The sequence below is a fragment of the Salinisphaera sp. RV14 genome (assembly GCF_052044135.1).
GTDB lineage: Bacteria > Pseudomonadota > Gammaproteobacteria > Nevskiales > Salinisphaeraceae > Salinisphaera.
The window spans coordinates 1-57,671 of record NZ_JBQDYF010000009.1; the positions used below are offsets into that span (position 1 = coordinate 1).

Sequence of the window (57,671 nt, forward strand, 5' to 3'; positions counted from 1 at the left end):
TCGACGGATTTGCGGTCTCCAACGCGGCACGTGTACGAAACGGCAACAGGCCCTAACCGAAAAATCATCTATTTTTGTGCCGGGTTAATAACTCACATGTTGCGCTATGGTCTCGACGAACGCGCGGCCATAAGCGTCGCGTTTCTTTTCGCCCACGCCCGGCACATCCGACAACTCGGCGACATCGGTGGGCCGCCGCGCAAGCATCTCGCGCAGCGTGGCATCATGGAAGATCACGTAGGGCGGCACATCCTGCTCGCGCGCCAACTCCAGCCGCAGCGCCCGCAATGCCTCCCAGAGCGGCTCATCCTCGATCTCGATCGGCGGCAGCGCCTTCCTGACCGCCCGGCGCGAGCGTTTGCCGCTGCGATCCACCCGCAGCTCCAGCGTTTGCTCGCCGCGGAGCAACTCGCGACAGCCGGTGGCCAGTTGGAGGCCACCGTAGGCCTGCTCGACGTGAATATAGCCGAGCGCAATCAGTTGCCGCATGATCGAACGCCACTGCTTGGCCGAAAGATCGTCGCCGATCCCGGCTGTCGACAGCGCGTCATGCCCGAGCTCGCGCGCGCGATCCGAGTGTGCGCCGCGCAGATGATCCACGACATAGCCCGTACCGAAGCGTTGGCCGGTGCGATATATCGCCGATAGCGCCATGCGCGCATAGCGGGTGGCGTCATAGGTTTCCGGCGGATTGAGACAGGTGTCACAGTTGCCGCAGGCGGTCTCGCATTGCTCGCCGAAATAACCGAGCAGGTTGATACGTCGGCAGCTGGCGATTTCGCAGTATGCGAGCATCGCATCCAGCTTGGCCCGCTCGACCCGCTTGCGGTCTTCGGCGGCTGCGCCCTGCTCGATCATGCGGCGCCGCTGTACGGCATCGCCGAGCCCGTAGAGCATCCAGGCCGTCGCGGGTTCGCCGTCGCGACCGGCTCGACCGGTTTCCTGATAATAGGCTTCGATGCTGGCCGGCAGATCGAGATGCGCCACGAATCGCACGTCGGGCTTGTCGATGCCCATGCCAAAGGCGACCGTCGCACAGATGATCACGCCTTCCTCGCGTAGAAACCGCGACTGGTGATGCTCGCGCATGGCCGGCGACAGACCGGCGTGATAGGGCAACGCCGTATGGCCGGCGCGCGTCATCCACTCGGCGGTGTCCTCGACCTTGCGCCGCGACAGACAATACACAATGCCGGCCTGCCCGGGATGCTCGCGCTCGATGAAGTCGGCGAGTTGTTGTTTGGCGTTGCCGCGCTCGGCCACCCGGTACTGAATGTTCGGCCGATCGAAGCTGTGCAGATAACGCGCCGCGTCTTCCAACGCCAGACGCTCGATGATTTCCGCCCGCGTCGGCAGATCGGCGGTCGCGGTGAGGGCCATGCGCGGCACATCCGGAAACTGCTCGGCCAATGCTGCGAGCTGGCGATATTCCGGCCGAAAGTCGTGCCCCCACTGCGATACGCAATGCGCCTCGTCGATGGCGAACAGCGCGATCGACGAACGCTGCAGGAGATTCAGCATGCGCGGCTGGAGCAGTCGTTCCGGCGCGACATAGACGATATCCAGGGCGCCGCTGGCGACATCGCGTTCGATCGCGGCCTGCGATGCGGCGTCGAGGGTGGAATTCAGATAGGCCGCCGCCACACCCAATTGCCGCAATGCCGCCACCTGATCCGCCATCAATGCGATCAACGGCGACACCACCACCGCGACCCCCGGACGCACCAGCGCCGGGATCTGATAGCACAACGATTTGCCGCCGCCGGTGGGCATCAGCACCAGGGCATCGCCGCCGTCGACGACGTGCGCGATGATATCGGCCTGTTGCCCGCGGAACGCGCTGTAGCCGAAAACCGACGTCAGCACCGATTGCGCCGAGCGCGCTGCCACGATCAGGACGTCTGGCTCAGGGCGGCCGCCGACGGGGCCAGCGGGATCACGTAGAACAACACCGCGAAGAAGTGACAGGCGCTACCGGCGATCACGAACACGTGCCATATGGCGTGGTTGTACGGCATGCGGTCCCAGGCGTAGAAGACCACGCCGACGGTATAGGCCACGCCGCCTGCCAGCAAAAGCCAGATGCCGCCGGGTGCTACGTTCTCGAGCAGCGGGCGGATCACCAGCACTACAGTCCAGCCCATGGCGACATAGAACGAGGTGGACAGATAACGCACATGCCGCAGCGATGTGGTCTTGATGACGACGCCGGCGAGTCCGAGCGCCCAGACCAGACCCAACAGGCTCCAGCCCCACACACCACGTAGATTGACCAGCGTGAACGGCGTGTATGTCCCGGCGATGAGAAAATAGATCGCCAGGTGATCGATCACCCGGAGCACGCCCTTTGCCCGCGGCGGCGCGATGCTGTGATACAGCGTCGACGCCAGATGGGAGAAAATCAGGCTGGTGCCGAAGATGGATACCGCGACGATATGCCAGACCGTGCCATACAGCGCGGCATAAACCACCAGGATAACCATTCCCGCGATCGACAACGCCGTGCCGATGCCCGACGTGACGGCGTTGGCGATCTCTTCGCCCAGGGTATAGCCGCTGCTGTTCACCCGCGGCCCGGATTGCACGCTGCTCATGGCGCGTATTGTGCCACGCCCGAACCGCTTTCGCGGTACGGGCATGGCCCCGGCCGCTATTGGCTAGCCGCCCGCGCCATCCCCGGGTCGTGCCCGTCGTACGCGTTGTCGTCATGACGCGACAGGCTGTCGCGGTAATAGTCCGCCTGATCGAACACATCCACCTGGATGGCGGCCAGGCGGGCGGTTTCGGCGTCGCGGATGCGTTGCGCCTCGTCCGCCGAGATGATCCCGGCGGCCAGCGCGGGCTCGATCGCCGCGACCACGTCCGGAGCGCTGATCTTGCCGTGACGCATCGCCTTTTTCACCCGCATCTGTGGCTCGGCCGATTCACTCACCAGGCGCCAGGCATGCAGCAACCGCCCCATGCCCGGCTCGTCGTCGCGCGGCGACCCCAGGCCGCCGAGGGCGATGCGCTGATACTGTTCGCCCGGCGTCTGGATGGCCGCCGCGACACGGCGATCCTCGGCATCGCCCGGCCCGCTAGACAGCGGATTGATCTTGAGGAAAAACCGGCCCGGATAACGCAGCATCCAGCCCACCACGGGCGTATCGAAGTTGGCGTAGATCCCCTCGAACGCGCGCTGGATTTCCAGCAGGCAGTATTTGAGCGCCCAATGAACGACCGGCAGATCCTCCTTCCTGGCGCCCTCGGCATGGAAACGGCGCAGCGTGGTCACCCCGAACACCATCCAGGACAAGGCATCCGCGAAGCGGCCGGACAGCTGCCCGCGTTGCTTGAGCTTGCCGCCCACGCAAAACATCGCCAGATCGGTGAGCAGCGCAAAACGCGTCGACGCCCAGCCGAGTTTCTTGAAATAGCGCGCGGTCTCGTCCGCCACCGGCGCCTTGACCGTCGCCCCGCGGGTGAGGCCGCGGACCACCCCGCGGCCGACGTTGGCGATGGCGTGGCCCGTCCAGCCCAGCAGCGCCTTGCGGAATGCGCGCACATCCTTGTTTTCGAGCGCGCCCAGCGTCGCCAGCGCATAGGGATGGCAACGCACTGCCCCCTGTCCGAAGATCATCAGCGTCCGTGTGAGGATGTTCGCGCCTTCCACGGTGACACTCACCGGGGCCGAGATATAAGCTGATCCGAGAATATTGTTCGGGCCCTGCATCACGCCGGCGCCGGCCATGACATCCATGCCATCGATCAGCAGCTGTTGTCCCAGCTCGGTGGTCTGCTGCTTGAGAATGGCCGAGACCACCGGCGGGTGATGCCCGGCATCGACCCCCGCGCACACGTACACCCGCGACGATTCGAGCACATAGGCCAGGGCCGCGGTGCGCGCGACCTTGGCGGTCACACCCTCCATCCAGCCAATCGGGATGCCGAACTGTTCGCGCACCATGCTGTACGGCCCCACCGCGGCGGCCGCCGCCTTGGCCGAAGCCACGCCCCCGGCGGGCAGCGAAACCGCCCGTCCGCCGCCAAGCTGCTCCATGAGCATGCGCCAGCCCTGCCCCGCCTGCGCCGGGCCGCCGATGATGTTATCGGCCGGGACCACCACATCCTCGCCGTGGATCGGGCCGTTGTCGAACGGCCCGATCGGCAGGTGGTGATCGCCCAGGCGCAGACCTGGCGTGCCTTTTTCCAGCAGGACCACCGTAATGCCGGGCTGCTCGCCGCCACCCAGCAGGTTGTCCGGGTCATGCAGCTGGCAGGCCAGACTCACCAGATTGGCGACCGGCGCCAGGGTGATATAGCGCTTGGTGAAATTCAGGCGCAGCTTGAGCTGGCCGTCGTCCGCCTTGAACACGACCGCCTCGGCCCGAATCGAGGCAGCATCCGACCCCGCTGTCGGTTCGGTCAGGCCGAAGCACGGCACGAACTCGCCGCTGGCGAGTTTCGGCAGGTAATGAGATTTCTGTGCCGCGGTGCCATAGCCGATCAACAACTCGGCCGCTCCCAGTGTGTTGGGGATGACCACGAGCGTGCCCACCGGCCCGAGCTGCGCAGTCTTCATCATGACGGCGCTACGCCCCAGGGTGGAAAACCCGGAACCGCCGTATGCCTTCGGGATGATCAGCCCGAAGAAACCCTGCTCGCGCAGGAACGCCCAGATTTCATCCGGGACGCGACGGGTGTTGTGCAGTTCCCAGTGATCCACTCGCCGTAACAGCTCCTCGACCGGCCCGTCCAGAAAAGCCTGCTCCTCCGGTGGCAGCGCCGGATAGGCTTCCTGCATCATTGAGTGGAAATCTGGATTACCTGAAAACAACTCGCCGTCGATCCAGACCGAGCCGGCGTTGAGCGCCTGACGTTCGGTATCGGAGATGCGCGGGAGCACTTTAGCCTTGTCCAGCTTGTTGAGGATCATCGAAAACATGCGATTCTCCGGGCTTTATTGCACGGCAGTACAAAACGATTGCGCCTGGCGACAGGCCGCGCACGCGGGTAGACATTGATCTCAGCTTAGCTCGACTCGCGTCATGTTCCAACAATAATAAAAATTACTATTTTCATTTGACCCGTCCGCCATATCCTGACTGATTATCATTGCGCGCAATTATCGAGACGATTAGACATGATTGGGAGAGGAATGATGCAGTGGTAAAGTCGCTGCTTTGTTTCGTGTAACAGGTATTACTGGTGATCGAGCGCTATCCAAAGACAACAATCGAGCGTGAAAAAGCCCTGGCCCAGATCGATCCGGAAACCCGTCATCGCATCGAGGATGCCGCGCGGGTGCTGTTCGCGGAACGGGAATTCCATCGGGTCAAGTTGATCGACGTCGCCAAGCACGCCCGCATCAGCCTGCAGACGCTGTACAAGTATTACGGCAGCAAGGAAACCGTGCTGTTCGCGAGTCTCGACACCTGGCTGTCGATCCTGGCCCGTCGCATGATCGATCACCTGCAGGGAATCGAGAACTTTCGCGACCGGCTGCGCAAGGTGTTCTGGGTGTTGCTCGATTACTTCGAGCGCAACCCGGAAGTCGCCCAGATCATCCTGAGTTCGGTATATCTGAATACCTGGCGCGAGGACGATACATTTCGTCAGCCCCAGCTCATGTCGGTGTTTCTCGGTGTAATCGAGGAAGGCCGTCGGGCCGGCATCCTGACTTCCGCCGTGGACGAGGTCGAGATCTCGGACTTCATCTGGGGCGTGGCCAATCGCAACGTGGCGATGTGGCTCATGCGCGGGCGCAAGTACGGGCTGGCCGAACGCGCGCCCGTGCTGTTCAACATGATATGGCGGGGAATTGCCAGCGATCCCGCGCTTGCCGAAACCCTAGATATCGAAATGGAACCGCGGCCGATGACAACGCGCTGAATCGCGTTGGGCACGGCCGGCGTCCGCTGCGCAGGGCCCGTGCCAACGTCTCGGATCTGCCGTGGGATAACCCGGTCTAAAGCGTGTGCGTCGGCCGCTCGCTTTCGAGCTGCCCCGCCAGCAGCGTTTCGATACGTTGCTGAATCTTGATCCCGTCCGGCTCGGCAAACTGCACCCCGATGCCGGGCGGGCGCTGCGTACCCGGAAGCGACACCCACACGATCCGTCCGGCCACGGTCACGCGTTCGTCCTGCTCCTTGAGATGGAGCAGGAGAAAGACTTCCGCGCCCAGATCGAAATGCATGTCCAGCAGGTGCGGCTGGCCCACGAAAAGCCCGCCGTTGCGGATGAAGGGCATGTACGCCTCGTACAGCGCGCGGTTGCTGGGCACGTCGAAACGTACGATGCCGGATTGTCCGGCGATATTATTATCGCTCATGGCGTGTCGATGGCCTCGGCGACATACTGGCTGAGTTCGATGAATACAGACTCTACCACCAGTCGCCAGTCGGCGTTGGTCTCGGCCGTCCGGGCGACGTCGGATACGCGTCGGCTCCAGGCTTCGAGGCGCCGCGGCCCCAGCCGGCGGGCGGCCTGGGCCAGGCCCGAGTCGAGGCTTGGCGAATCGGCCCCGAGCGCGGCCAACAGCAAATCATTGCAGCGTCGGTAGAGCCAGTCGACCCACAACCGGCGTTCGGCCTCGTGGGCACGTTCGGCAACGCTGACCGGATTGGCGCGACGGGCCAGCAGCCGTGCCAGATCCCTGTCCCACTGCTCGACCAGAGGCTGGGCGCCGGCGTCGTGACGGGCCCGCAGTGCAAGCGGCGTACGCAGGCTGTCGTCGTCGGCGCGGCTGGCGTCGAAATCCTGGCCGGCCAGCCAGGCACGCGCGGTATCCGGCGCGGCCGCCGGCACGGTCCAGATCTGGCATCGGCTGCGGATGGTCGGCAATAATGCCGACACGCGATCGCTGATGAGCACGATATGACAGCCTGCCGGTGGCTCCTCCAGTGTCTTGAGCAGACTGTTGGCGGCACTGGTGGATAACGAATCGGCCGGGTCGATCCACCCGATGCGCCCGGTCGAATACTGTGGCGTGAGATGCAGCGCGTGCGAGAATCGACGGACCTGTGCCACCTTGATCGCCTTGCCCGTATCCTCCGGCGTGAGCCGAGAAATATCCGGGTGTGTGGCCGCCGCACGCTGGCGGCACCCCGCGCATACGCCACAGGCGTCGCCGTCGGCCGTACGCGCCCGGCAAAGCAATGCGGCGACCAAACGCCAGGCGAAGCGACGCTTGCCAACCCCCGGCGTGCCGGCGATCAGCAACCCGTGCGCGACGCGGCCGGCCGCGAGCCCGGCTGCCATGTGTGCCCACATCGGATCGTGCCACGGCAGCTTGAGCGCCCTGTCGTCGACCGGGGTCACAGCCATGCCTCGACGGCGTCGATCAGGGATTGCGATACGGTTTCCGGCGCCGCGGCAGCATCGATCACGGCATAACGCGCCGGCGCCAGACGCGCCCGTTCGAGATAGTTGGCGCGCACGCGCTCGTGGAACGCCAGCGTCTCCTGATCGAAGCGGTTGACTTCGCCCCGATTGCGCGCCCGGCTCAGGCCCTGCGCCACCGGCAGATCGAACAGCAATACGCCATCCGGGCGCCGCTCGCCCTGCACGAGGCGCTCGAGCGTGGCGACCGCGGTTTCGCCCAGACCCCGAGCAGCGCCCTGGTAGGCATAGCTGGCATCGGTGAAACGATCGCAGAGCACGATTTCGCCGGCCGCCAGCGCGGGTTCGATCACTTGTGCCAGATGCGCTGCGCGCGCGGCAAACATGAGCAGAAGTTCACTCATCGCCGGCATGGGCGCATCGTATTCGCCCATCAGGACGCCACGAATGGCTTCGCCGAGACGCGTTCCGCCCGGCTCGCGCGTGGTACGGACGGTATGGCCGGCCGCACGCAGATACGCGGCCAGATGACCGATCTGGGTCGACTTGCCGGCCCCCTCCCCGCCTTCGAAGGTGAATAGGCGCCCGGTGTGACTTCGGCCGTCGTTCATGATCCACCGCCCAGCTGATATTTGCGCACCTCTCGATTGTGTTCGGCCAGCGTATCGGAGAACACAAGGGTGCCGTTGCCACGCGCGACGAAATACAACGCCTTGCCGTGGGCCGGGTGTAACGCGGCGCGAATGGAAGCGCGCGACGGCGAGGCAATCGGCGTCGGCGGCAGCCCCTTGCGTGTGTAGGTATTGTACGGCGTATCCCGTGTCAGGTCGGATTTGTGGATATCGCCGTCGTAATTGGGAATACCGTAGATCACGCTGGGATCGGTCTGCAGCCGCATGCCCTTTTTCAATCGTCGATTGAATACGCCGGAGACCCGTGCACGCTCGGACGGCACGGCGGTCTCCTTCTCGATCAGCGAGGCCATGATCAATGCCTGATACGGCGTATGGATGGCCAGATCATCCGCCCGATCGGCCCAGGCTTTGTGCAGGAACCGCTGCATCGCGTTGTAGGCCCGCTTGAGAAACGCGACATCGCTCATGCCCCGGGGAAACATATAAGTATCCGGCATGAACCGGCCTTCCGCCTTCTGATCCGGATGGCCGAGCGCCGCCATGATCTGCGCACTGGATTTGCCGCGAAGCGTGTGTTTGAGCGCGGGATCGTGGTTGACCGCCTGCATGATCTGTTTGAAGCGCCACCCCTCGACCAGCGTCAGGCGGTGCTGGCGGATCTTGCCCGATGCCAGGAGCGCGAGCAACTGGCGTGGATCCTGCTGCGCCGGCACCAGATACTCGCCGCTCTTGATGCTCGTTGCCTGGCCCGTGAGGCGTGCATAGAGCGACAGATAACGCGCGTCCCGCGCCCGCCGGATGATTTGCTTGCGGCGCAACTGATGGACGAGCGCGCGAAAACTCGTGCCCGGCGCCACCTCGATGAGCGCCGGCTGTGTATTCCCGAGTGGTTCGGTGAAAAAGCGTGCGACATCAGCCCCAAGAATGGCACCGGCCAGCAGGGCCGCCAGGACGAAACCGTAGACAAGACGCAGGAACACGGGCGTCGCAACTCCTTGAAACTAATGACTGCTCACAAGCAGCGCATTCGCGCGATCGGCCAGCGCCCGACTTTCGGCAAACCGGTGCTCGCCGATGCAGGGTACCGCCAGCGCGCCGCTGACGCTGTTGCAGGCCACGGCGCCAACGAAATCCCCCAGGCGTGCGCAGGTGATCTCGCACTCGGCGAGTGCCGGGAGCGCCGCGCGCAGTCGCTCGCGCGTGGCTCCGATCACGCCGGCGTGATCCAGCCTTGGCGTCCACCAGTCGCCGGTGCCGTCGACGAACAGCAGATTACGCATAGTGGTACAGACGATGCGACCGGCACTGTCGCACATCGCCGCGTCGGCGAGGTTACGGCGTTCGCAGTCGCGACGTGCCAGCACCTGTTCCAGACGGTTGAGATGCTTGACACCCGCGAGCACGGCCGGCGTGGCCAGCACGATGGGACAGATCGGCAGTGCCAGCGCGTCGGGTATACCCGCCGGCTGGCCGCAGTGCAGGCTCACGATCCGGCGTGGCACGGGCTGGCCGGGCGGCGCATAGCCGCGCCCGCCACTGCCCCGGGTGATGACGATCTTGACGATGCCGGAGGCGCCGTCGCCGGCCAGCGCCCGGATATCGGCCTCGAGTCGCTCGCGTTCCGGTGTCTCCAGGCCCAGCGCCGCACAGTCGTGTGCCAGCCGCGCGTAGTGAAAGCGCCAGGCGAGTGCGATCCCCGATTCCACGCGCATCGTTCGGAATATGCCGTCGCCATAGGCCAGACCGCGGTCGTCGGCCGGCAGTGCCGTGGCGGGTCGACCGTTGATCAACATCCGGTCAGCCATGGACCGCGCGCGCTTGTGCGGCACGGAAGGCACGCAGTACGCCGTGCGCCTTGTGCCGGGTTTCGGCCAGCTCCGACGCCGGATCCGAGTCGGCCACGATGCCCGCACCGGTACGCAGTGTCAGGTCGCGGCCGACCTGGGTCAGGGAACGGATGATGATGTTCGTGTCCAGCGTACCGCAACGACTCAGATAACCGATGCTGCCGGTGTAGGCGCCGCGGCCCGTGCGCTCGAGCTCGGCAATGATCTGCATGCAGCGCACCTTCGGGCAACCCGTGATCGTACCGCCCGGAAAGACCGCCCTGAGGGCGCCGCCCGGGCCGACACCGGCCTCAAGCTGCCCGCATACATTGGACACGATGTGATGCACATGTGCGTAGGATTCGACCACCATCAGCTCGTCCACCGCGATGCTCCCGGGCCGGCATACCCGCCCGAGGTCATTGCGGACCAGATCGATGAGCATGACGTGTTCGGCCCGTTCCTTCGGGTGGGTGATCAATTCCTCGCTGATCTCGGCATCGCGGCCGAGGCGTCGTCGCCGGGTACCCGCGATCGGCCGTACGCTGGCGCGGCCATCGCGCAGCGACAGCAGTCGCTCCGGCGATGAGCAGACCAGCGCCGCGTCCTGCCAGTGCAGCAACGCGGAAAATGGTGCCGGGTTGGCGGCCCTGAGTGCCGTGTAAACATGGCCCGGCGCGACATCCTCGACCAGTCGGCCATGCCACGCCCGCGCGAGATTGGTCTGAAACACGTCGCCGGCCCGGATGTATTCACGCGCACGCGCTACGGCGTCGAGGTAGTCCTCCGGCGCGTCCTCCTGCCAGCGAATCGCCGGGTAGGCGACATCGTTGGCCGCTGTTGTTCCGCCCTGCGACTCGATCATTGCGACCAGCGCGGCCACACGATCCACATCGGCATTCTCGGACACCACTTCGAGAGTCGCGTGCTGACGATCATGGATGATCGCGCTGTGGCAGCGAAGCGCGAGCGCCGTCGGCAGGCCGTCGCCCGCGGGTGGCAATGCCAGACCCGGCTCCACGCCGGCGGCCATCTCGTAACCGAGATAAATCAGCCAGCCGCCGATGAACGGCAGATCCGTGGTTGCGGTCTTCGCCTGACGAGCGCAGGCGTCGAGGGCATCGAAGAATGCAGAGCGCGAGCCCGATTGTTCGGGGGTTATCGCCTCGGCGGGATCAGCCAGCAGAATGTCGTAGCGCGACTGTGCCGCCGCGCCCGCACTTGACTCGAGCAACGCCGGAAACAACCCGGGTTCGGCGCGCGCCAGTCGGTACAGCGCTGCATGATCGCCGGCGTCAAGAGTCGCCCGGGCCAGATCGTGCGCCACCCCGACCCGACCCGCGGGACGAGTCCGCGAGGTCAATCGAAACGCTTGAGTATCAGTGAGCCGTTTGTGCCGCCGAAGCCGAAGGAGTTCGACAACGCCACGTCGATCTTCATCTGGCGTGCGGTGTGCGGCACATAGTCGAGCGTACAACCCTCGGCCGGGTGGTCCAGATTGATGGTCGGCGGGGCCACCTGGTCGCGGATGGCCAGCAGCGTGAAGATCGCTTCGACCGAGCCCGCCGCGCCCAGCATATGGCCGGTCATGGACTTGGTCGAACTCACGGCGACCTTGTTCGCCGCGCTGCCCATCACCGCTTCGATCGACTGGCTCTCGGAAACGTCGCCGGCCTGGGTCGACGTGCCGTGGGCGTTGATGTAATCGATATCCTCGCCGGCCATTTCCGCATCCGCCAGCGCATTGATCATGCACTGCCTGGACCCGCGACCGCTGGGCATGGTGATGTGGTGCGCATCGCCGCTCATGCCGAAGCCGACGACTTCGCCGTAGATCCTGGCGCCGCGCGCCTTGGCGGTCTCGAGCTCCTCGAGCATGAGCACCCCGGCGCCATCGGACAGTACGAAACCGTCGCGGTCGGCATCCCAGGGCCGGCTGGCGGCCGCGGGATCGTCATTGCGCGTCGACAGCGCCTTGGCCGAGCAGAAGCCGGCCAACCCGATCGGGTTGACGGCCATCTCGCAACCGCCGGCGACCATGGCCTCGGCATCGCCGTAAGCGATCATGCGGGCCGCCAGACCGATGTTGTGCACGCCGGTCGTGCAGGCGGACACGGCCGCGATGTTCGGGCCGTGCAGGTTGAGCTGGATCGAGATCTGGCCGGCCGCCATGTTCGCGATACTGCTCGGAATGAAAAACGGCGAGACCTTCTTCGGGCTGTAACCCGATTCGTAAAAGCTCGCACAGGTCTTGAGAATTGTGCCGATGCCGCCGATACCCGAACCCACGGCCACACCGACACGATCATTGTATTCGTCGGACAGTTCGTAGCCGCTGTCGTTGATGGCCTGAACTGCAGCCGCCACCCCGTAATGCACGAACGGATCGAAGCGCTTGGCCTCCTTGGGCGACATATAACGGGTGACGTCGAAATCGCGAACCGGACCGCCGAAGCGGGTCGGATATTTCGACACGTCGAAGCTATCGATCGACGTAATCCCGCTACGGCCGGCAACAATGCCGGCCCAGGTCGATTCCACGTCCAGGCCCAGCGGGGAAATCATCCCCAGGCCTGTCACTACCACGCGACGCTGTCTCAACGACGCCCCTCCAACGAATGGTGCCGTCCACAACGGGACGGCATTAATCCGGCCGGCCGGTCATGATACCGGCCAACGACTCCAACAGGGCTATCAGCCCTCGGCGTGCGACTTGATATAGTCGACTGCGTCCTTGACCTTCACGATCTTCTCGGCTTCCTCATCGGGAATATCGATTTCGAACTCTTCCTCAAGCGCCATGACCAGCTCGACCGTATCCAGCGAGTCGGCACCCAGGTCGTCGACGAACGAGGCTTCCGAGGTCACCTGGTCTTCGCTGACCGACAGCTGCTCGGCAATGATTTTCTGTACTCGTTCTTCCACGCTACTCATGGGTTGTCTCCTGTTGCTTGTGTGCGCGTTCATGAAGCGCGAATCCGCCCTCGCGAACCGCGCGCCATTCTAGGGAAAAAGGTGTCGTCTCGCCAGACGATTACGCCCCCATATAAAGTCCGCCGTTAACACTCAGCGTCTCGCCCGTAATATAACCGGCTGCGGGCGAGACGAGAAATGCAACGGCAGACGCGATATCGTCGACCGCCCCGAGGCGGCCGAGCGGAATCTGGCCGAGCATGGCCTCGCGAGTGGCCTCCGGCAGATCCCGCGTCATGTCGGTTTCGATGAAACCGGGGGCTACGGCGTTGACAGTGATCGCCCGCGAGCCCACCTCGCGAGCCATCGAGCGCGTCAATCCCAGCAGGCCCGCCTTGGCCGCACTGTAATTGACCTGCCCGGCATTGCCGGTCAGCCCGACCACCGAGCTGACGTTGACGATACGGCCGGTACGGGCCTTCATCATGCCCTTGAGAACCGCCCGGGATACGCGAAAGACGCCCGACAGGTTGGCGTCGATGACGGCCTGCCAATCGTCGTCCTTCATGCGGAGCATGAGCGTGTCACGGGTAATGGCGGCGTTGTTGACCACGAGGGTCGGCGCGCCGAAATCCTTGCCGATCTCCTTGACCAGCGCCTCGATCGCGGTCGCATCGGTGACGTCGAGCACGCGGCCGGCCCCGGCCGGGTCGCGGCGGGCCAGGCGCTCGTCGATGGCTGCCGCGCCCTGGTCGCTGGTCGCCGTGCCGATGACGGTCGCGCCGTCGGCGGCGAGGCGGTCGGCGATGGCGGCACCGATGCCGCGGCTGGCGCCGGTCACGAGAGCAATTTGGCCGGACAGAACATTGGAGGACATAACGAGCCTGGAACTGGGATTCGGAAGATGGAGAGACGGGCGATCAGCGCTCGTCGGCGCGCTCGTCGGCCGCGGCGAGTGCCGCGCGGAAATCGTCGGAATCCGACAATGGCAACGTCTGCAGTGACTTGTCGATACGCTTGTTCAGACCGGTGAGCACTTTGCCCGGCCCGCATTCGACGAAAAGATGACAGTTCTCCGCTGCCAGGCGCTGAATGGTCTCGCGCCACTGCACGGATTGCGCAAGCTGGGCCACCAGCGCGCGGCGCACGCCCCCGACATCCTCGCGCGGGCGGGCATCTACATTGTGATAGACCGGGATGCTCGGTTCGCGCAATGGTATATCGGCCAGGTGTGAAGCCAGCCGATCAGCGGCCGGCTGCATCAACGCACAGTGCGACGGCACGCTGACGGCCAGCGGTTTGACCATTCGGGCGCCCTTGTCCCTGGCCAGCGCCGAGGCCTTTTCCACCGCCGCGGTATGGCCGGCGATCACGACCTGGTTGGGGGCGTTGAAGTTCGCCGCCGACACCGTCAAGCCGTCGCTGGCCAACGCCGCCGATGCCTCGTCGCAGGCCGCGCGGACCGCGTCGTCGGACAAGCCGAGGACCGCGGCCATCGCGCCCTCGCCAGCGCCCACGGCATCCTGCATGGCCTGGCCGCGCAGGCGGGTCAGGCGCAATGCATCCGCGAAATCGAGCGTGCCCGCGACCACCAATGCGCTGTACTCCCCCAGGCTGTGGCCGGCCACGAAACTCGGCGCCGGGCCGCCCGCTGCCTGCCAGGCACGCCACACCGCCACGCTCGCCGCAACAAGCGCAGGCTGGGTGTATTCGGTACGGTCGAGCGTATCGGCCGGGCCATTGGCGACCAGGTCGGCCATGTCGTAACCGAGGGCGTCGCTGGCCTGATCTAGCGTCTGCTGGATCACCGGGTGCTGTTGGCCCAGCTCGGCCAGCATCCCGACCGACTGTGCCCCCTGGCCGGGGAAAAGCATGGCAAATCGCGACATACAGGTCTTGGTGGTTCAGCCTCCGGAGCGAATGGCGGCATCATACCCGGGGTCGGCTCGCTTGGCCACGCGAAAATCGGCTTTGCTAGAATCGGATGCTTCGATTTCGCCGGCCGAGGCCGCCGTCATGGTCCATGCCGAACTTACCGTTGCCGCTATCGTGAAACGCGACTCGCACTACCTCATGATCGAGGAGCTCGCGCACGGGCGGCGTGTGCTCAATCAACCGGCGGGCCACGTGGAACCGGGCGAGACCATTCTCGATGCCGCAATCCGGGAGACGCGCGAGGAAAGCGCCTGGCGCTTCCACCCCCGCGGCTTCATCGGCATGTACTACTGGCCGCACGCCGATGGCCGCACCACGCTGCGGGTCGCGCTCGCCGGTGACGTCGACGATCATGCCGCCGGGCAACCGCTGGACGACGGCATCATCGCCACACACTGGTTGACGCGTGACGCCCTGGCCGCCCGCTCGGATCTGCGCAGCGCCCTCGTGCTGCAGTCCATCGACGACTTCGAGTCGCACGATCTCATGCCGCTCGATCGGGTCCGGCACATGACGAGCCGCTCATGAGCACCATGCAACACAACCCCGCCGATACGCGCGTCATCGTCGGTCTGTCCGGCGGCGTGGATTCGTCGGTAACCGCACTCCGGCTGGTCGAGGCGGGGTATCGGGTCGAGGGCCTGTTCATGTTCAACTGGAGCGAGGATGAAGCCGGCCGCTGCCAGGCCGCGGACGACTTCGAAGACGCTGCAGCGGTTTGCGACGCCCTGGATATCCCGCTGCATCGAGCCGATTTCTCGCGTGAATACAAGTCGCGGGTATTCCGGTATTTTCTCGCCAGCTATGCGGCCGGACGCACGCCCAACCCGGACGTACTCTGCAACCGCGAGATCAAGTTCGATGCCTTCATGCATCATGCGGATCGCCTCGGCGCCGACATGATCGCCACCGGGCATTACGCGCGTGTCGACCATCGCGGCCAACACCCGCGGCTGTTGCGCGGGCTCGACGCGAGCAAGGACCAGTCCTATTTTCTGTCCGCGGTACCGATCGAGGCCCTGGCGCGGACCCTGTTCCCGCTGGGTGAGATCGACAAGACCGACGTGCGCGCGATCGCCAAGCGCGCGGGCCTGCCGGTTCACGACAAACCCGACAGCACTGGCGTGTGCTTCATCGGCGAGCGGGATTTCGAAGGATTCTTGCGTGAGTATCTGTCCGGCCGGGCCGGGCCGGTGCGTGTATCCGGTGGGCCGCTCGACGGACGCGTGATCGCCGAGCATTCGGGCCTCATCTACTACACGATCGGCCAGCGCCGCGGTCTGGGGCTGGGCGGCGTGGCCGGGGCCGCTGAAGGGCCGTGGTATGTCGTGGCCAAGGATCTGGCGCGCGACACGCTGTGGGTGAGCCAGGATGCAGCCCACCCCGCGCTGGAACAGACCGAACTGGTCGCAGGCGCGCCGCACTGGCTGATCGAGCCGCCCAACGGGCCGGTGCACTGTGCGGCGCAGGTGCGTTACCGCCAGGCGGCCATCGACTGCGTGACCACGCCGCGCGCGGACGGCGGCCTGCACGTGCGCTTCGAAAGGCCGCCGCGCGCGATTGCGCCGGGGCAGTATGTGGTGTTCTACGATGGCGCGCACTGCCTGGGCAGCGCCGAGATTCAAGCGGCCGCCGGCGGCGCCGCCGCCACCACCACGACCCAACGGAATGATCTTCCCGCATGAGCCAACACAACGCGACACTCGAGAACCAGGTGCTGGCGCTGGCTGGCGTGGCCCAGTTCACGCTCTATGCGCACGAGATGGCGACCGAGGGGCGCGATCTGCCGGCCCGGTTCGAGCGCGCGACGCAGGCAATCTTCTGCACCGACCCCGATAGCGCGATCGATGTCTACGGCGATCGTGCCGGTGTGGCCGACGGGATTCGTTACCTGCGTGTGCAACTGTCCGGGCAACGACCGGACGCCAAGGGCGCCGCGGTTGCGCGCTACATCGGCCAGATCCTGAAGCTTTCGGGCAAGGTGCTTGACGACGAACAGGCGCTCGGGCGCATTCGCGGCGCGATCGATCGCGCGCGTCTGGCCGAGCTCGACGCCGTCGCCGATATCCTCGACGCCGCCTATCGGGAAACGATCAGCCCGTTGAAACCGCAGATCATGCTGCACGGCGAACCGATGTATCTGAAGAATGAATACATCCAGCGACGTATCCGGACGCAGTTGCTGGCCGCGATCCGCTGTGGCGTGATGTGGCGCCAGTGCGGCGGCGGCTTCATATCGCTGTTCTTCCGTCGCAAGGCCCTGCTCGCCGCACTCGAGTGAGCGCCCGGGCGCGCCTTCGCGCCGCCACCGGCCCCGTCCTGCAGGCGACCGGATGAACACGGTATACTTCGCCCGTTTTCTCGTCGTTTGCGCGACGCATACGCCATAAGACCACAGGCCCAGGAGATGAGGTCCATGACCGATAGTTTTGGTACCCGTTCGCAGTTCACCGTCGGTGGACGCCGTTTCGACTATTTCAGCCTGAAAAAGCTCGAAAAACAGTTCCCGAGCGTGGCGAAACTGCCCTACGCTCAGAAGATTCTGCTGGAAAACCTCCTGCGGCACGAAGACGGCGCCAACGTCACCGCCGACGACGTCAAGGCGCTGGCGCAGTGGGAAGCCACCGCCGAGCCGGCGACCGAGATCGCCTTCACCCCGGCCCGCGTGGTATTGCAGGATTTCACCGGCGTACCGGCCGTGGTCGATCTGGCCGCCATGCGCGACGCCATGAAGAACCTCGGCGGCAGCCCCGCCAGGATCAACCCGCAGTCGCCGGCCGAACTTGTCATCGACCACTCGGTGATGGTCGACGAGTATGGCTCGGACAAGGCCTTCGATCTCAATGCCAAGCTTGAGTTCAACCGCAACAAGGAGCGCTACGCGTTCCTGCGCTGGGGCCAGGGCGCGTTCAACAATTTCAAGGTCGTGCCGCCGGACACCGGTATCGTGCATCAGGTCAACCTGGAGTATCTGGCGCGCGTGGTCTTCGGCAACACCGATACCGGGCTGGCCTATCCCGACACGCTGGTCGGCACGGACTCCCACACCACGATGATCAACGGCGTGGGCGTGCTCGGCTGGGGCGTGGGTGGCATCGAGGCGGAAGCCGCGATGCTCGGTCAGCCGATCACCATGCTCATCCCGCAGGTCATCGGCTTCAGGCTCACCGGCAAGCTGGCCGAGGGCACCACCGCCACCGATCTGGTGCTCACGGTCACCGAGATGCTGCGTGCCAAGGGCGTGGTCGGCAAGTTCGTGGAATTCTACGGCGAGGGCCTGGCCGATCTGGCCCTGGCCGACCGCGCGACCATCGCCAACATGGCACCGGAATACGGCGCGACCTGCGGTATCTTCCCGGTCGACGAGGAAACCATCCGCTACATGGAACTGACCGGCCGCGACGCCGAGCAGATCGAGTTGACCCGCGAGTACGCCAAGGCCCAGGGCCTTTGGCGTGAAGCCGGCGAGCCGGACGCGAACTACACCGACGCCCTGGAACTCGACCTGTCGACCGTGCAGCCGTCGCTCGCCGGGCCGAAGCGCCCGCAGGACCGCGTGCTGTTGTCCGACATGCAGGCCACCTACCGGCGCGAAGTCAAGCCGTTCATCGAGGCGCGCGAGGAGAAGGCCGGCAAATCGATGGCCGAGGCCAAGGAAGAAAGCGAAGGCGGCATTCCGAGCCAGAGCGTCGGTGGCACCGCCCGGGTCAGCTACAAGGAACACGATTTCGACCTGCACGATGGCTCGGTGGTGATCGCGGCCATTACCTCCTGCACCAACACCTCGAACCCGGCGGTGATGCTGGCGGCCGGCCTTGTCGCCCGGAATGCGGTGGCCAGGGGCATGCAGGTCAAGCCCTGGGTGAAGACCTCGCTGGCGCCCGGCTCCAAGGTGGTGACGGAATATCTGGAAAAGGCCGGCCTGGACGACGATCTCGATCAGCTCGGGTTCCAGCTGGTCGGCTACGGCTGCACCACCTGCATCGGCAACTCCGGGCCGCTGCCGGAGCCGATCGGCGATGCGGTGCGCGAACACAACCTCAATGTGGCGTCGGTGCTGTCCGGCAACCGCAACTTCGAGGGTCGCGTGCACGGCGATGTCCGCATGAACTTCCTGGCAAGCCCGCCGCTGGTCGTGGCCTATGCCCTGGCCGGCACGATCGACACCGATCTGACCCATGACCCGCTTGGGCAGGACGCCGAAGGCAACGACATCTATCTGGCGGACCTGTGGCCGTCGCAGAAGGAAATCTACGACACCATCGGTACGTCGCTGAACTCCGAGATGTTCAAGCACAGCTACGGTGACGTCTTCGCCGGCGACTCGCGCTGGCAGAACCTGGACGTGCCGGAGGGCGAGATCTACGCCTGGGACGCCGATTCCACCTACGTGCAGAACCCGCCCTACTTCGAAGGCATGACCGTCGAGGTCGACGATATCCCGGCGATCCAGGGCGCGCGTTGCCTGGCCAAGCTGGGCGACTCGATCACGACCGACCATATCTCGCCGGCCGGTGCGATCACGAAGGACAGCCCGGCGGGCCAGTACCTGCAGGAACAGGGCGTGTCGCCTTCGGACTTCAACAGCTATGGCTCGCGCCGGGGCAACCACGAAGTCATGATGCGGGGCACCTTCGCCAACGTGCGTCTGCGCAATCAGCTCGCGCCCGGCACCGAGGGCGGCTGGACCCGGCATCAGCCGTCCGGCGACGAGATGTTCATCTACGACGCGGCGATGAAATACAAGGATGAAGGCAGGCCGCTGGTGATCCTGGCCGGTAAGGAATACGGCACGGGCTCGTCGCGCGACTGGGCCGCCAAGGGCACCCTGCTGCTGGGCGTGAAAGCCGTGATCGCCGAGTCCTTCGAACGCATCCATCGTTCGAACCTGGTGGGCATGGGCGTACTGCCCCTTCAGTTCAACGAAGGCGATTCGCATGAGTCGCTGAGCCTCGACGGCACGGAAACCTTCGACATTGACGGGCTGACTTCCGGCGCCGGGTCGGTGCACATCACCGCGACCAAGGAATCCGGCGAGACGGTGACATTCGACGCCCGCGTGCGCATCGACACGCCCAAGGAGTGGGATTACTACCAGAACGGCGGCATCCTGCACTACGTGCTGCGGCAGTTGGCCAAGGCAGCCTGATCCGGCGACCGGTTCGGTACCTGGAGAGCCCCGCTTCGGCGGGGCTTTTTTGATGCCGTACCGCTGCCTCCGGACCCCTGTCATGACAGCAGGACAAGCGCTGTATCAGACAGTATTTGACAGATCAAGCGCGGATACCGACATATTGGCTATTATCGCGACAGTCGAGCCTCGCCGATCGGCTGTTCTGACACGAGCCCAACATGACCGACCCCGAGGATCCGAAGGCGGCCTTCTCCAGCGACTCGATCGCTGACGAGAAACTTCGACTCGCCGAACTGGCGGTTCTGGATATACTCGATACCGGTCCGGAAGAGCGCTTCGATCGGGTGACGCGGCTTGCCGCGAAAATCTTCGACGTGCCGACGGCGCTGATATCCTTCATCGATCACGACCGCCAATGGTTCAAGGCGCACCTTGGCCTTGAGTTGTGCGAAACCGCCCGCGGCAACCCGTTCTGCCGTCATACGCTGAATCAAGCGCTCGTATTCCGGGTCGAGGACGCGGCCATGGACCCGGCGTTCCGCGACAACTCGCTGGTCACCGGCTACCCGCACATTCGCTTCTATGCCGGTCGCGCCATACGGGGCCCCACAGGTCAGGCGGTCGGCGCCCTGTGTGTCATCGATCACAAGCCGCGCACCTTCGACGACCGGGCCCAGGATATCCTCATCGAGCTGGGCGCTCTGGTCGAGGCAGAGTTGATGCGCCTGCCCGATTGGCCGCGTGGTGCCGGGCATTCGATCGGCGAGCCGGGCCGAGCCGACCCGGCGGGCGTCGCCGGCCCTCACGACCTCATCCATGGACATGTCGACCGCCTGCTCGCGGTTGCGGCGAAGGCCAATCACCGCCTCGCGATCCTGCATCTGCGGCTCGACAACCTCCCGGAATTCAAACTCGTTCATGATGCCGGGCAGACGCAGCGTTTCATTAACCGTTGGCTGAACGACCTGCAGGACAAGAACACCGACCTGATCTACATCGCGCGATTGTCCGAGATGGCCCTCGTCGGCGTACTCGATCGTACGGGCAGCGCCGACGACATCCGCCGGCGCTGCGATGCGCTGCGCGCGCAGGCGATTCAAGCAGCGGATATCGACGATATACACTTCGTGTTCAATACCACCGCCGGTGTCAGCCTGTTCCCCGATCACGCAAGCTCGGCCCAGGAACTGATCAACAATGCGCGCCTTGCGCACGCCCGACGCCGTCCGGGCGACGCGACCGCCCTGTTCACCCCGCTGATGGCGGAGCGCTCCCAGCGCCAATCGCTGTTACAAGAGCGGTTCATGCGCGCCGTGGTCAACGATGCACTGCATTTCTGCTGGCAGCCGATTTTCGGCAATTTCGGCCGTACCCTGGTTGCCTTCGAATTGCTCGCGCGCTGGTACGATCCGCAACTGGGCGCCATCGGCCCGGAGGAATTCATACCGCTGATCGATCAACAGGAACGGCTCAAGCGCGCCCTCGTCGTCAAAGCCATCGACACCGCCTGCCGCCAGCTGGCTCGCTGGCAGACCAGGCATTCCGAACCGCCGCACATCGCCATCAATATTCCCGGCAGCGAGTTCTATCGCGACGATTTCCCCGACCTGGTGTCGTCGATACTCGGGGACCACGGCGTCGCGGGCAATCACCTGATCCTGGAACTGACCGAGCGCAGCCTCATACCCGACTTCGAGGCCACGGCGCAGACCATGCGGCGTCTGCGCCGGACCGGTATTCATATCGCGATCGACGACTTCGGCAGCGGCTATTCCTCGATTGCCTATCTGACCGAACTGCCGATTTCGTCAGTCAAGATCGACAAGAGCGTGGTGCAACAGATCGATCGCGCCGCACAGCGCTATCGACTCATGCAGAGTATCGTCGATCTCGCCCACGGCCAGAATCTGCCCACCGTGGCCGAAGGCGTGGAAACACCGGCCCAGCTCCAGCTGGTCACCGACATGCGCTGCGAATACACCCAGGGCTTTCTTCTCGGCCGGCCCCAGTCGCTGAAACAGACCGACGCACTCGTCGACCGCAGCATGTAGGCCCGCTGCCGCCGTTTCGTTCATGCCAGACAGGTTGCGCCGGTCGTATTCACCCGCCCCAGGTCGCTTCAAGCACGCGCAGCCAGTTGTCGCGGCTGATGGCCGCTATGGTGGCGGCGTCATGGCCGCGGGCCTGCATCGCCTGCGGCAGCGCCGGTAGCGAGGCGACATCCCGGATCGGGACAGGCATCGCGCGAACGCCATCGAAATCGGAACCGAGCCCCACGTGATCGGGCCCCATGATCGACAGCATGTGATCCAGATGATCGAGCATCACCTCGATCGACGTGTCCGCGCCCAACCCGCCATCGGGACGCAGAAAATAATTGGCGAAATTCAGTCCCACGATGCCGTTGCTACGCGCGATGGCGCGTAGCTGATCGTCGGTCAGATTGCGGGCATGGGGACAGATCGCGTGCGCGTTCGAATGGCTGGCGATCAGCGGCGCGTCGCTGGTGCGGGCCACGTCCCAGAACCCCTGCTCGTTCAGGTGAGACAGATCGATCGCGATACGACGCCGGTTACAGGCTGCCACGAGGGCGAAGCCGGCTTCTGTCAGTCCCGGGCCAGTATCGGGCGCGGACGGAAAACGAAACGGCACCCCTTCGCCGAATGCACTCGCCCGGCTCCAGACTGGGCCCAGGGAGCGCAGGCCGGCCGCATGAAAGACATCCAGCGCCTCGAAGTCGGTGTCAATGGCTTCCGCCCCTTCGAAGTGCAGCACGGCCGCCACCGCGCCCTCTGCCTCGGCCGCCCGGATGTCCGCAACGCTTCGGCAGATGCGAAAACGACCCTCGGAGGCGGCCTCGATTCGCAACAGGCGCGAGATCATGGTCATGACGCGCGGCGTGGCCTCGGCCGCGCTCATTGCCGGCGCCAGTGCCTTGTCGTATCCCGTTCGGGTTCGCACGAGCGGCGATCGGTCGTTGGCCGGCGGCACGAAAACCGCGAACAGACCACCCCCGAATCGCCCCCGGCGCATCCGTGGCCAGTCCAGATGCCCTTCCGCCCGTCCTTCAAGAAATTGGCGTATCGCCTCGTGCGCCGGCAGCTCGGCGAGCTGCAGCAACATGTCGTTGTGGCCGTCGAAGGTCGACGGCCACTCGGGGTCGGTCATGTCATTTCCTGTCGAACATCAGGCCGCCAGGCTCTCGACGGTATTGTTGCGCTGCGCGCGACGCGTGGACGGCCAGTTTGCCAGATCAACTTCTTCGCGGATGTCGCGACAGACCCGGATCACATGGTCGAGCTGTTCACGCGTGATGCCGGCGTTGATCGACAGTCGGATCAATGACCGCTTGGTCGCGGTGGCCGGCGCACAGAACACCGATCCAAAAACGCCGCGGGATTCCAGCGCGTCGCGGAGCACCATCGTCTGCTGTTCTCGCCCCGCTTCCAGCGCAATGATCTGGGCCTTGCTGATTTCAACGTTATAGCCCAGCGAGTCGAGGTTGCGCCTCAGATACTCGGTATTCGCAAAAAGTCGCTGGCGCTGCTCATCCGCTGCCTTGATCAGATCGAGGGTCTTGCTCAAGGCCGCGATGTCGGGCGGCAGCAAGGCCGAACTGAAGATTGCCGGGAAGGCGTTGTACTTGATGAACTGACGCAGCCGGTCGCTACAGGCGATCAAGCCGGCGCGGCCTGCAAACGCCTTGGCCAGGCTGGCAGTAACGAAATGGACCTTGTCCTGCAAACCCAGCCCGGCGACCATGCCGCTGCCCTGCCAGCCATGCGTGCCCAGCGAGTGCGACTCGTCCACGATGATCACGCAACCGGCTTTCGAGGCGACGTCCACGATTTCGCGTACCGGCGCGACGCTGCCATTGGTGCTGTACACCGAGTCGATGACCACCAGGCCCGGGCCGTTCCGCTTGATCATCGCCGCCAGATGTTCGGGACTGTTGTGCCGAAAGGGCTTGGCTTCCAGACCGGCAGCCTGAATACCCTGCCAGAGCGAGGCATGGGCCATCATGTCGATATAGACGGGAGTGCCCTTAACGCCGATGGACTGAATCAGGCCGACATTCGCGGCATAGCCGGACTGACAAAGTAGCGTGGACTCCATGGCCATCCAGCTCGCCATGCGGTTTTCGAAGTCGTCCTGCGGACTGTCGCCATGCAGATACACGGCGGACATGACCATGGTGTTGTCGGTGGCGTCGAGCGTATCGATCTGAGCCTGTCGGATGTCCGGGTGATTAGCCAGGTCGAGATAATCGTTGCTCACCAGCATCACGGCATCCTCGCTAGGGGAACGCCCGTGCATGATGTGTCCACCCTGCCAAGTCTTTTCGACGCGCTCACGATAGTAGTGATCGACGTGGGCTGAAAGAAAATCCGGCTCGGCCGCGGTGCGGGTATTGCGAGCCTGGTGATTGATGGAGGAGAGCTGGTTCATGCGAGGCCTCATTGATTCGACGATGAGAGTGGAAATGACAACAATAGATTTTGACGCAGCTGTTTCAGAAGGTGCATGACAGCTACCGAGGTACCCTAATTTTTTATAAAAATCGCCCGGTTTTCAAATTAACCGCTGTAGCCACGATTCAGCTTACCCAATATCGGCGCCCAAGGGCCTCGGTTCAGTGCATTGCCTCCAATCTCAATCGCATCACCTGCGGTTTTTTCAGCCCTTGTAGGCGGCTTGTTGCAATCGCCGGGCGCGGCTCCGCAATCGTCATACAAATCAATGCCTAGGCCGATGGGCGACCCGTGCGACGAGGCCTTCGCGTGGCGACTGGGGCGCGAGTGGGTAGAGGCCGCCGCACGCCATTTGCCGCTTATATCCGCAGGGCAATCGACCGCACCGTGCGCAATGCGTTGGATTGGCGCCCGCCCGCGGCGCGCGCCCGGGCCCCGCCAGACCGCGAGGTTTGCGCGCGACACCGGCGACAGGAGACACACGCCCGCCAAAACGCGTGATTGCAATACGACGCCCCGACGAGCCGGAATGAACCGGTTACATTAATGAGTAACCGACCGTGTCCAGCCACTCAAGGAATTCGTTGTAACTGGGACGGGCCTGTATACAGTCGGTGGTACAGGACATGTCGAACAGGCTCCAGCGTAAATCGTCGGCCGCCTCACCAAGCTCGGCCGCGCGCGCGGTATGGGCCGACCAGTCCAGTTCATGATAGACGGAACTGTTGGGGTCGAGCATGAGCGTGCCCGCCGCCAGGCCGTCGACGATCGGTGCCGGAGCGCCGGCAGCGCGCGCGCGCTGTGCTTCGCGCGCTCTTTCGTCGCGGCTCTGGATGACCAGCCGTTTGACCTGGCCGGCGGCATCGGCGAACACGAACCCCGTGGGCTCGATGGCGAGGTAATACTCCACCAGCCCCCGCTCGGTGCGCAGCCGCTCGATCAGCCGCGCCACCGCTGGCTCCTTGAGTAGGCCGGGCAAGTCGACGGGAAACACATCCGCCGCGGCGGTGAACACATCGCGGATATATGCCTGTTGAAATTGACGGATCGCCTGGTTGAGCGTGTCGTAAACCGCGTGCTCATGCTTGCGGATGTACTGATCGATGATGCCGTGATTGAAGGCGTCGACCGCCACCGATTCCGTGGCCACTCCCGTGAACAATATTTTCTTGACGTGTGGATCCTTGATCTGGCGGCAGAACTCGAGCCCGTTCATCTGCGGCATGGCGTAATCGACCAACGCCACCGAAATCTGGGCAAAGCGGTCGGACGCCTGCATCTCGCGATGCAGGGCGCCGATATCGAGCTCGAGCGACTCGCGATGGTTATCGCCGCTGTCGCCGTGGCCGTTTTGCAGCGCCTTGAAAAAACGGTCGCGCGCGGCGCCATTCGGCTGACGCCCGTTCAGGTAACTCAGCGCCTTATGGGTTGAATCGAATAGCAGATAGGCCAGATCAGCATCGAGCTGCAGGCTGAGATTGCCGAGAAAGTCGATATCGTCATCGACCAGAACAATCTGCGTCGGGTGGAAATACGGCGCCAGTTCAATCGTGGCCATCGTCGGCGACCTCCGGAAAGCTCATAATGAATTCAGTGTATTCGCCCAGCACCGAATCGCAGCGGATATACCCGCCGAAGCTGTCGATGACAAGACGCACGAAAGCCAGGCCGATCCCGGTCCCCTGGCCACGCGGCATGCCCGAGTAGAAACGCTCGAAGATCCGTGGCACTGCCTCCGGGCGTATACCGGGTCCCGTGTCCCGAAAATGCAGGTGATGTATGCCGGAAGCGGAGCGGGAAGTCCAGATCACAATACGCCCCCCGTTCTTGCGTGCCAGATGATACAAGGCGTTCTTGAGCAGATTGAACAGCACATGCACCATCAAGAGCTTGGAGCCATGGAACACGAAATCGGGGCCGCCCGCCCGTTCGATCCAGTCCCGTTCACGTGTCGAATGAAATGGATAACGCTCGAGTGCGGTGGCGACGCAATCCGCGATGGACACCGATTCGAAGGTCGAGCGATCAATGGCGGCACGGCTGGAGTTGACCAACAGCATGTCCAGTACGGCGCTGGTGTACTCGCTTTCCGTATGAATACGGTTGAGGACCGATTGGATCTGCTGAAAATGAGCTTGTCGGATCGGGCGTACCGGCAACGAATGCTGGCGGGCCAGTTCATAGCCTTCGATGAGAGTCGGCAGATAGGCATTCAACCCGCGCGCGCCACTGCGTATGCCGAGCAGCGGCGTACGCAACTCATGGGCCATGGTGCCGACGGCGTCGGTGATGGCGGCGAGTTTCTCCCGTGCCACGAGTTCAGATTTGTAGTTGAAGGCGCTACCCGCAACGAGTCCGAAGAGATAGATGGACACCAGTACCGGGAGTGGAATATCGCCCTGGACCTGGAACCCCCCGCCCAGGGCGACAAAAACAGCCCAGGCCAGCAGTGCGCCCGATATCGACAGAATGAGCGTCATCAACCAGTCGAACACCAGGATCACCAGCAGCATTAACGCCGCCATCGTCGACAGCGCCCATACGGATGACAGGTGATTGAGCAACGTCATCAGAACGAAGAAGAAGGGCAACTGGAACAGCAGGATGAATAACCAGTAGATCGCCAACCACTGTTCCATGTTGCGATGTCTCGACAGTTGACGTTCGAACAGCATGGGAATCGAGAACAGAACGCATATCGAACGCAGCCAGACACTTTCAAAAGGTTGCGGATAGATATCCTGCCAGATGTAGTAGTACAGCGGCTGGCCGATGATCTCCACGATGGCGAAGGTGGCCATGCTGGCGCGGGCATAAGTGGCACTCTGCTGTAGCGAGGCGGCCAGCCGCGTCCATACTCGCCGCAGGATGACTTGCCAGTAGAAAAGCAGCGCCTCTCGAAGATTTCGGTGCTGCCGGTCATTAGGTTGCGCCGCGTGACGATTGACACGGGCATCTTCACTCTGAGAAGAATCCGTCATGTCACCCCACGCCCCCCCCAAAGTCGGAATATCGAGACCGATACGCAATACTGCGATTCCTTCAGTATACTGGCTCGGCATAGATCCCGTTGCGATGCCAAATGTCCCGACTCACAAGACAGCGTGGTCGTACGCCCTGTTCAGGCGGCGTCCAGCCGGTAGGTCGCGGCCCTCTCTAGGGCACGCGCGATCATGCCTGCCACTCGACGCATACTCTACGGCTGCCTCGGTCTTCTTCTGTTCAGTCAATTCGCGGCGCTCGGCGTCGCCTGTCTCAGCGCCCCGCGTCGCGACATGATCACCCTGCTCATCGCGGCGCTCGGTTGCGCACTGGCAATCGTTCTGCTGTGCATCATCTGGCGCCAGGATCGGCGCAGCCGGGTCAGCGGCGCGGCGGCGCTGGCCGAATGGATCGAGCAGGTCGATGTCAGCGCCGACGACCTGCCCCAGTTCGATCATGCCCTGGCCAGCCGCGCCCCGCGCCTGACCGGCGCCATCGAGACCTTGATCGCGCGAGTCCATGATTATCGCGACAAGCTGCTCGTGCGGCATCAGCGGGTCCAGCGACTGCTTCGCAACGTTACCGACGTGTTGTATCACGCCGACCGGGACGGCCGCCTGACCTGGGTTACCGACTCGGTGTCGGACATGCTCGGCTACACACCGCAGGAGTTACGCGGTTATTCCCTGGCGCAGCTGCTGGCGGACCCGGATACCGATCTGCCGATACTCACGCAAAGCGCCAACATCGTGCGTTATCCCACACGCGTGTTTCGCAGCGATGGCAGCATTGCCTGGTTGCTGGTTTCGGCACGCCGCATCGACGACGCCGAAGGCCGGATCGTGGGCAGCGAGGGCATCTGTCGTGATGGCACGCGCCTGATCGAGACCCAGCGCCAGCTCAACCAGGAAAAGGAGCGGGCCCAGGTCACGCTGGCGGCCATCGGCGACGGGGTGATTACCACGGACGCCAGCGGTACGATCGACTACGTCAATCCGCGCGGTCAGCACATGCTGGCGCGAAAGATGAAACAGGTTCAGGGGCGCGCCTTCGAAAACGTCTGTCGATTGTTCGACCCGGACAAGAAAGAGTTCGTCGACGGGCTGGTCACGGACTGTCTCGAGACCGGCATCTCGCGCGAGTGGGCCAACGCCCTGGCCCTGGTGGGCGATCAGCTGCCTACCCGGGACCCGAACGACTATCGCTCGGTGACGGTTACCGTCTCCGCGATCCGCGACGAGAAGAGCCGGATCATCGGTGCGGTGGTGGTGCTGCACGACGTGACGCGGCTTGAGCGCGTCTCTCGTGAGCTGACCTATCAAGCCAACCACGATTCGCTGACCGGACTGCTCAATCGGCGCGCCTTCGAACGCCAGCTCCGACAGGTGCTGGAAACGACCCGAGTGAACAAGATCCGGCATACGCTATGCTATCTTGATCTGGACCAGTTCAAGCTGATCAACGACAGCTGTGGTCACCATGCCGGCGATGCGATGCTGCGCCAGCTGTCGTCGCAGATGATCACCCAACTCAGACCCCACGACACCCTGGCCCGGCTCGGCGGGGACGAGTTCGGCATCATCTTCGAGGAAACCGACCTGGAAACCGCGCAGGCGGTGGCCGAACGCCTGCGGCAATGGCTCGAGGGGTTTCGCTTTGAATGGGAGGGCAAGGCGTTCCGTCTCGGCGCAAGCCTCGGCCTGAGCGTCGTCGGGGAAGACTCGATCAGCGCCGCCGAACTGCTGCGGCGTGCCGACACCGCCTGTTATCTGGCCAAGGAACAGGGGCGGAACCAGGTTCGCGTCTATCATCGCAACAGTGATGAAGCGCGCATGCGCGACTACGAGATCGAGCGCATGCAACAGATCAACGAAGCGCTCGACGAGCATGGCTTCGTTCTGCACGCCCAGCCCATTGCGCCGTTGATGCCCCGAACCGAAGATTGGCGCATGGGAAGCGAACTGCTACTGCGAATGAAGGGCGACCCTGGCGCGATGATCTCCCCGCAGAACGTGTTGCTGACGGCGGAACGCTACAGCATGGCATCGCGTATCGATCGCTGGGTGATCAACCACGCCCTGCAGCTGATCGCCCGGTACGATGCGGACTGCCCCCGCATCGGCTACTACAGCATCAACATTTCCGGCCAATCGATCACCGACGAACAATTCGTCGGCTTCGTGCGCGAATGCATCGACCGCTCGGGCGTCGACCCGAAACGGCTGGTCTTCGAGATCACCGAGACCGCGGCCGTGACCAACCTGCAGCGTGCCGCCGACCTGATGCGCTCCCTGCGCGCGATCGGCTGTCGGTTCGCGCTCGACGATTTCGGCAGCGGCGTGAGTTCGTTCAGCTATCTCAAGCACCTGCCCTCGGACTTCGTGAAAATCGACGGCAAGCTGGTTCGCCACCTCACCGAAGACCCGGTCGAACATTCCATCATCGAAGCACTCAGCAAGGTCAGCCAGGCCGTCGGCCTGCGCACGGTGGCCGAACAGGTCGAGACCAAGGAACAACTCGATGCGCTGGAGCGGATCGGCATCAATTATGTGCAGGGTTACTATATCGCGCGGCCCATGCCTTTCGAGCAGTTCATCGAAAGCATGAAGGCTGAGCCATAGGACCTGCGGTCGTTTGACCCGCCGCGCCGTTGCGCTGCGCCCCGAAGTGGGGCCGACAAGGCGGCCGGAGCTGCCATCATGCCGCGGGCGGCGATCAAACCCGGATGGCTCCCAATTCGAAGGGCTGGCAACCCTGGCACGCGATACCCGCGCGCGCCAACGCATTGCCTGCCGGCGCCCTGATCTTCCGTCTTATTTGCGCTCATTCGCGTGCATTGGCGGACAAAATGCCCTGGCTTATCCCCCCGCTGCGTGTCGGAGATATTAATCCGGCACAGAAATAGATGATTTTTCGGGTTAATAGCGCGAATATGCGACCGTATGCTCGTCGCGGCCATTGGCCGCGAAGCCTTTGAAAATAAAAGACGGACAGGCGCGGGCTTTTATTTTTGAAGGCGTTGGAAACAGCTGATGAATTCAGCTGTTTTGATACCGGTTTAATAATTCAGTGCCGCGTTGTCCCATTCGCCGTATCGCCTGATGCGGCTCATCCCCGCGCCGTGCCCGGGCACGAACCGACGTTGCAACAGGCCCTAGTCAACGCCTTTAAAACTGTATATAAATACAGTTATGCAAACACGTGAACCCAATCCGAGTAACAACAGCCCGGCGGCTGCGCTGGAGGCGCGCTGGCAACGATTCGGCGTACACCGTGCCAGCCGCGCCGCGGCCCCCCTGACCTGGTCGAGCGGCTGGCCCTGGCTCGATGCGCTGCTGCCCGGCGGGGGCTATCCTCTGGCCGCGGTCACGGAATTTCTGGTGGAATCCGCCGGCCGGGGCGAACTCAGCCTGCTTCTCGCGGCGCTCAAACCCCGGCTGGAAGCCTGGCCCGATAGCCGGCTGGTCTTTGTCGAACCGCCGCATCGGCTGAATGCTCCCGCACTGGACGGCGCCGGCATTGATCGCGCACGCGTTCCGGTCATTCGCTGCCGCGACACCGCCGAGAGAGTCTGGAGCATCGAGCAGCTGGCGGCGGCCGGCGGTTTCGTGGCCTTCGTGCTCTGGGACGATAATCTGGATACGCCGGCATTGCGTCGCCTGCAGTTGGCCAGCGAAAAAGCCGGCGGCCCCGTTTTCGTCTATCGCGATCTGGCCTGCGCCCGGCACCGATCGCCGGCCGCCTTGAGGCTGGCAATCCAGAGCCGAAACGGGCGACAGAAAATCGAAGTACTGAAATGCCGGGGCCCTGCCGGCGGAACCGCTGACGGCCTGAAGGCCGCACGCGACCGCGGATGGGCCCCAGTACAAGGCGCGATCGTACCCGCCGAAGCGGCCAATCGCGAGAGCGCGCCGATGGCCGGGACTGGCACACCGCGCACGGCCAGCCCCGGCTCCGCAGGCCCGGGGGCCACAATGAACCCAAACGCGCCAGGCTGCTCGCACACCCGATAACCCATGTGGCTGGCGTTGCGCTTTCCGAATTGGGCACTGGATTGCCGGGGCGTAGCGCAGGAACGCCCCATGCTTGTGGTTGAAACCATCGGCCCGCGCCAGCGGGTGGTCGCGGCCAATCGCATGGCCCGATCGCATGGCGTGAGGCGGGGCATGGCTCTGGCCGATGCGCGAATGCGTCTGCCCGAGGCGGCGCTTCATGAGCGTAGTCGAGCGGCCGAAACGGCCGCCATGACCCGGCTGGCCGGCTGGGCCTGGCGCTACAGCAGCCAGATTCACTGGGCGATCCAGGATCAGGATATCGAATGCGCCCGACTGATTATCGAGATCGGCGCCAGTCTCCGCCTGTTCGGAGGCCGACGCCCCCTGCTCGCCGCCATTCGCGACGACCTGAAATGGATGCATTACGCTTGTCGCGCCGGCCTGGGCGATACGCCGCAGGCCGCCCTCGCCTTCAGCCGGGTGCGCCGCGGCAGCCCCGATGCGGCCGCGTTGGCCACCCTGCCTGTTGCCTGTCTGGATCTCGACACCGCCACGCGTGACACGCTCGCGGCCAGCGGCTTTCGGCAGGCCGGCGAACTGCTGGCCTTGCCGCCGTCCACCCTGGTCCGGCGCTTCGGCAAGACCCCACTGCTTTATCTGGAGCAACTGCGAGGACGCCGGCCTCATGGGCTACGTCTCTACGAACGGCCGCCACGCTACCGCACCCATCACGAGCTCATCGGCGCGGTTGAAAGCACCGCGGGTCTCATCTTCACCCTACGGCGCATATTCGCAGAGCTTTCGGTCTTCCTGCGTGGCACGGACTGTGCGCTACAGACACTGCGCCTGAGTCTGGTTCACGAACGCCGGCCCGCGACCCGGGTCACGCTACGGTTATCGGCCCCCACCCACGACGCCCGGCACCTGGAGCGGGTGGCCTGCGAACGCCTCGAGCGCGTCACGCTGGCGGCGCCCGTAACCGAAATCGGCCTGGTCAGTGACCGGCTTCGCCCCGCCGAACACCGACAAGATGCGTTCTGGCATCAAGGCGAACCGCGTGCCGACGCGACCTGGCCGGGGGTGCTTGATCGCCTGCGCGCCCGTCTCGGTCCGCAGGCGGTTCGCTGGCTGGATGCACCTGCCGATCATCGGCCCGAGCAGGCCTCGATCGAACGCGACAGCGAACCGCCCCGAGCCGCGCTCGATGACGATGGCGATGCTCTGCCGCGCCCGCTGTGGTTGCTCGATCCGCCCGAACGCATCGGCCCCGAAGCACTCGATGCCATGCACTGGATCAGTGGCCCGGAACGCATTGAAAGCGGTTGGTGGGATACAGGGCAGCGGCGCGACTACTACCGTGCCTTCGACCCCCGGGGGCGCCTGCTCTGGGTGTTTCGCGATCTGAACGCAAGCGACCCCGCGGCCGGCTATTTCCTGCATGGACTGTTTGGCTGAGGCCGGCGACATAACATGAGAAATCACTTTAACGCACTTGAAATTGATTATTCAGAGCTTTGTTGTGTCAGCAATTTTTCATTTCATCGTGGCGCCTCCCACCCCGAGGAATTATTCGAGCGTGCGGCATATCTTGGTTACAGCGCTCTGGCCATCACCGATGAATGCAGCCTCGCGGGCGCCGTGCGGGCACTGCTCGCATCCGAGCGCGTGGGGCTTCGGCTCATCCTCGGCAGCCGCCTGGCGCTGGCTGAAGGCCCGACGCTGGTGGTTCTGGCGCGAGACCACCGTGGCTACACCCAGCTTTGCCGCCTGATCACGCGCGCGCGCCGGAATGCCGACAAGGGCCGCTACCGCCTGACACGCGCCGACCTGGATAGGCTCGAACTCGATGCCTGCTGGCTGCTCGCGTTGCCGGACCACGGCCGGCCACCCGGCCCGGCCCTGCACGAATTTCTGGCCTGGTTGAGCGTGCATTACCCGCGCACTGCCCGGATCGCTCTGGCCCGGCACCGCGGCCCGCATGATCTCCTCCACGTGGAACGCCTGAATCGCCTGCGTTTGCAATACGGGCTGCCAATCGTGGCAGTCGGCGATGTGCATATGCACAGCCGTTCGCGCCGGGCCCTGCAAGACGTCTTGACGGCGCTGCGTCTGGGCACCCGTGTTGCCGGGGCCGGTCATGCCCTGGCGGCCAACGGCGAACGTTATCTGCGACCGCGTCGCACGCTGGCCGCGTTGTATCCGCCCGACGCCCTGGCCGAGGCCCGCCGCATCGCCGACGATTGCCGTTTCGACCTGCGCACCATTCGTTATGACTACCCGGGCGAACTCGTTCCGGCTGCCCATACTTCAAGTAGCTTCTTGAAAGTTCTGGTGGAGGAAGGGGCCGCAAGTCGCTGGCCTGACGGGGTTTCCGATGCGGTTAGAAAAAAGATCGATGAGGAACTCGAAATCATCGAGTTCATGGATTACCCGCACTATTTCCTGACCGTCCGCGACATCGTGGTCGAAGCACGGCGACGCGGGATTCTGTGCCAGGGACGCGGCTCGGCGGCCAACTCGGTGGTCTGCTTCTGCCTGGGCATCACGGAAGTCGACCCGACCCGGCACGAACTCCTGTTCGAGCGCTTCATTTCGCGCGACCGCAACGAGCCGCCCGATATCGATGTGGACTTCGAGCACGAACGCCGCGAGGAAATCATCCAGTACATCTACAACAAGTACGGACGATCGCGGGCCGCCCTGGCCGCCACCGTGATCCGTTATCGGCCGCGCAGTGCCATGCGCGATGTGGCGCGCGCCATGGGTTTGTCCGCCGATCAGATCGACACGCTGGCCGGCGAACTGTCACGCCGGGCCGATGACGGCACGCTGGATGAACAACTGGCAGCGCGCGGCGTACGCATCGACGCGCGCTTGCTGCATCAGATTCTGGTGCTGGTCGACACGCTGATCGGCTTTCCGCGCCATCTGTCACAACACGTGGGCGGCTTCGTGCTCAGCCAATGCCCACTGGAAGAACTGGTGCCGGTCGAGAATGCGGCCATGGTCGATCGCACGATCATCCAGTGGGACAAGGACGACCTGGAAACCGTCGGCCTGATGAAGATCGATGTCCTGGCGCTCGGCATGTTGACCTGTATCCGGCGCTGCTTCGATCTGATTGCCGGCTACACCGGCCATCTCGGCTCGATGTCCAGCCTCCCCGGCGGCGATCCCGACACCTACCGAATGATTCAGCGCGCCGATACCGTCGGTGTCTTCCAGATCGAATCACGCGCGCAGATGACCATGCTGCCGCGCCTGAAGCCCAGGTGTTTCTTCGATCTGGTGGTGGAGGTGGCCATCGTGCGGCCCGGCCCGATCCAGGGCGGCATGGTGCATCCCTATCTCAAGGCGCGTGAGCATCCGGGCCACATCACCTACCCCAACGAAGCCTTGCGCAGCGTGCTCGAACGCACCCTGGGCGTGCCGATCTTTCAGGAGCAGGTCATGAAAATCGCCATGGTCGCCGCCGATTTCAGCGGTGACGAAGCCAACGGACTGCGCAAATCGATGGCGGCCTGGAAACGGGAAGGCGGCCTGGAGCCCTGGCGAGACCGGCTCAAGTCCGGCATGCGAAGGAATGGGTATGCGGAAGAATTCGCCGACCGAATCTTTGAACAAATCAAGGGGTTCGGCAGTTATGGCTTCCCCGAATCGCATGCGGTGAGCTTCGCCCTGCTGGTTTATGTGTCGGCCTATCTGAAGTGCCATTATCCGGCCGCGTTCGCAGCAGCACTGCTCAACAGCCAGCCGATGGGGTTCTATGCACCGTCCCAGATCGTGCGCGATGCCCGCCGGCACGGGGTGGCGGTCCGGGCTGCCGATGTCCGCTATTCACAGGGCGATTGCACGCTGGAAGGCGCGCCGGGCGAAGCCGCGGGTTGCAACGACCGTCCAGCGCTGCGTCTCGGCCTGCGGATGATCAAGGGGCTGGCCCCCGACGCCGCGGACCGAATCGTGACGGCGCGCACCCGGCAGGCTTTCGACAATGTGGCGGATCTGGTGACACGCGCCCGGCTGAACCGGCGCGCCCGCGATGCCCTCGCGCGTGCCGACGCGCTGACGGGCCTGGCCGGCCATCGGCACCGAGCACAGTGGCAGATCGCGGCCGCGCGAGTGCACGACGACCTGTTCGCGGGTATCGACGCCCCCGAACCCGGGATTGCACTCCCCGAGCCGAGCGAGGCCGCGAACATCGTGGCCGATTATCACAGCACCGGACTGACGCTGCGCCGTCATCCCATGGCGCTGCTGCGCCCCGGCCTGGCGCGCACGGGCACAATCACGGCCGTGGCCTTCAATCGCCTGACACACCAGGCGCGCGCCCATGTGGCCGGCATCGTGACCATGCGCCAGCGCCCCGGCAGCGCCAGGGGCGTGACCTTCGTCACCCTCGAGGACGAAAGCGGTTGCGTGAACGTCATCATCCGCCGCGACGTGCTGGCGCAATACCGCATCGCGGTGCTATCCGCCCGTATGCTGCGGGTGACCGGCGTGATGCAGCGTGCCGGCGCGGTGCGACATTGCCTGGCACACGAGATCGTCGACGACACCGCACGGCTCGGCGCGCTCGACACACGATCACGCGATTTTCATTGATCACCCATTCACCGGCACAGACATGCGCCTTCAGCCGCCGATGCAACGGCCTGCCGCGTATTCATGCGACGCTCCTCGCCACCATCCATCCGATAGTATCGTGAGCGTAACCACGATTATGACAGGCGACCGAGACGCCGCCCGATTCGCTTCAAGGATGCCGCCGCATGACGAATGATCGATCCGATCCGGACGAAAAACGCGACAACGACGCCGAGCATGCGTCCGCCGACGAAAACAACGGAGAAAACGCATCCGGAAAAAGCGAACAGGAGCAGATCGCTCAGGCGCATTCGCCCGAAGAACAGGCCGAGAGCGGCGAGAAGAAAGAGACCCCGATCGGCCCGGGGCGCCTGCTGACCCTGTCGCTCGGCGCGCTCGGCGTATCCTATGGCGATATCGGCACCAGCCCGCTGTACGCGCTGCGGGAATGCTTCAAGGGTTCGAGCCACCTGGCGCCGACCAACGCCAACGTCATCGGCATACTGTCGCTGATCTTCTGGGCGCTCATTCTGGTCGTGTCGACCAAATACATGATGTTCGTCACCCGGGCGAACAACAACGGCGAAGGCGGCATGCTCGCCCTGGTCGCCCTGCTCAACCCGTGGCGTCGCGACGCCGGGCGGCACTCGGCTGTTCTGCTCAAGCTCGGCGTGTTCGGCAGCGCCCTGCTCTATGGCAGCTTCATGCTCACGCCGGCCATTTCGGTCTCGAGTGCTGTCGAGGGCCTGAACGTCGCCACCTCGATCTTCAAGCCGTACGTGATTCCGATCACGATCGTGATCCTGATCGCGCTGTTTTCGATCCAGAGCCGCGGCACGGCAACCGTCGGCCGGTTCTTCGGTCCGGTGATGATCCTCTGGTTCCTCACCCTGGGCACGCTGGGCGTGTACGGCATCCTGCACGAACCGAGTGTGCTGGCGGCGATCGACCCGCTGCATGCGCTGGCCTTCTTCGTTCGCAATCACGGCACCGGTTTCGTGGTGCTCGGCGCGGTATTCCTGGTGGTAACCGGCGGTGAAGCCATGTATGCCGACATGGGCCATTTCGGCCGCCGCCCGATCCAGATCGCCTGGTTCGGCCTGGTCCTGCCGGCGCTGCTGCTGAACTACTACGGCCAGGGCGCGATGCTGATCCACGCGCACGGCGCCTCGGCGAACCAACCCTTCTACGAACTGGCACCGGGCTGGGCGCTGTATCCGCTGGTGGTGCTCGCCACAGCCGCGACGGTGATCGCCTCGCAGGCCGTGATCTCGGGCGCTTTCTCGCTCACACGTCAAGCGGTGCAGCTCGGTCAGCTGCCGCCGATGCGGCTGTTCCAGACCTCATCCGAGGAATACGGCCAGATCTACGTGCCGACGCTGAACTGGCTGCTCATGCTCGCGACCATCGGGCTCGTGCTCGGCTTCCGCACCTCGACCAACCTCGCCTGGGCCTACGGCGTGGGCATCTCGTTCGCGATGACCATTACCACCTGTCTGGCATTCTTCATCATGCGCGAGCGCTGGAAATGGCCGCTGTGGATCGCCCTGCCGCTCACCCTGGGTTTCCTCGCCGTCGATCTGCCGTTCTTCGGCGCGAATATCCTCAAGATCCCGCATGGTGGCTGGTTCCCGGTGGCCACTGCGGTTCTGGTCTATACCCTGATGTCGACCTGGCGCCGCGGGCGCGAACTGCTGCGCCAACGCCTGGTGGAAGACGAACCGGTCCCGCTCGACGAATTCATCCGGGATCTCGCCACCGACGACACCGTGCGCGTCAAGGGCACGGCGATATTTCTGACCGGCAGCGATGCCGGCACGCCGCCGATGCTGCTGCATCACCTGGAGCACAACCAGGTATTGCACGAGCATGTGCTGCTGCTCACCGTGCGAACCGAGGACGTGCCGCGCATCCCCGCGGCCGACCGGCTCGAAATCGACGATCTCGGCGAAGGCGTCTACCGCGTTTTCGCGCGCTACGGTTTCATGCAGAATCCGAACGTGCCGGTCGCGGTCCGGCTGTGCGAACGCTTCGGCCTGGATTTCGATACCGACAAGGCGACTTACTACATCGGGCGCGCGACCATCATTCCCACCGACGAAGTGCCCGGCATGATGCTCTGGCGCGAAAAACTGTTCGCTTTCATGTCGCGCAACGCCATTCAGCCGACCTCCTACTACCGCGTGCCCCCCGATCGCGTGATCGAATTCGGGCTACGGGTGGAAATCTAGGCGTTTACGTCCACACATAAGCACGCTATCCGGCGCGACAGGGCGCGACCGCAGCATGATGACTGCGGCCGACCCTGCGCGCTGGCATTGGCATTCAATAAATCTGCAGCGGCGCCGGTCCGGCCGGCGGCGGAAACAGATCATCCAGCTCGGCGAGATCGTCCGCGCTCAGGGCGATATCGACAGCCGCCGCATTCTCCGCGACGCGCGCCGCATGCGCCGACTTCGGAATCGGCATCACCTCGCTCTGATGGAGCAGCCACGCGAGCGCGGCCTGGCCCTCGGTCATCTCGCGCGACCGGGCAAATCGTTGCAATGCCGGGCTGTCCATCAGGGCGCCGCCATCGAACGGAGAATAAGCCATCGTCACGATTCCGGCTTTTTGCAGCCAGGGCAACAACGCCCACTCGATGCCGCGTTGATTGAGATTGAACAGCAGCTGGTTGACCTGCATTTCGTGGCCGCCGGCATGACTGAAGGCCTGCGTCGCGTCGAGGTCGAGGTTGCTGACGCCGTAATGGCGAATCTTGCCATCAGCCTGCAACCGCTCGAAGGCGCGAACGGTCTCTGCGTACGGGGTCGCGCCCGGCCAGTGCAGCAGGTACAGGTCGAGGCGGTCGGTCCTCAGACGTTTCAGACTGGCTTCACAGGCTGCGATGGCGGCATCGAAACCGGCGTTCGACGGCAGTACCTTGCTCATCAGGAACACCGCGTCGCGCCGCCCGACCAGCGCCTCGCCCACCAGCCGCTCGGCGCGTCCGTCGCCGTACATTTCCGCGGTGTCGATCAGCGACAGACCGCGCTCGATACCGGTGTGCAGCGCTTCGATTTCAGACCGGCGCGTGTTCGGATCGTCTCCAAGATACCAGGTGCCCTGGCCCAGGGCCGGCACCGTCTCGCCACAGGGCAAGGTGAGATACTTCATAACGCAAAAAGGCTCCTTTAGCCCAGGGATGTCGTGTTCTGGCATCATCCTGCCATGTCATCGCCCTTGTCTCATGGACCTATCTTCGCGGTCGTACGCCGGATTCCGCCCGGCCGCGTCGCCACTTATGGCCAGATCGCGCGCCGGGTCGGCCGTCCGCGCGCGGCACGCCAGATCGGCTATGCCCTGCACCGTTGTCCGCCGGGTTTGCCCTGGCATCGCGTCATCAACGCCCAGGGCCGCATTTCCCTGCCCGCGGACAGCACCGCGGCACTGACCCAGCGCCGACGGCTGATCGAGGAAGGCGTTATCTTCGTCGACGGACGCATTGATCTGGCCCGTTACGGATGGGACGACACCCGCGCCGATTGACCTCGCCCATGGCACTGACGCCCGGCCGGTTATACAGTGGATATCCGATCATCAACGGGGCCTGTCATGGCTGCACTGCGCGATACCGGCGTCTCCTTCTCACCTTATTTCGAAATCCCGCCCGAACGGATGGATGAATTTCGCGCCCTGGTGGACGAGTTCGTCGCTGCCACCGGCAATGAGCCCGGTTGTCTCTACTACGGGTTCTGCTACAACGACCACCAGGCACTGTGCCGTGAAGGCTATGCCGACGGCGATGCCTTTCTTGCCCATCTGGACAATGTCGGCGAGCTGTTCGCCCGCGCCCAGCAGGTCGCGACCGTCACCCGCATGGAAATGCACGGCCCGGCGGCCGAACTCGACAAGCTGCGCAAGCCGCTGGCGGACCTCGACATCGTATGGTTCACCCAGGACTGTGGTTTCCGGCGCTGACGGGCCCACAACGGCTGGGGTCGCACCACAGGCTTGCGGCCCGGTCGCCCGCCCCGAACGGCTGGGCATCGCCTCAAATGGCCGCAGTGCGTAGAGTGGCCCTCTGGTTTAATTGACGAACAGGAGTCGCGCATGGCACCCCTGAGCAAGTCCTTCGAAGCCGGTGCGGCGCGCGGTATGCTCGGCCTGCCGGCCGCCCTGCTCCGGCTCATGGCCGGCAAACCGATCGTGCGCGACGGCCATGCGCTTGATGTGCAGTGTCAGTTGTTGCTGAAGATCATGCGCCTGCGCGGCGCCAAACTCGGTGGCTCGGATGTGGCAACCGAGCGGCGACAAATGCGGGCGCAATCGAGTACCTTGGCGCCGCGGGCGCACAACCCGCTCGCGGTACACGAGTGGGTCGTCGCCGGTGATAACGGTGCGCTCGCAGCGCGTTGTTATCGCCCCGAAAGCGCCGATGGGGCCGCCATCGTGTTCTACCACGGCGGCGGCTTCGTGCTGGGTGACCTCGACTCGCATGACGGTATCTGCCGCGCCCTGGCCGACCGGGCCCAGGCGACGCTGATCGCGATCGACTATCGGCGCGCGCCCGAACATGCGGCGCCGGCCGCCGCGCGCGATGCCATTGCGGCCTTCCGCGATATTGCCGCGCGTGCAGACGATCTTGGCATCGATGCGCACCGAATCGCGGTGGCGGGCGATAGCGCCGGCGGCAACCTGGCCGCCGTGGTGGCACAGCAAACCCGACATGACGACACCGCCGCCCCGGCCGCTCAGCTCCTGCTCTACCCGGCGGTCGACTTCGCCGAGGACAAACCCTCCAAGACCCGGCTGGGCAGCGGGTTCCTGCTCGAAAAATCCTCGATGGATTGGTTCGAGGGGCATTACCTGCCCGCCAATTGTAACAAGCGCGACCCGCTGGTCTCGCCACTGCACGGCGAACTGGGCGGCGTCGCGCCGGCCATCGTGATCACGGCGGGCTTCGATCCGCTACGCGACGAGGGCGAAGCCTACGGCGCAGCGCTGCAAACGGCCGGCGTGAACACGATCCGCCGCTGCGAAACCGGGCTGATCCACGGCTTTGCCAACTTTGCCGGCGGCGTCGAACGGGCCAGACAGGCACTCGACCACGCGGCCGACGCGCTGCGCACCCGGTTCGACGCCATCAACTGAATCCGGCAACCGGGGTCGCGGGTCAGTTCGAGCCGCCGCCCTGCCCCCGGTTGCCGAAGGCTTGCTGCAGTTCCTCTTTCGAGATGTAGCCGTCGCCGTTGGTATCGAGCTTATCGAAATAAGGCGTCAACGCCTTGCGATACTCGCTGCGCGAGATCTCGCCGTTTCCATTGGCATCGATATGCTTGAACCAGCTGCTGATGATCTGGTGGCGGCGTTTCTTGTCCTGGGCGGTGGCATCGGCCGGCAGCCCCGGCTGGCCGGCATCGAATTCCTTGGCGTCCACCTGGCCGTCGCCGTTGGTATCCAGCTTGTTGAAGGCCCGGTCCTGCGCCGCGTTGGCCTCGGCTCGGCTGATCTTGCCGTCGTGATTGGTATCGGCGCTGGTCAGGCCGGCTGCCTGCGCGGCCGTGACAAGCACCAGACCGGCGCCGCAAATGATGGCGACACGGCGGCCGGTCGCGATGGTTCGTGCAAACATAACGGTCTCTCGTGGTCGATGGGATGGTTCGCAAATGCGATGACGTGTTGCGGGCCGCGATCCGCGACCGGATGTTCAGTCTCGTCGATGCGCGTGTCCAGGTTGTTCGCGCGGCGCCGACATGCCGGGCGCGCGTGCGAGCCGGCCCGCACGCGCTGCGTGTGGCCGGTCCGTTTGACACCGCCGGCCGTCGCATCCCTGTGGGCTGCGGCACGGTCGACGCTGGCCGTCCATCAAGCCCGACCGGAATGTGGCGGTCGCGCAGGCGATCGCTGAGCGATGGTCGGCCCAGTATACCCGCTGTCCCGCCGCCTGCGACGCGGCCTCGCGCCCGCGCGAGGTCGTGGGACTTGCACCGTGTAGCCGATGACCGTAAAGTTTAGCCTATGCTGATTTTATGAGTGCCAGACCACGATTGAACCCTGGTCTGTTTTCTCGCGACGAGCGCCGCGGCGGCATGCCGGCGCTTCGGAAGCCCCGAATGAGCTCGACCCACATCAACCATGATTTCCTGCCGGGCGAAGGTGCCACGGCGCGGGCGGCCCAGGCCGCGCTCGACGGTCACCGGCGCGGGCTCAGGCGTTTGCTTCCATTCCTCGGCCCCGCCTTCATCGCGGCCGTGGCCTATATCGATCCCGGCAACTTCGCGACCAACATTCAGGCGGGATCGAGCTACGGCTACATGCTGCTCTGGGTGGTGCTGGTTTCCAACGTCATGGCTGTTCTCATTCAGTCGATGTCGGCCAAACTGGGCATCGCGACCGGTAAAAATCTGCCCGAAATCTCGCGTGAGCGGTTTCCGCCGCTGGTCACCCTCGGGCTTTGGATCCAGGCCGAGTTCATTGCCATTGCGACCGATCTGGCGGAGTTCATCGGCGGCGCGCTCGGCCTGAATCTGTTGTTCGGCATTGCGATGTTCCCGGCCGCCCTGATCACCGGCGTTTGCTCGTTCGGGCTGCTGGAACTGCAGCGGCGCGGCTTTCGCCCGCTCGAAGCCGGCATCACCGCGCTGATCGCCGTGGTGGTCATCTCCTTCGCCTACGAGGTCTGGATCGCCCATCCGGACGGTCGCGCCCTGCTGGCCGGCCTGTTCGTGCCCACCCTGGCCGGAAGCAATAGTCTGATGCTGGCCGCCGGTATTCTCGGCGCCACGGTCATGCCGCACGTGATCTATCTGCATTCGGCCCTCATGCAACGGCGTGTGATCGGCCGCAACGACGAAGAGCGTCGGCGCCTGTTCCGCTTCGAATTCGTCGATATCCTGATCGCGATGGGAGTGGCCGGCCTGATCAACGGCGCCATGCTGGTGATGGCGGCCGGACTGTTTCACGGCAGTGGCGAAACCGTATCGACGCTGGAGACGGCCTACAGCCGCCTGCACGATCATGCCGGCACCCTGGCCGCCATCATGTTCGGCGTCGGCCTGCTCGCCAGCGGGTTCTCGAGTTCGTCGGTGGGCACGATGAGCGGCCAGATCGTCATGCAGGGCTACCTGAATCGCCAGATCCCGCTGTATCTGCGCCGGCTGATCACCATGGCGCCCGCGCTGGTCCTTCTCGCCATCGGCGTCGACCCCACGACCGCGCTGGTCATGAGCCAGGTGGTGCTGTCGTTCGGTATTCCGTTCGCCCTGATCCCACTGCTGATGTTCTGTTCGAATCGGGCGTTGATGGGGAGCCTGGTCAATCGACGGGCAACGACAGTCGCCGCCTGGAGCGTGGCGGGCGCCATCATCGGGCTGAACATCTTCCTGCTGTATCAGACGATATTCGGCCTGTGAGGCCTCAAGCGATCGACGCGGCATGGCGCTGCCAAACGGCAAGGCGGACGACCGCGACCAGACCCAGCGCAAGAACCACCGCCACCATGGCGGCCACCCCGGCCCAGCCGTAGCCGCTCCAGAACAGCCCGCCCAGCGAGCCGACGACGCTCGATCCGAGATAGTAGCCCAGCAGATACAGCCCGGCCGCATGCCCCTTGCCGTGCTGCGCGAGCAGGCCGACCCAGCCGCTCGCGGTCGCGTGACCGGCGAAGAAGCCGATCGTCACCAGTCCGACTCCCGCGATGATCGCCAGCAGCGAATCCGGCCACATCAACGCCAGCCCCAGCGCCATCAGCACGATCGCGAAGATGAGCATCGGCGGGCGCCCGTGACGGTCGGCGATCTTGCCGGCAACGGCCGAGGTCACGATGCCGGCCATGTAGACGACGAACACCGAGCCAATGGCACCCTGGCCCAGCGAGAACGGCGGCTCGGACAGCCGATAGCCGACATAGTTGTAGACCGACACGAAAGCGCCCATGAACAGAAAGCCGCAGAGGAACACCCAGGGCAGCGCGTTGTGGCGCATGTGCGACGCGACCGGGCCGGCGTGCTGGCGCAGTGTCAGCCCGCGCTGGGCCACGAAATTGCGCGAGCGTGGCAGCAAGGCAACGAACACGGCGGCGGCGACGAAGCCGATCAGACCGAGGCTGGCGATGGCCACGCGCCAGCCGAAGGCTTCGGCCAGCAGGCCGGCAATCACGCGTCCGCCCATGCCGCCGCAGGCGGTGCCGGCGATATACAGGCCGGTGGCGGTGCCCAGGTCTTCGGGGTCGGTTTCCTCCGAGAGATAGGCAATGGCGAGCGCGGGCACGCCGCCGAGTGCGAACCCCTCGAAGGCACGCGCGACCAGCAGCGTGGTCCAGCCCGGCGCGATCGCCGCCACCAGCGACAACGCAGCCGAGCCGAGCAGCGATGCCGCCATCACCGTCTTGCGCTCGATCGCGCCCGACATGAGCCCGGCCAGAAACAGCGTGAAGGCGAGCACGCCGGTCGTCACCGACAATGACAGGCTGCTGACCGCTGCCGACACCCCGAATTCGCGCGAAAACGCCGGCATCAGCGGTTGCACCGAGTACATCGACGAGAACGTCGCGAAGCCGGCGGCGAACAGCGCCAGGTTGGCGCGCAGATACGCGGGCGTGCCTCGCTCAAGGTAGTCGGTACGGGCGGTTGCGGTCGATTGACTCATCCGACAATGGTCGCATATTTGCATCATGAAGCGACCGCAGGCCTGGCAATTTCTTGCATCATTTACGACTTTCGGCTAGCCGAAGCGCCTTCATTGCCGGATAATGTCGCGTTTTCGCATCCCGGCTGGCCCATTTTTCATGATCGATAATCTTCGCAACATCGCGATCATCGCCCACGTCGACCACGGCAAGACCACGCTCGTGGACTGTCTGCTTCGTCAGTCGGGCACGTTTGACGCCCGCGAGGACGTCGCCGACCGGATCATGGATTCGAACGATCTGGAAAAGGAACGCGGCATCACGATCACGTCGAAGAACACGGCGATCGAATGGCGCGACCCGGATTCCGACGCGGTGTACCACATCAACATCGTGGACACTCCGGGCCACGCCGACTTCGGCGGCGAAGTCGAGCGCGTGCTGTCGATGGTCGATTCGGTCCTGCTGCTGGTCGATGCCGTGGACGGCCCGATGCCGCAGACCCGCTTCGTCACCGAGAAGGCCTTCCAGCTCGGCCTGAAGCCGATCGTGGTGATCAACAAGATCGACCGCGACGGCGCGCGGCCGGACTGGGTGCTCAACGAGACCTTCGATCTGTTCGACAGTCTGGGGGCGACCGAGGAACAGCTCGATTTCCCGATCATCTACACCTCGGCGCTCGGCGGTTATGCCGGCATGGACGACACCGTGCGCGACGGCGACATGCTGGCGCTGTTTCGCACCATCACCGAGAACGTCCCCGCCCCGCCGGTGAACCTGGAAGGCACCTTCCAGATGCAGATCACCACGCTGGACTACAACAGCTTCGTCGGCCAGATCGGCATCGGCCGCATCGCCCGCGGCACCATCAAACCAGCCACCAACGTCACCATCGTCGACCGTGAGGGCGGCACGCGCAATGCCCGCGTGGCGGGCGTGTTCGGTTTCCTGGGGCTGAACCGCGTCGAGGTGGACGAGGCCCGCGCCGGCGATATCGTCGCCCTGACCGGCATGAACGATCTCGACATCTCGGACACGCTCTGCGATCCGGCCAAGCCGGAATCGCTGCCGCGGCTGACGGTCGACGAGCCGACCATGAGCATGACCTTCGAGGTCAACAAATCACCGCTGGCCGGCAAGGAAGGCAACTACCTGACCTCGCGCCAGATCCGCGAGCGGCTCGAGCGCGAGCTCAAGTCGAACGTGGCGCTGCGCGTGGAACAAGGCGGCGATGCCGATCGCTTCAAGGTCTCCGGCCGCGGCCTGCTGCATCTGTCGGTGCTGCTGGAAACCATGCGCCGCGAAGGCTATGAACTGTCGGTCTCACGTCCGGAAGTGGTCACGCGCCAGGTCGACGGCCAGATTCAGGAGCCCTACGAACTGCTGATGTGTGATATCGAGGACGCGCACCAGGGCTCGGTGATCGACAATCTCCAGCAGCGGCGCGGCCAGCTGCAGAACATGGAGCCGGACGGCAAGGGCCGGACCCGGCTGGAATTCATGATTCCGTCGCGCGGCCTGATCGGCTTCCAGACCGAGTTCATGAGCCTGACCTCGGGCACGGGCATCGTCACCCATGTCTTCGATCACTACGGCGCGCTCGGCGGCACCGACATCGGCCAGCGCCAGAAAGGCGTGCTGATCGCCAACGCGCCGGGCAAGGCAGTCGGCTTTGCCATCTTCAACCTGCAGGACCGCGGCAAGATGATGATCAGCCCGAACGACGAAATCTACGAGGGCATGGTCGTCGGCATTCATTCGCGCGAGAACGATCTCACCGTCAACGTACAGAAGGCCAAGCAGCTCACCAACGTGCGCGCGGCCGGCACCGACGAGAACATCCAGCTCGTGCCGCCGGTGCGCATGACACTGGAACAGGCGCTGGAATTCATCAACGACGATGAACTGGTCGAGATCACGCCCGGCTCGATCCGCGTACGCAAGCGCTGGCTCAAGGAACACGAGCGCAAGAAAGCGTCTCGCGGCGGCTGATATCCGCCGCCGCGGGCCGTCATGCCCGCCGCCGGCCTGCCCGCTTGTTCGACCGTCGACCCGCTCCGCCCGGAGGATTCGCCATGGCGTCACAGAACAGCCGTTCCCGTCTGATCGTTCGCAAGGCCCGCCTGGCCGACATTCCGTCCATCAACCGGATCGTGCAGCGTGCGTACCCGAAGATGGACGATTACTCGTTCGACGAACTGCGCGGCCAGATCAACAACTTCCCGGAAGGCCAGCTGGTCGCGGTCTATGAAGACCAGGTGGTCGGCTATTGCGCCACCATCTGCCTGCCGGAAGCGCAGGTCATGCGCAATCACAGCTGGGCCGAGATTACCGGCAACGGCTACGGTTCCACGCACGATATCGACGGCGATTATCTGTATGGCTACGAAGTGTGCGTGGACCCGGACGCCCGCGGCCTGCGCATCGGGCGCCGGCTGTATCGCGAGCGCGAGGCGCTGGCGGTCAAGCTCGGGCTCAAGGGCATTGTCTTCGCCGGGCGCATCCCGGGCCTGCGGCGCCGGTTGAAGCAGTTCGGCAGTGCCCAGGCTTATGTCGAGGCCGTGGCCGACAAGACCATCCGCGACCGCGTACTCTCGTTCCAGCTCGCCCAGGGCTACGAACTGCTCGGCGTGATGCCGAACTACCTGCCGGACGATCCGGATTCGATGGGTTACGGCGCCCATCTGCTCTGGCGCAATCCCGAGTACAAGTATCGCGAGGATGTGCCGGGCGATTCCCATGTGCATCTGCAAACACGCAACAGCGTGCGCATCGCCACCGTCCAGTACATGCAGCGTGCGATCGACTCGTTCGACGAGTTCGCCCAGATCGTGACCTACTTCGTGCGCGAGACCGCGGACGCCAAGGCCGATTTCGTGGTCTTCCCCGAACTGTTCACGGTGCAGCTGCTGTCGATCAAGAACGAGGACCTGCACCGACGTGCGGCCATCTGGCGGCTGGCCGACTTCTGCGACGATTTCCGTGCATTGATGGCCGACCTGGCCGTTCGTTGCAACATCAACATCATCGCCGGTTCGCATCCGACGCAGGTGGGCGAGGAACTGCAGAACATCGCCTACATCTATCTGCGCGATGGCTCGGAATACATGCAGCCCAAGATCCACCCCACGCCCGGCGAGCGCGAACACTGGAACATCGTCGGCGGCGACAGCCTGAACGCGATCGAGACCGATTGCGGCCCGATCGGCGTGCTTGTGTGCTACGACAGCGAATTTCCCGAACTGTCTCGGCATCTGGCGGATCAGGGCATCAATATCCTGTTCGTGCCATTCTCGACCGAGGACCGGGCCGGTTACCTGCGCGTGCGCTACTCGGCGCACGCGCGCGCGGTGGAAAACCAGATCTACGTGGCCACGGCCGGCAACACCGGCAACCTGCCGCGCATCCACGCGATGGACATGCACTACGCGCAGTCCGGCATCTTCACCCCCTGCGATTTCGCCTTCGCGCGCGACGGCATCGCCGCCGATACCACGGCGAATGCCGAACAGGTGGCGATCGCCGACGTACGGCTCGATACGTTGCATGAAGCGCGCACGTCGGGCTCGGTGCAGAACATGCTGGATCGCCGCCACGACCTGTACCGCGTGCAATGGATGCCGCGCCGGCGTGCCACCGCCAAGGCCCGCCGACTCACGGCCAAACCGGGCCAGACGACGACCACCGACGACGGCTGAACGCTCCCGGCCCACCTCGCTGGCGGCGCGGGTCGCGTTACCATCGCGGCATGAGTGATGACGACCCGCAGCCCATCCGCCGTGCCGCCGTGCTGGTCGCAGCAGCGCGCGAGATTCTCGTGCTCACGGGCGCCGGCATATCGGCCGAGTCGGGCATTCCGACATTTCGCGAGGCACAAACCGGCCTCTGGGCCGCATATGCGCCCGAGGATCTGGCCACGCCCGAAGCCTTCGTCCGGCATCCCGAGCGGGTCTGGGGCTGGTATCAGTGGCGCCGTGCGCTGATCGCACGTGGCGGCGTGAACGCCGGCCATCGCGGTATTGCGCAACTGGGCGCGTCGCGGCGCGTATTCGTGGCTACCCAGAACGTCGATGGTCTGCACGCCGCGGCCGGCAGCCGCGCCATCGCCGAGTTGCACGGCAATATCTGGCGCGACCGCTGCGGTAGCTGCGGTGCCACGGTCGACAACAAAGTCGCCGAGCCCGACACACAAGACCCGGCGTATTGCCATCGCTGCGGCACCATGATGCGCCCGGACGTGGTCTGGTTCGGCGAAATGCTGCCCACCGAGGCCCTGCGGGCCGCCGAATCCGCGCTGGCGCGTGCCGATGCGGTGCTCGTGGTCGGCACCTCCAACCGCGTGTATCCGGCGGCAGCGCTGGTCGATGCCGCGATTGAATCCGCCCGGCCCGTGATCGAGATCAATCCGCGCCCGACCGGTGTGTCCCATGCTGTCGATGTCCGCGTTGCGGATTCCGCCAGCCGTGCCCTGCCCGCCCTTGCGGCTCTGCTCGACGAGGCCCCGGCGAACGGCTAGAGTCATTCGCAGATCCTATTCGGTGCGGCCTTCGGCCGGGAGCGCTCATGACGACTCGGGTCGTTTTCAACCAGAAAGGCGGGGTCGGCAAGACCACCGTGCTCGCCAATCTCGCTGCGATCGCCGCCGAGCGCGGCCGGCGCACGCTGGTCATCGATCTGGATGCCCAGTGCAATGCCAGCCAGTATCTATTGTCCTCGGATGGCCGCCAGGCCGAATGTGGCAGCGCCGATTTCTTCGAGGCCACGCTGGAACGCGGCCGCAGCCGTGAGAATCTGGCCGATTATGTGACCGACACGCCATTTGAGAATCTATCGATCATTGCCGCGCACCCCGATCTCGAAGGGATTCGCGTCAAGCTCGAGGCCAAGCACAAGATCTACAAGCTGCGCCAGGCGCTGGAGACATTGTCCGGCTTCGACGAAATCTACATCGACACCCCGCCGGCGCTGAATTTCTACTCGCAATCGGCGCTGATCGCGGCCGATCGCGTGCTGGTGCCGTTCGACTGCGACGACTTCGCGCGCCAGGCGCTATATGCCCTGTTCGACAACATTCACGAGATCCAGGACGACCACAACCCGGCGCTGGTGATCGACGGCATCGTGGTGAACCAGTTCCAGCCGCGCGCCAAGCTGCCGCAGCGCATGCTGGCCGAGCTCACCGAGGAAGGCCATCCCATCATTGATGCGCACGTCACCAGTTCGGTCAAGGTGCGTGAATCGCACGATGCATCCGTGCCGCTCATCCACTTCGCGCCGAGCCATAAGGTGACCCAACAGCTCGTCGCCCTGTACGAGAAACTGTAGCCCGCGCGCATCGGTTGCCGCGAACGCTGCGTTAATTACAGACATGAGCGTTCGATCGATAACCCGCTGCCGTCCGCTGATCGCCCTATTGCCGATTCTGCTGGCGTTCGCGCTGATCGCGGCCCACGCCGCGGGCGGCGCAGCATCCACGGCCCGCGAGATCCCAATCGACGGCGCCATCGGCCCGGCGATCGGCAATTATGTCGTCGACGAGATTCACCAGGCCGAAGCGGATCACGTGCCCGTGATCATTCTGCGTCTCGACACGCCCGGCGGCCTGTCGGCCTCGATGCGGGATATCGTGAAAGCCATTCTTGCCTCACCCGTGCCCGTGATCGGGTATGTGGCACCGTCGGGCGCGCGGGCCGCCAGTGCCGGCACATATATCCTCTATGCCACGAATATCGCGGCGATGGCGCCGGCCACCAATCTCGGGGCGGCGACGCCGATCGAGTTGGGCGGCGGCAACGACAAGCCGGCGGGTAACGGCGGATCGAAACACAACGACAAATCGTCGAAGGACAAGACCCAAAGCGCCACGGCGCCCGACCTGTCCAACGGCGCCACCGAGCGCCGCAAGCAGGTCAACGATGCCGTGGCCTATATCCGCAGCCTGGCCGAACGGCGCAGCCGCAACGCCGACTGGGCGGAAAAGGCCGTACGCGAGGCCGCCAGCCTGAGCGCGCAACAGGCTGAAAAAAAGCACGTGATCGATCTCATCGCCGATAACGCGCAGGCGCTGCTCACGGCGGTCGACGGTCGTACCGTCCACACCGCCGACGGTGATGTCACCCTGCATACCAAGGGCCTGACGATCGAGCGGCGCACGCCCGGCTGGCGTACCTCGCTGCTCGCCATCATCACCGACCCGACCGTCGCTTATCTGCTGTTCATGGTCGGCATCGTCGGCCTGGCCGCCGAAGCCCTGGCCCCCGGCGCCACCCTGCCCGGCACGGTGGGCGGCATCAGCCTGATCGCCGCCCTGTTCGCGTTTCACGTGCTGCCGGTCAGCTACAGCGGCGCGGCCCTGATCGTGCTCGGTGTGCTGTTGTTCGTGGCCGAGGCGTTCGTGCCAAGCTTCGGCGCCCTCGGGCTGGGCGGCATCGTGGCGTTCGTGTTCGGCTCCATCATGCTCATGGACAGCAACGCGGCCGGGTATGATGTGTCGATGGGGGTGATCATCGGCATCGCGATCGCCGCGGCGCTCATTCTGGCGCTGATGGTGCTCATGTTCGCGCGCTCGCGGCGCGCACACGTCGAAACCGGCCACGAAGGCCTGGTCGGGCGCGAGTGCGTGGCGAACGACGACTTCGTGCGTGAAGGCCGGGTCTGGCTACACGGCGAATCCTGGCGGGCGATCAGCGAAACGCCGGTCAAACGCGACCAAATCCTCACCGTCATCGGCGTGCAAGGACTTACCGTTTTTGTGCGTCCCCTTGAACAGCGCAGTGCGGCTCATTCGAACAAGACCGGCCGACGGCCGGAAGGATCCTAGCCATGTTCTTCAATGTCGTGATTGCCGTGATCGTCCTGCTGGCGATCTTCATATTCGCCTCGATCAAGATTCTGCCGGAATACGAGCGCGGTGTGATGTTCACGCTCGGCCGCATGACCGGGGTCAAGGGTCCGGGCATCTTCCTCGTCATCCCCGTGATTCAGAAGATGATCAAGGTCGACATGCGCGTGACCGTCATGGACGTGCCGACCCAGGACGTGATCTCGCGCGACAACGTCTCGGTGCAGGTCAACGCGGTGGTCTATTTCCGGGTCATCGACGCCGACAAGGCCATCATCGAGGTCGAAAACTACTACATGGCGGTCAGCCAGTTGTCGCAGACCACCCTGCGCAGCGTGCTCGGCCAGCACGAGCTGGACGACATGCTGGCCGAACGCGACAAGCTCAACGCCGACATCCAGACGATTCTGGATCGCCATACCGACGCCTGGGGCATCAAGGTGGCCAACGTCGAGATCAAGCAGGTGGACCTGGACGAAAGCATGACCCGCGCCATCGCCCGCCAGGCCGAGGCCGAGCGCTCGCGCCGCGCCAAGATCATCAACGCCGAGGGCGAAATGCAGGCGGCCGAGAACCTGCGCGGCGCCGCCGAACAACTCTCGCGCGAGCCGCAGGCCCTGCAGCTGCGCTATCTGCAGACGCTGGTCGACATCGCGAGCGAGAACAACTCGACGATTGTCTTCCCGCTGCCGATGGATCTGATCGAGCCGTTGATGAAGGCAGCCAAGGGGGGGGGCGACGCCGCGCCGAAAGCCGCGGCACCGGCGAGCCGCGAACCTCAGAGCTCGTCCGCCGACGCAACGTAAAAAGCCCGACCCTCGACGGCGGCCACCCGTTGCGCAAGCCCCATCAGGATGGCGGCGGTGGCGCCCCAGATGTGGTGGCCGTCGAAATCGATCGCGTAGATTCGGTAATCCGTGCCGTCGCGGCGCCACCGTCGGCTATGGTAGTGCGCGGCATTCATGGCATAGGCCAGCGGCACGGCGAATATCCGCTCGATTTCGACGCCGTCCGGTTGCAGCACCTGCCCCGGTTCGATCCAGCCGACAAACGGCTTGATCTCGAATCCGGTCACCGTGGCGTAGCACGGTAACTCGCCGAGCAGCGTCACGGCCTCGCGCATCAGGCCGATCTCCTCGTGGCACTCGCGCAGGGCCGCATCCGCCGGGCCAGAGTCGCCGGGATCGATGCGCCCACCGGGAAAACTGATCTGGCCGGGGTGATGGGTCAGCCCCTGGGTGCGCTGGGTGAAATAAATGCGCGGCTCGCTCGCGGCCTCGACGCCGATCAGCACGGCAGCCGGGCGCGTGGCATGTTGCGCGCGACGCGCATCGAGCCTCATCAAGCACTCGCCCGGCGGCATCTCCAGAGCCAGGGCCGCGGCCAGTCGCCGTCGCCAGGCCGCGGGCGCGACGCTAGCCGCCGGACTTGAGCTTGTCGGCATAGGCCTTGGTCAACGCCTGGAATCGCGGCGTCAGCCCGGCGTCGGCATACATCGGATCACCGAGATCGTCGTAACCGGCGACATCCTCGCCCGGCTGATAAGAGAACGAACTGGTGAGTTCGTCCAGCGCGCACGCCAGCAGATCGGTGATCACCCGCTCGCGCGTCAGTCCCGGAAACATCTCCACCAGCGCTTCGATCTTGGCCGCATCATAGATCGGCAACTGCACGTCGTAGCTTTGCTCCGTACGCGGCTCGCCCGCGCTCGACTGCCACTGCGACACCAGCTCACTTATCTTCATTCCGCATGCTCTCCTTTGGTTGCGGATCGGGTCATGACCGCCAGGGCCCATTTCACGCCACGCCGCCCGCGGACGCACCCACCTGGCGTGGTGCGCCGGCTGCTGTGAATCTGCAGTCGCGCCCGCACCGCCGGATCAGGCGTCCGAGCCATCGACCCGGGTCAATGCAAGCTCGCGCAATCCGCTGCTGTCAGTCGCTCTGCAGCGGCGCCACAGCGCGCTTGCCGCGCCCGGTCCGGCCAAGGACCGCAGCGTTTCGGGCCGTCACCAGCGCGGCGTCATGTGAAACGGCAACAGACTCTAAGATAAAGCAATCGTCGACCCGCGGCATCCGTTGCCATACCCCCGCGCCGGCACGTTGACCCCGCCCCGGGGCACTGCTAGCTTTGCGGCCACTCAACGAGGATTCGTGAAATCTATGGCCAAGTCGGAAAAAACCTGGAGTCTCAAGGAAATAGACCAGGAACGGGGCAGCACGAAGGGCGCTGCGTTCCGCGCCTTCAAACAACTCAAGGAGAGTTTCGACGAAGGCCGGGATTTCTACTACCTGAGCGCGTCGGAGGATGCCGCGGAAATCGAGAAGCTGCGCGCAGCCGGCCGCATCTACGAAACCACGGTCAACGCCATACTGCTGACCGAGGCGGGTTACTCGGCAGTCGTCGATTACATGGACGGGTAAGCGCCGACAACAACATCCCGCGCGGGCGAGCGTTCGCGCGGCCATCGTTGGCAAATGGGCGCCGCTCGCGCATCATAGCGGGCTGATTCGACGAGCCAACCCTACGGCCCGATGCAAGACGCCCGCGAGCTTCTGACCCGACTGCCGCTTTGTTTCAAGCCCGACGCAGCCGGTGACCTGTCCATTACCGCCCAGTACCTGACCCGGCATCCGGTCTATATCACGATCGAAAATGGCCACTGCAGTGCGCATGAGGGCCTCGCCCGCGCGCCGGACGTCACGTTCAAGGTACGCGATGATCATCTGATCAAGCTGATGACCGGGCGCATGCGGGGTATCACCGCTTTTCTCACCGGCCGGCTCAAGGTGGAAGGCAATTACATGCTGGCGCAGAAACTACAGCAGGTCTTCGATACGTCGCGGCTGCGCTAGTCGTGTGGCTGATCGCGCCCGACGATGCGTACGCGCCACGGGATATGCGACGAGCCGCCGATCTCGGGCTGGACCCGGTACAGCAAGTGCCGGACCAGGGCTTTTATCTCGCGCGCGACGAATCCGGACTGGCCTTGCGATCCGCCAAGGATGCCGCCGGCAGCGGATTGCGCTGCGCCCTCGCCGATAGCGCCGGACTGGCCGACCGTCAGGCCGGCGGACGGCGATCGCCGCTGGCGCGCGCATTCGGCCTGCATCGCCACCCGCCGATGCGCATCCTCGACGCCACGGCGGGCCTGGCGCGCGACGCCGCCACGCTTGCAGGCCTGGGTTGCGACGTGACCGCTGTGGAACGTCAGCCGGCGCTGTATGCGCTCATCGCCGACGCCACACAACGCATCGACGAATCGCCGCACGCGCCGGCATGGTGGCCGCACTGGCAGCCGCCGGTTTATGCCGACGCACGATCGTGGCTTGCCGCACGACCCGGCGGCGCGTTCGACGCCATTTACATCGACCCCATGTTCGCCAGCCCGCGGCGCAAGTCGGCGCCGCAGAAAGCGCTGGCATGGCTCGCCGAACTCGCCGGCGCCGACGACGATGCCCCGGAGGTGCTCGAAATCGCGCGCCGGCAGGCCATGCGGCGTGTCGTGGTGAAACAGCATGCGCGCGCCACACCGATCGCACCGCCCGATCTGCAGGTGCGAGGGCGCGCCATCCGTTTCGATATCTACCTCACACCCGGCACCTGAGCCCGGATCTGCAGGCCCGCGGTCAGCGGCAGACCGGGGACAGCTCGGCCCGGAATCGCCGGTAGTTGTCCACGTAATGCGCCGCGCCGTGGCTGAGCGCCTCGATCTCGTCGGCTTCGAGTTCGCGCTTGACGCGGCCGGGCGCGCCGATGACCAGGCTGTTATCCGGAATCGTCTTGCCCTCGGGGATGAGCGCGCCGGCACCGATCAGACAATTGCGGCCGATGGTGGCGCCGTTGAGTACCACCGCCTGGATGCCGATCAGGCTGTTGTCGCCGATGGTGCAGCCGTGCAGCATCGCCTGGTGACCCACGGTGACGCCGGCGCCCACGGTCAGCGGAAACCCGGGGTCGGTATGCAACACACAGCCGTCCTGCACATTGCTGCCCTCACCGATGGCGATCAGTTCCTGATCGCCGCGCAGTACCGCGTTGAACCAGATGCTGGCACATTCGGCCAGCCGTACCCGGCCGATGACCGTCGCATTCTCGGCAATGAAATAGTCGTCGCTGGCCGGTACGTCCGGGGCCATATCGCCCAATCGATAACGCATGGCAATCTCCTGTGTTGTTTTATCGCTTGCTCGGTGCCGCCCTGCGGTCAACCCTTCGCCGCACCCGGCTTGCGGGCGACATCGTCGCGCACATAGACCGGCAGCGCGCTCGCGGCCGCCATGCCCCGGCCGGCCGCAAACAGGGGCCCGGCCAGGCGCGCCACGTCGAGCGCGTGCGGGGCATCGACGGCAACCGGAGCCGCGCGAATGGCCTGGGCCGCGAACACCAGCGGCCAGCCATTGCCGGCACGCCAGGCAATCTCCGGCGGCTCCACCGCCAGGTCGTGCGGTGCCATCACCCGTTCCTCGGCCATGGGTTCGGGCATGGCGGCGCGCTCGAAGGTGGCGGTGTAAATTTCGCCCATACGCGCGTCCTGAACGACCTGGGCCCGGGTGGCCGCCGGCCATTGCGCGAACACCCGCGCCGCGAGGGCCGCCAGGGTCGATATGCCCACCACCGGCAGATCCGCGCCGCTCGCCAGCCCCTGGACGAGCCCGGCGGCAATCCGCAGCCCCGTGAAGGCACCCGGCCCGCGCGCAAAGGCAATGCCGTCGAGATCGCACAGCCGCAGTCCGGCGTCGTCGAGCAATGTCTGCACCGCGGGCAGCAGGCGCGTGGCATGTTCGCGCGGCGCGATCTCGAAGATCTCGCGGGCGTCGGCCGGCGCGCGGCTGTCGAACAGGGCCGCGGACAACGCCGCCGTGGAGGCATCCAGCGCTAATATCTTCACGGTACCGAGGCCTCGATGGTGGACGGCGCCAGCCCATCGACGAAGGCACAGGCGGCGCTGCGGCTGCGCGTGATCGCCATCGGCGGCAGGCTGGCACGAATCACCGAGCCATAGCGCGCGGTAAACAGACGCGGATCGCAGATCGCGAGTACGCCGCGATCCTCGGCATCGCGGATCAAGCGTCCAACCCCCTGCTTGAGCATGATCACCGCCTGCGGCAGCTGGTAGTCCATGAATGGATTCTCCCCGGCCGATTTCATCGCCTCGAAGCGCGCCGCAAGAACCGGATCGGCGGGCGAGGCGAACGGCAGCTTGTCGATGATCACGAGCCGCAGGCCATGGCCGCGCACATCGACCCCCTCCCAGAAACTGCTGGTCGCCACCAGAATGGCATTGGAGTCGGCGCGAAAATCGGCCAGCAGGCTGGCGCGCGGCGCCTGCCCCTGAACCAGCGGTTCGAACCCGGCTTCGACCAGCGCCTCGCCGTAGCGGCGCACGGCCCGGTAGCTGGTGCAGAGCACGAACGCGCCACCTTCGGCCGCATGGATCAAGGCCACGATCTCGTCCACGGCGGCATCGTCGAAATTCGGCGCCGAGGGCGCCGGCATGCGCTGCGGCGAATACAGCAGCGCGTTGTGCTCGTAGTCGAACGGGCTGGGCAGGATTCGGGTCTCGACGCTCGACAATCCGAGCCGGGCACAGAAATAGCTCAGCTCATCTCTGACCGAGAGCGTGGCCGAGGTGAAGATCCAGGCACTCGGCGTGGATTCCACCGCGCGCGCGAACGGTGTGGCGACATCCAGCGGCGTGCTGTGCCAGATCCAGCTCGCGCCGCGGCGCTCGATCCAGCTCACACGATCGCCGTCCTCGGCCACCACGGTCGCGAACCGCGCACGCAGGTCGGTCACCCGCCGCGCGACCGATTTCAGCCCCTCGCTGCGTTCGAGCGCGGGCTCCAGTTCACTTTCCAGCGTGGCGAGCGATTCGACCAGGGCATCGCGTGCCGCCACGCGCTCGGCGGTCGCGATTTCGCGCCAGCCCTGGGTGATCGCACCCTCGCCCAGCCCTTCGGTGAATGCCCTTTCGTTTTCGCCGAGGGCTGTGAAACACGCCACAAGGTCGGGCATGTCCCCGCCCAGGGCCTCGATTTCGGCCCGCCCGTCGCGCACCAGGTCGCGCACCTGGCGCGACGATACCGCCTGGCCGAAGAAGCGCCCGGCGATATCCGGCAGCTTGTGGGCCTCATCGAGCACGATCGCGTCCGCCCCCGGCAACACCTCGCCGAAGCCGGCCTCGCGTACCGTCATATCCGCGAACAGCAGGTAGTGATTGGCGATGACCACATCGGCCGCCTGGGCCTCGCGCCGCGCATGCAGGACCCAGCATTGATCGTAGAGCGGGCAGTCGGTGCCAAGGCAGTTATCCGTGGTCGACGTAATGCGCGGCCACAGGGCATCGCCGTCGCTGGGATCGCCGAATTCGCCGATATCCCCTGTTTTCGTGCGGCCGGCCCAATCCCGCACGCGACGCAATC

At 64.8% G+C, this 57,671-nt stretch carries 49 protein-coding genes (1 of these 49 running past the window's edge); 24 read left to right on the forward strand and 25 right to left on the reverse strand.

Annotated elements, in window-relative coordinates; all coding sequences use genetic code 11:
- Positions 1-84: 84 nt before the first annotated feature.
- The 3 genes from recQ to ACS8Y6_RS10545 are packed head-to-tail and all read right to left on the reverse strand — an operon-like array spanning position 85 to position 4,924.
- Entirely contained in the window at positions 85-1,890 is a 1,806-nt protein-coding gene (gene recQ, locus ACS8Y6_RS10535; RefSeq protein WP_440848473.1) for a DNA helicase RecQ, read from the reverse strand.
- Between the two features lie 2 nt (positions 1,891-1,892).
- Positions 1,893-2,594 (reverse strand): PAQR family membrane homeostasis protein TrhA, encoded by a 702-nt coding sequence (gene trhA, locus ACS8Y6_RS10540; RefSeq protein ID WP_440848472.1) that lies wholly within the window; start codon positions 2,592-2,594, stop codon positions 1,893-1,895.
- A 56-nt stretch (positions 2,595-2,650) separates the two neighbouring features.
- Positions 2,651-4,924, reverse strand: coding sequence for an acyl-CoA dehydrogenase (locus tag ACS8Y6_RS10545; RefSeq protein WP_440848471.1), 2,274 nt, complete (start codon positions 4,922-4,924; stop codon positions 2,651-2,653).
- 263 nt (positions 4,925-5,187) lie between these two features.
- Between ACS8Y6_RS10545 and ACS8Y6_RS10550 the strand changes: the two genes are divergently transcribed.
- Positions 5,188-5,871, forward strand: coding sequence for a TetR/AcrR family transcriptional regulator (locus ACS8Y6_RS10550; RefSeq protein ID WP_109994671.1), 684 nt, complete (start codon positions 5,188-5,190; stop codon positions 5,869-5,871).
- 76 nt (positions 5,872-5,947) lie between these two features.
- On the opposite strand, the gene ACS8Y6_RS10555 is transcribed toward ACS8Y6_RS10550, so the two are convergent.
- The 10 genes from ACS8Y6_RS10555 to fabD all read right to left on the reverse strand — a co-directional run bounded on the left by ACS8Y6_RS10555 (position 5,948) and on the right by fabD (position 14,583).
- Positions 5,948-6,310, reverse strand: coding sequence for a PilZ domain-containing protein (locus ACS8Y6_RS10555; RefSeq protein WP_440848470.1), 363 nt, complete (start codon positions 6,308-6,310; stop codon positions 5,948-5,950).
- Entirely contained in the window at positions 6,307-7,305 is a 999-nt protein-coding gene (locus ACS8Y6_RS10560; RefSeq protein WP_440848469.1) for a hypothetical protein, read from the reverse strand. The genes ACS8Y6_RS10555 and ACS8Y6_RS10560 overlap by 4 nt, the downstream gene beginning before the upstream one ends.
- Positions 7,296-7,931 carry a dTMP kinase gene (gene tmk, locus ACS8Y6_RS10565; protein ID WP_440848468.1) on the reverse strand — a complete coding sequence of 212 codons (636 nt, stop codon included), beginning with the start codon at positions 7,929-7,931 and terminating at the stop codon, positions 7,296-7,298. Before tmk ends, ACS8Y6_RS10560 begins: the two co-directional genes overlap by 10 nt.
- A complete protein-coding gene (gene mltG, locus ACS8Y6_RS10570) occupies positions 7,928-8,935 on the reverse strand; it encodes an endolytic transglycosylase MltG (protein ID WP_440855529.1) in 1,008 nt (335 codons plus the stop codon). The genes tmk and mltG overlap by 4 nt, the downstream gene beginning before the upstream one ends.
- A gap of 21 nt (positions 8,936-8,956) precedes the next feature.
- Entirely contained in the window at positions 8,957-9,760 is an 804-nt protein-coding gene (pabC, locus tag ACS8Y6_RS10575) for an aminodeoxychorismate lyase (protein ID WP_440855530.1), read from the reverse strand.
- The gene (locus tag ACS8Y6_RS10580) at positions 9,753-11,144 is read right to left on the reverse strand and encodes an aminodeoxychorismate synthase component I (RefSeq protein ID WP_440855531.1); all 1,392 of its coding nucleotides are present in this window, start codon (positions 11,142-11,144) and stop codon (positions 9,753-9,755) included. The genes pabC and ACS8Y6_RS10580 overlap by 8 nt, the downstream gene beginning before the upstream one ends.
- Positions 11,141-12,382: a beta-ketoacyl-ACP synthase II gene (gene fabF, locus ACS8Y6_RS10585; RefSeq protein WP_440848464.1), complete on the reverse strand. Its 1,242-nt coding sequence runs from the start codon at positions 12,380-12,382 to the stop codon at positions 11,141-11,143. Before fabF ends, ACS8Y6_RS10580 begins: the two co-directional genes overlap by 4 nt.
- 93 nt (positions 12,383-12,475) lie before the next feature.
- Positions 12,476-12,715: an acyl carrier protein gene (gene acpP / locus ACS8Y6_RS10590; RefSeq protein WP_109994678.1), complete on the reverse strand. Its 240-nt coding sequence runs from the start codon at positions 12,713-12,715 to the stop codon at positions 12,476-12,478.
- A 100-nt stretch (positions 12,716-12,815) separates the two neighbouring features.
- Positions 12,816-13,571: a 3-oxoacyl-ACP reductase FabG gene (fabG, locus tag ACS8Y6_RS10595; RefSeq protein WP_440855532.1), complete on the reverse strand. Its 756-nt coding sequence runs from the start codon at positions 13,569-13,571 to the stop codon at positions 12,816-12,818.
- 43 nt (positions 13,572-13,614) lie between these two features.
- A complete protein-coding gene (gene fabD / locus ACS8Y6_RS10600; protein ID WP_440855533.1) occupies positions 13,615-14,583 on the reverse strand; it encodes an ACP S-malonyltransferase in 969 nt (322 codons plus the stop codon).
- A gap of 127 nt (positions 14,584-14,710) precedes the next feature.
- Here fabD and ACS8Y6_RS10605 point away from each other — a divergent pair, with 127 nt between their 5' ends.
- The 5 genes from ACS8Y6_RS10605 (at position 14,711) to ACS8Y6_RS10625 (ending at position 21,814) form a co-directional block, all read left to right on the forward strand.
- Complete coding sequence (locus tag ACS8Y6_RS10605; RefSeq protein ID WP_440855534.1) at positions 14,711-15,157, forward strand: NUDIX hydrolase; 447 nt, start codon at positions 14,711-14,713, stop codon at positions 15,155-15,157.
- Positions 15,154-16,314 (forward strand): tRNA 2-thiouridine(34) synthase MnmA, encoded by a 1,161-nt coding sequence (mnmA, locus tag ACS8Y6_RS10610; RefSeq protein WP_440848460.1) that lies wholly within the window; start codon positions 15,154-15,156, stop codon positions 16,312-16,314. The genes ACS8Y6_RS10605 and mnmA overlap by 4 nt, the downstream gene beginning before the upstream one ends.
- Positions 16,311-16,910: a lysogenization protein HflD gene (locus ACS8Y6_RS10615; RefSeq protein WP_440848459.1), complete on the forward strand. Its 600-nt coding sequence runs from the start codon at positions 16,311-16,313 to the stop codon at positions 16,908-16,910. Before mnmA ends, ACS8Y6_RS10615 begins: the two co-directional genes overlap by 4 nt.
- 135 nt (positions 16,911-17,045) lie before the next feature.
- Positions 17,046-19,778: an aconitate hydratase AcnA gene (gene acnA / locus ACS8Y6_RS10620; RefSeq protein ID WP_440855535.1), complete on the forward strand. Its 2,733-nt coding sequence runs from the start codon at positions 17,046-17,048 to the stop codon at positions 19,776-19,778.
- 203 nt (positions 19,779-19,981) lie between these two features.
- Positions 19,982-21,814: a sensor domain-containing phosphodiesterase gene (locus ACS8Y6_RS10625; protein WP_440855536.1), complete on the forward strand. Its 1,833-nt coding sequence runs from the start codon at positions 19,982-19,984 to the stop codon at positions 21,812-21,814.
- A 49-nt stretch (positions 21,815-21,863) separates the two neighbouring features.
- Here ACS8Y6_RS10625 and ACS8Y6_RS10630 read toward each other — a convergent pair whose 3' ends face one another.
- From ACS8Y6_RS10630 to ACS8Y6_RS10645, 4 genes are all read right to left on the reverse strand, one after another.
- A complete protein-coding gene (locus ACS8Y6_RS10630; RefSeq protein WP_440848456.1) occupies positions 21,864-22,931 on the reverse strand; it encodes a dipeptidase in 1,068 nt (355 codons plus the stop codon).
- An 18-nt stretch (positions 22,932-22,949) separates the two neighbouring features.
- Positions 22,950-24,212: an alpha-hydroxyketone-type quorum-sensing autoinducer synthase gene (gene cqsA, locus ACS8Y6_RS10635; RefSeq protein WP_440848455.1), complete on the reverse strand. Its 1,263-nt coding sequence runs from the start codon at positions 24,210-24,212 to the stop codon at positions 22,950-22,952.
- Between the two features lie 561 nt (positions 24,213-24,773).
- Positions 24,774-25,793, reverse strand: a complete 1,020-nt coding sequence (locus ACS8Y6_RS10640; RefSeq protein WP_440855537.1) for a response regulator — start codon at positions 25,791-25,793, stop codon at positions 24,774-24,776.
- On the reverse strand, positions 25,780-27,264 hold the full coding sequence (locus ACS8Y6_RS10645; protein ID WP_440855538.1) for a sensor histidine kinase: 1,485 nt from the start codon (positions 27,262-27,264) through the stop codon (positions 25,780-25,782). Before ACS8Y6_RS10645 ends, ACS8Y6_RS10640 begins: the two co-directional genes overlap by 14 nt.
- 144 nt (positions 27,265-27,408) lie before the next feature.
- Between ACS8Y6_RS10645 and ACS8Y6_RS10650 the strand changes: the two genes are divergently transcribed.
- The 5 genes from ACS8Y6_RS10650 (at position 27,409) to ACS8Y6_RS10670 (ending at position 38,027) form a co-directional block, all read left to right on the forward strand.
- The gene (locus tag ACS8Y6_RS10650; RefSeq protein WP_440848452.1) at positions 27,409-29,838 is read left to right on the forward strand and encodes an EAL domain-containing protein; all 2,430 of its coding nucleotides are present in this window, start codon (positions 27,409-27,411) and stop codon (positions 29,836-29,838) included.
- A 570-nt stretch (positions 29,839-30,408) separates the two neighbouring features.
- On the forward strand, positions 30,409-31,230 hold the full coding sequence (imuA, locus tag ACS8Y6_RS10655; RefSeq protein ID WP_440848451.1) for a translesion DNA synthesis-associated protein ImuA: 822 nt from the start codon (positions 30,409-30,411) through the stop codon (positions 31,228-31,230).
- 69 nt (positions 31,231-31,299) lie between these two features.
- A complete protein-coding gene (locus ACS8Y6_RS10660) occupies positions 31,300-32,667 on the forward strand; it encodes a Y-family DNA polymerase (RefSeq protein ID WP_440855539.1) in 1,368 nt (455 codons plus the stop codon).
- Between the two features lie 15 nt (positions 32,668-32,682).
- Positions 32,683-35,814, forward strand: coding sequence for an error-prone DNA polymerase (locus ACS8Y6_RS10665; RefSeq protein ID WP_440855540.1), 3,132 nt, complete (start codon positions 32,683-32,685; stop codon positions 35,812-35,814).
- Positions 35,815-35,981: 167 nt separating this feature from the next.
- On the forward strand, positions 35,982-38,027 hold the full coding sequence (locus ACS8Y6_RS10670) for a potassium transporter Kup (protein ID WP_440848448.1): 2,046 nt from the start codon (positions 35,982-35,984) through the stop codon (positions 38,025-38,027).
- Positions 38,028-38,121: 94 nt separating this feature from the next.
- On the opposite strand, the gene ACS8Y6_RS10675 is transcribed toward ACS8Y6_RS10670, so the two are convergent.
- Positions 38,122-38,952 carry an aldo/keto reductase gene (locus ACS8Y6_RS10675; RefSeq protein WP_440848447.1) on the reverse strand — a complete coding sequence of 277 codons (831 nt, stop codon included), beginning with the start codon at positions 38,950-38,952 and terminating at the stop codon, positions 38,122-38,124.
- A 54-nt stretch (positions 38,953-39,006) separates the two neighbouring features.
- Between ACS8Y6_RS10675 and ACS8Y6_RS10680 the strand changes: the two genes are divergently transcribed.
- From ACS8Y6_RS10680 to ACS8Y6_RS10690, 3 genes are all read left to right on the forward strand, one after another.
- Complete coding sequence (locus ACS8Y6_RS10680; protein WP_440848446.1) at positions 39,007-39,324, forward strand: MGMT family protein; 318 nt, start codon at positions 39,007-39,009, stop codon at positions 39,322-39,324.
- Positions 39,325-39,390: 66 nt separating this feature from the next.
- A complete protein-coding gene (locus tag ACS8Y6_RS10685) occupies positions 39,391-39,756 on the forward strand; it encodes a putative quinol monooxygenase (RefSeq protein ID WP_440848445.1) in 366 nt (121 codons plus the stop codon).
- A 132-nt stretch (positions 39,757-39,888) separates the two neighbouring features.
- Positions 39,889-40,929: an alpha/beta hydrolase gene (locus tag ACS8Y6_RS10690; RefSeq protein ID WP_440855541.1), complete on the forward strand. Its 1,041-nt coding sequence runs from the start codon at positions 39,889-39,891 to the stop codon at positions 40,927-40,929.
- Between the two features lie 22 nt (positions 40,930-40,951).
- Here ACS8Y6_RS10690 and ACS8Y6_RS10695 read toward each other — a convergent pair whose 3' ends face one another.
- Entirely contained in the window at positions 40,952-41,410 is a 459-nt protein-coding gene (locus ACS8Y6_RS10695) for an EF-hand domain-containing protein (protein WP_440855542.1), read from the reverse strand.
- Positions 41,411-41,891: 481 nt separating this feature from the next.
- Here ACS8Y6_RS10695 and ACS8Y6_RS10700 point away from each other — a divergent pair, with 481 nt between their 5' ends.
- Complete coding sequence (locus ACS8Y6_RS10700; RefSeq protein ID WP_440848442.1) at positions 41,892-43,190, forward strand: Nramp family divalent metal transporter; 1,299 nt, start codon at positions 41,892-41,894, stop codon at positions 43,188-43,190.
- A 4-nt stretch (positions 43,191-43,194) separates the two neighbouring features.
- Here ACS8Y6_RS10700 and ACS8Y6_RS10705 read toward each other — a convergent pair whose 3' ends face one another.
- Positions 43,195-44,424: an MFS transporter gene (locus ACS8Y6_RS10705; RefSeq protein WP_440855543.1), complete on the reverse strand. Its 1,230-nt coding sequence runs from the start codon at positions 44,422-44,424 to the stop codon at positions 43,195-43,197.
- Positions 44,425-44,563: 139 nt separating this feature from the next.
- Between ACS8Y6_RS10705 and typA the strand changes: the two genes are divergently transcribed.
- The 6 genes from typA to ACS8Y6_RS10735 all read left to right on the forward strand — a co-directional run bounded on the left by typA (position 44,564) and on the right by ACS8Y6_RS10735 (position 52,051).
- Positions 44,564-46,396: a translational GTPase TypA gene (typA, locus tag ACS8Y6_RS10710; protein WP_440848440.1), complete on the forward strand. Its 1,833-nt coding sequence runs from the start codon at positions 44,564-44,566 to the stop codon at positions 46,394-46,396.
- 83 nt (positions 46,397-46,479) lie between these two features.
- Positions 46,480-48,102 (forward strand): GNAT family N-acetyltransferase, encoded by a 1,623-nt coding sequence (locus tag ACS8Y6_RS10715; protein WP_440855544.1) that lies wholly within the window; start codon positions 46,480-46,482, stop codon positions 48,100-48,102.
- Between the two features lie 50 nt (positions 48,103-48,152).
- The gene (locus tag ACS8Y6_RS10720; protein WP_440855545.1) at positions 48,153-48,920 is read left to right on the forward strand and encodes an SIR2 family NAD-dependent protein deacylase; all 768 of its coding nucleotides are present in this window, start codon (positions 48,153-48,155) and stop codon (positions 48,918-48,920) included.
- 47 nt (positions 48,921-48,967) lie between these two features.
- Positions 48,968-49,729, forward strand: a complete 762-nt coding sequence (locus tag ACS8Y6_RS10725) for a ParA family protein (RefSeq protein WP_440848437.1) — start codon at positions 48,968-48,970, stop codon at positions 49,727-49,729.
- Between the two features lie 43 nt (positions 49,730-49,772).
- The gene (locus ACS8Y6_RS10730) at positions 49,773-51,224 is read left to right on the forward strand and encodes an NfeD family protein (RefSeq protein WP_440848436.1); all 1,452 of its coding nucleotides are present in this window, start codon (positions 49,773-49,775) and stop codon (positions 51,222-51,224) included.
- Between the two features lie 2 nt (positions 51,225-51,226).
- On the forward strand, positions 51,227-52,051 hold the full coding sequence (locus ACS8Y6_RS10735; RefSeq protein ID WP_440848435.1) for a slipin family protein: 825 nt from the start codon (positions 51,227-51,229) through the stop codon (positions 52,049-52,051).
- Here the strand turns inward: ACS8Y6_RS10735 and ACS8Y6_RS10740 are convergent.
- Both ACS8Y6_RS10740 and ACS8Y6_RS10745 read right to left on the reverse strand, forming a co-directional pair.
- Positions 52,024-52,587, reverse strand: a complete 564-nt coding sequence (locus ACS8Y6_RS10740) for a CoA pyrophosphatase (RefSeq protein ID WP_440848434.1) — start codon at positions 52,585-52,587, stop codon at positions 52,024-52,026. The genes ACS8Y6_RS10735 and ACS8Y6_RS10740 overlap by 28 nt on opposite strands.
- A 73-nt stretch (positions 52,588-52,660) precedes the next feature.
- Positions 52,661-52,990, reverse strand: a complete 330-nt coding sequence (locus tag ACS8Y6_RS10745; RefSeq protein ID WP_440848433.1) for a type 1 pili tip component — start codon at positions 52,988-52,990, stop codon at positions 52,661-52,663.
- A 418-nt stretch (positions 52,991-53,408) separates the two neighbouring features.
- Here ACS8Y6_RS10745 and ACS8Y6_RS10750 point away from each other — a divergent pair, with 418 nt between their 5' ends.
- From ACS8Y6_RS10750 to ACS8Y6_RS10760, 3 genes are all read left to right on the forward strand, one after another.
- A complete protein-coding gene (locus ACS8Y6_RS10750) occupies positions 53,409-53,669 on the forward strand; it encodes a hypothetical protein (protein WP_109994709.1) in 261 nt (86 codons plus the stop codon).
- Between the two features lie 111 nt (positions 53,670-53,780).
- Positions 53,781-54,101 (forward strand): SCP2 sterol-binding domain-containing protein, encoded by a 321-nt coding sequence (locus ACS8Y6_RS10755; protein WP_440848431.1) that lies wholly within the window; start codon positions 53,781-53,783, stop codon positions 54,099-54,101.
- A gap of 44 nt (positions 54,102-54,145) precedes the next feature.
- On the forward strand, positions 54,146-54,853 hold the full coding sequence (locus tag ACS8Y6_RS10760; protein ID WP_440855546.1) for a class I SAM-dependent methyltransferase: 708 nt from the start codon (positions 54,146-54,148) through the stop codon (positions 54,851-54,853).
- 22 nt (positions 54,854-54,875) lie between these two features.
- Here ACS8Y6_RS10760 and ACS8Y6_RS10765 read toward each other — a convergent pair whose 3' ends face one another.
- The 3 genes in view from ACS8Y6_RS10765 to ACS8Y6_RS10775 are tightly spaced (at most 47 nt apart) and all read right to left on the reverse strand, a layout consistent with a single transcriptional unit that may run on beyond the window.
- On the reverse strand, positions 54,876-55,406 hold the full coding sequence (locus ACS8Y6_RS10765; RefSeq protein WP_440848429.1) for a gamma carbonic anhydrase family protein: 531 nt from the start codon (positions 55,404-55,406) through the stop codon (positions 54,876-54,878).
- 47 nt (positions 55,407-55,453) lie between these two features.
- The gene (gene tsaB / locus ACS8Y6_RS10770; RefSeq protein WP_440848428.1) at positions 55,454-56,137 is read right to left on the reverse strand and encodes a tRNA (adenosine(37)-N6)-threonylcarbamoyltransferase complex dimerization subunit type 1 TsaB; all 684 of its coding nucleotides are present in this window, start codon (positions 56,135-56,137) and stop codon (positions 55,454-55,456) included.
- Positions 56,134-57,671 carry the 3' portion of an ATP-dependent DNA helicase gene (locus ACS8Y6_RS10775; protein ID WP_440855547.1) on the reverse strand. The gene runs 391 nt beyond the window's last position, so only the last 1,538 of its 1,929 coding nucleotides appear in the window; its start codon lies beyond the right edge, outside the window — the gene reads right to left on this strand; the stop codon is at positions 56,134-56,136. Before ACS8Y6_RS10775 ends, tsaB begins: the two co-directional genes overlap by 4 nt.

Bases quoted from the DNA above. Each gene is read 5' to 3' on its own strand.
- ACS8Y6_RS10755 (WP_440848431.1), top strand. From the start codon at position 53,781: ATGCAAGACGCCCGCGAGCTTCTGACCCGACTGCCGCTTTGTTTCAAG.
- trhA (WP_440848472.1), bottom strand. From the start codon at position 2,594: ATGAGCAGCGTGCAATCCGGGCCGCGGGTGAACAGCAGCGGCTATACC.
- ACS8Y6_RS10705 (WP_440855543.1), bottom strand. From the start codon at position 44,424: ATGAGTCAATCGACCGCAACCGCCCGTACCGACTACCTTGAGCGAGGC.
- ACS8Y6_RS10605 (WP_440855534.1), top strand. From the start codon at position 14,711: ATGGTCCATGCCGAACTTACCGTTGCCGCTATCGTGAAACGCGACTCG.
- imuA (WP_440848451.1), top strand. From the start codon at position 30,409: ATGCAAACACGTGAACCCAATCCGAGTAACAACAGCCCGGCGGCTGCG.
- acpP (WP_109994678.1), bottom strand. From the start codon at position 12,715: ATGAGTAGCGTGGAAGAACGAGTACAGAAAATCATTGCCGAGCAGCTG.
- ACS8Y6_RS10685 (WP_440848445.1), top strand. From the start codon at position 39,391: ATGGCTGCACTGCGCGATACCGGCGTCTCCTTCTCACCTTATTTCGAA.
- ACS8Y6_RS10695 (WP_440855542.1), bottom strand. From the start codon at position 41,410: ATGTTTGCACGAACCATCGCGACCGGCCGCCGTGTCGCCATCATTTGC.
- ACS8Y6_RS10555 (WP_440848470.1), bottom strand. From the start codon at position 6,310: ATGAGCGATAATAATATCGCCGGACAATCCGGCATCGTACGTTTCGAC.
- fabG (WP_440855532.1), bottom strand. From the start codon at position 13,571: ATGTCCTCCAATGTTCTGTCCGGCCAAATTGCTCTCGTGACCGGCGCC.
- ACS8Y6_RS10745 (WP_440848433.1), bottom strand. From the start codon at position 52,990: ATGAAGATAAGTGAGCTGGTGTCGCAGTGGCAGTCGAGCGCGGGCGAG.
- acnA (WP_440855535.1), top strand. From the start codon at position 17,046: ATGACCGATAGTTTTGGTACCCGTTCGCAGTTCACCGTCGGTGGACGC.
- mnmA (WP_440848460.1), top strand. From the start codon at position 15,154: ATGAGCACCATGCAACACAACCCCGCCGATACGCGCGTCATCGTCGGT.
- ACS8Y6_RS10690 (WP_440855541.1), top strand. From the start codon at position 39,889: ATGGCACCCCTGAGCAAGTCCTTCGAAGCCGGTGCGGCGCGCGGTATG.
- ACS8Y6_RS10650 (WP_440848452.1), top strand. From the start codon at position 27,409: ATGCCTGCCACTCGACGCATACTCTACGGCTGCCTCGGTCTTCTTCTG.
- cqsA (WP_440848455.1), bottom strand. From the start codon at position 24,212: ATGAACCAGCTCTCCTCCATCAATCACCAGGCTCGCAATACCCGCACC.
- ACS8Y6_RS10615 (WP_440848459.1), top strand. From the start codon at position 16,311: ATGAGCCAACACAACGCGACACTCGAGAACCAGGTGCTGGCGCTGGCT.
- pabC (WP_440855530.1), bottom strand. From the start codon at position 9,760: ATGGCTGACCGGATGTTGATCAACGGTCGACCCGCCACGGCACTGCCG.
- ACS8Y6_RS10750 (WP_109994709.1), top strand. From the start codon at position 53,409: ATGGCCAAGTCGGAAAAAACCTGGAGTCTCAAGGAAATAGACCAGGAA.
- ACS8Y6_RS10680 (WP_440848446.1), top strand. From the start codon at position 39,007: ATGTCATCGCCCTTGTCTCATGGACCTATCTTCGCGGTCGTACGCCGG.
- ACS8Y6_RS10560 (WP_440848469.1), bottom strand. From the start codon at position 7,305: ATGGCTGTGACCCCGGTCGACGACAGGGCGCTCAAGCTGCCGTGGCAC.
- ACS8Y6_RS10740 (WP_440848434.1), bottom strand. From the start codon at position 52,587: ATGAGGCTCGATGCGCGTCGCGCGCAACATGCCACGCGCCCGGCTGCC.
- ACS8Y6_RS10545 (WP_440848471.1), bottom strand. From the start codon at position 4,924: ATGTTTTCGATGATCCTCAACAAGCTGGACAAGGCTAAAGTGCTCCCG.
- ACS8Y6_RS10660 (WP_440855539.1), top strand. From the start codon at position 31,300: ATGCTTGTGGTTGAAACCATCGGCCCGCGCCAGCGGGTGGTCGCGGCC.
- ACS8Y6_RS10700 (WP_440848442.1), top strand. From the start codon at position 41,892: ATGAGCTCGACCCACATCAACCATGATTTCCTGCCGGGCGAAGGTGCC.
- ACS8Y6_RS10765 (WP_440848429.1), bottom strand. From the start codon at position 55,406: ATGCGTTATCGATTGGGCGATATGGCCCCGGACGTACCGGCCAGCGAC.
- tmk (WP_440848468.1), bottom strand. From the start codon at position 7,931: ATGAACGACGGCCGAAGTCACACCGGGCGCCTATTCACCTTCGAAGGC.
- ACS8Y6_RS10725 (WP_440848437.1), top strand. From the start codon at position 48,968: ATGACGACTCGGGTCGTTTTCAACCAGAAAGGCGGGGTCGGCAAGACC.
- ACS8Y6_RS10665 (WP_440855540.1), top strand. From the start codon at position 32,683: ATGAGAAATCACTTTAACGCACTTGAAATTGATTATTCAGAGCTTTGT.
- ACS8Y6_RS10720 (WP_440855545.1), top strand. From the start codon at position 48,153: ATGAGTGATGACGACCCGCAGCCCATCCGCCGTGCCGCCGTGCTGGTC.
- ACS8Y6_RS10630 (WP_440848456.1), bottom strand. From the start codon at position 22,931: ATGACCGACCCCGAGTGGCCGTCGACCTTCGACGGCCACAACGACATG.
- typA (WP_440848440.1), top strand. From the start codon at position 44,564: ATGATCGATAATCTTCGCAACATCGCGATCATCGCCCACGTCGACCAC.
- fabD (WP_440855533.1), bottom strand. From the start codon at position 14,583: ATGTCGCGATTTGCCATGCTTTTCCCCGGCCAGGGGGCACAGTCGGTC.
- ACS8Y6_RS10625 (WP_440855536.1), top strand. From the start codon at position 19,982: ATGACCGACCCCGAGGATCCGAAGGCGGCCTTCTCCAGCGACTCGATC.
- ACS8Y6_RS10640 (WP_440855537.1), bottom strand. From the start codon at position 25,793: ATGGCCACGATTGAACTGGCGCCGTATTTCCACCCGACGCAGATTGTT.
- ACS8Y6_RS10675 (WP_440848447.1), bottom strand. From the start codon at position 38,952: ATGAAGTATCTCACCTTGCCCTGTGGCGAGACGGTGCCGGCCCTGGGC.
- ACS8Y6_RS10670 (WP_440848448.1), top strand. From the start codon at position 35,982: ATGACGAATGATCGATCCGATCCGGACGAAAAACGCGACAACGACGCC.
- ACS8Y6_RS10715 (WP_440855544.1), top strand. From the start codon at position 46,480: ATGGCGTCACAGAACAGCCGTTCCCGTCTGATCGTTCGCAAGGCCCGC.
- ACS8Y6_RS10760 (WP_440855546.1), top strand. From the start codon at position 54,146: ATGCGACGAGCCGCCGATCTCGGGCTGGACCCGGTACAGCAAGTGCCG.
- ACS8Y6_RS10735 (WP_440848435.1), top strand. From the start codon at position 51,227: ATGTTCTTCAATGTCGTGATTGCCGTGATCGTCCTGCTGGCGATCTTC.
- ACS8Y6_RS10730 (WP_440848436.1), top strand. From the start codon at position 49,773: ATGAGCGTTCGATCGATAACCCGCTGCCGTCCGCTGATCGCCCTATTG.